The sequence below is a fragment of the Kitasatospora sp. Xyl93 genome (assembly GCF_055383135.1).
The window spans coordinates 4,530,189-4,584,509 of record NZ_AP029185.1; the positions used below are offsets into that span (position 1 = coordinate 4,530,189).

Annotated in this window: 52 protein-coding genes and 1 riboswitch (2 of these 53 running past the window's edge); of the genes, 26 read left to right on the forward strand and 26 right to left on the reverse strand. The window is 74.6% G+C overall.

The features are described from left to right. Both ACZ5GH_RS20345 and ACZ5GH_RS20350 read right to left on the reverse strand, forming a co-directional pair. Positions 1–1,388 carry the 5' portion of an alpha,alpha-trehalose-phosphate synthase (UDP-forming) gene (locus tag ACZ5GH_RS20345; protein WP_387760450.1) on the reverse strand. It extends 79 nt beyond the left edge of the window, so only the first 1,388 of its 1,467 coding nucleotides appear in the window; the start codon lies at positions 1,386–1,388; its stop codon lies beyond the left edge, outside the window. 38 nt (positions 1,389–1,426) lie between these two features. After that, positions 1,427–2,428, reverse strand: coding sequence for a glucosyl-3-phosphoglycerate synthase (locus ACZ5GH_RS20350; RefSeq protein WP_464334948.1), 1,002 nt, complete (start codon positions 2,426–2,428; stop codon positions 1,427–1,429). Positions 2,429–2,574: 146 nt separating this feature from the next. After that, positions 2,575–2,710, forward strand: a riboswitch (SAM riboswitch). 16 nt (positions 2,711–2,726) lie between these two features. Between ACZ5GH_RS20350 and thrC the strand changes: the two genes are divergently transcribed. The 5 genes from thrC to ACZ5GH_RS20375 all read left to right on the forward strand — a co-directional run bounded on the left by thrC (position 2,727) and on the right by ACZ5GH_RS20375 (position 7,478). Beyond that, complete coding sequence (gene thrC / locus ACZ5GH_RS20355) at positions 2,727–4,007, forward strand: threonine synthase (protein WP_387760448.1); 1,281 nt, start codon at positions 2,727–2,729, stop codon at positions 4,005–4,007. Between the two features lie 26 nt (positions 4,008–4,033). Continuing rightward, positions 4,034–4,312, forward strand: coding sequence for a MoaD/ThiS family protein (locus ACZ5GH_RS20360; RefSeq protein WP_464334949.1), 279 nt, complete (start codon positions 4,034–4,036; stop codon positions 4,310–4,312). A gap of 533 nt (positions 4,313–4,845) precedes the next feature. Continuing rightward, entirely contained in the window at positions 4,846–5,049 is a 204-nt protein-coding gene (locus ACZ5GH_RS20365) for a cold-shock protein (RefSeq protein WP_030057071.1), read from the forward strand. Positions 5,050–5,384: 335 nt separating this feature from the next. Beyond that, entirely contained in the window at positions 5,385–7,007 is a 1,623-nt protein-coding gene (groL, locus tag ACZ5GH_RS20370) for a chaperonin GroEL (protein ID WP_097236664.1), read from the forward strand. 114 nt (positions 7,008–7,121) lie between these two features. Next, positions 7,122–7,478: a hypothetical protein gene (locus ACZ5GH_RS20375; RefSeq protein ID WP_387760446.1), complete on the forward strand. Its 357-nt coding sequence runs from the start codon at positions 7,122–7,124 to the stop codon at positions 7,476–7,478. Positions 7,479–7,732: 254 nt separating this feature from the next. Here the strand turns inward: ACZ5GH_RS20375 and ACZ5GH_RS20380 are convergent. Both ACZ5GH_RS20380 and ACZ5GH_RS20385 read right to left on the reverse strand, forming a co-directional pair. After that, a protein-coding gene (locus ACZ5GH_RS20380) for an IS5 family transposase (RefSeq protein ID WP_464333301.1) occupies positions 7,733–8,619 on the reverse strand; the annotation gives its coding sequence in 2 pieces (ribosomal slippage) (positions 7,733–8,265 and positions 8,265–8,619; 888 coding nt in all). Positions 8,620–8,644: 25 nt separating this feature from the next. Continuing rightward, positions 8,645–9,400 carry an HD domain-containing protein gene (locus tag ACZ5GH_RS20385; RefSeq protein ID WP_464334950.1) on the reverse strand — a complete coding sequence of 252 codons (756 nt, stop codon included), beginning with the start codon at positions 9,398–9,400 and terminating at the stop codon, positions 8,645–8,647. A 66-nt stretch (positions 9,401–9,466) separates the two neighbouring features. Here ACZ5GH_RS20385 and ACZ5GH_RS20390 point away from each other — a divergent pair, with 66 nt between their 5' ends. The 3 genes from ACZ5GH_RS20390 to ACZ5GH_RS20400 all read left to right on the forward strand — a co-directional run bounded on the left by ACZ5GH_RS20390 (position 9,467) and on the right by ACZ5GH_RS20400 (position 11,596). Then, positions 9,467–9,850, forward strand: coding sequence for a PadR family transcriptional regulator (locus ACZ5GH_RS20390; protein WP_387760444.1), 384 nt, complete (start codon positions 9,467–9,469; stop codon positions 9,848–9,850). Then, a complete protein-coding gene (locus ACZ5GH_RS20395; protein WP_464334951.1) occupies positions 9,847–10,803 on the forward strand; it encodes a hypothetical protein in 957 nt (318 codons plus the stop codon). Before ACZ5GH_RS20390 ends, ACZ5GH_RS20395 begins: the two co-directional genes overlap by 4 nt. A gap of 106 nt (positions 10,804–10,909) precedes the next feature. Then, positions 10,910–11,596, forward strand: coding sequence for a copper homeostasis protein CutC (locus tag ACZ5GH_RS20400; protein WP_387760442.1), 687 nt, complete (start codon positions 10,910–10,912; stop codon positions 11,594–11,596). A 104-nt stretch (positions 11,597–11,700) separates the two neighbouring features. Here the strand turns inward: ACZ5GH_RS20400 and ACZ5GH_RS20405 are convergent, their stop codons facing one another. Then, entirely contained in the window at positions 11,701–13,752 is a 2,052-nt protein-coding gene (locus ACZ5GH_RS20405) for a HelD family protein (protein WP_464334952.1), read from the reverse strand. A 312-nt stretch (positions 13,753–14,064) separates the two neighbouring features. Here ACZ5GH_RS20405 and ACZ5GH_RS20410 point away from each other — a divergent pair, with 312 nt between their 5' ends. Next, a complete protein-coding gene (locus ACZ5GH_RS20410) occupies positions 14,065–14,226 on the forward strand; it encodes a hypothetical protein (protein ID WP_464334953.1) in 162 nt (53 codons plus the stop codon). 30 nt (positions 14,227–14,256) lie between these two features. On the opposite strand, the gene ACZ5GH_RS20415 is transcribed toward ACZ5GH_RS20410, so the two are convergent. Together ACZ5GH_RS20415 and ACZ5GH_RS20420 are read right to left on the reverse strand one after the other, a co-directional pair. After that, positions 14,257–15,894 carry a DNA repair helicase XPB gene (locus tag ACZ5GH_RS20415; protein WP_464334954.1) on the reverse strand — a complete coding sequence of 546 codons (1,638 nt, stop codon included), beginning with the start codon at positions 15,892–15,894 and terminating at the stop codon, positions 14,257–14,259. 120 nt (positions 15,895–16,014) lie between these two features. After that, on the reverse strand, positions 16,015–16,419 hold the full coding sequence (locus ACZ5GH_RS20420; protein ID WP_464334955.1) for a hypothetical protein: 405 nt from the start codon (positions 16,417–16,419) through the stop codon (positions 16,015–16,017). Positions 16,420–16,523: 104 nt separating this feature from the next. Between ACZ5GH_RS20420 and ACZ5GH_RS20425 the strand changes: the two genes are divergently transcribed. Continuing rightward, positions 16,524–16,778 carry a hypothetical protein gene (locus ACZ5GH_RS20425; RefSeq protein ID WP_387760438.1) on the forward strand — a complete coding sequence of 85 codons (255 nt, stop codon included), beginning with the start codon at positions 16,524–16,526 and terminating at the stop codon, positions 16,776–16,778. A 43-nt stretch (positions 16,779–16,821) separates the two neighbouring features. On the opposite strand, the gene ACZ5GH_RS20430 is transcribed toward ACZ5GH_RS20425, so the two are convergent. Further along, positions 16,822–19,323, reverse strand: a complete 2,502-nt coding sequence (locus ACZ5GH_RS20430; protein ID WP_464334956.1) for a helicase-associated domain-containing protein — start codon at positions 19,321–19,323, stop codon at positions 16,822–16,824. A 171-nt stretch (positions 19,324–19,494) separates the two neighbouring features. On the opposite strand from ACZ5GH_RS20430, the gene ACZ5GH_RS20435 reads away from it, so the two are divergent. Next, positions 19,495–20,409, forward strand: coding sequence for a hypothetical protein (locus ACZ5GH_RS20435; RefSeq protein ID WP_387760436.1), 915 nt, complete (start codon positions 19,495–19,497; stop codon positions 20,407–20,409). Between the two features lie 92 nt (positions 20,410–20,501). Here the strand turns inward: ACZ5GH_RS20435 and ACZ5GH_RS20440 are convergent, their stop codons facing one another. Then, entirely contained in the window at positions 20,502–21,137 is a 636-nt protein-coding gene (locus ACZ5GH_RS20440) for an NAD(P)-dependent oxidoreductase (RefSeq protein WP_387760435.1), read from the reverse strand. 203 nt (positions 21,138–21,340) lie between these two features. Between ACZ5GH_RS20440 and ACZ5GH_RS20445 the strand changes: the two genes are divergently transcribed. The 5 genes from ACZ5GH_RS20445 to ACZ5GH_RS20465 all read left to right on the forward strand — a co-directional run bounded on the left by ACZ5GH_RS20445 (position 21,341) and on the right by ACZ5GH_RS20465 (position 25,538). Further along, positions 21,341–22,114 (forward strand): SDR family NAD(P)-dependent oxidoreductase, encoded by a 774-nt coding sequence (locus ACZ5GH_RS20445; RefSeq protein ID WP_464334957.1) that lies wholly within the window; start codon positions 21,341–21,343, stop codon positions 22,112–22,114. Positions 22,115–22,210: 96 nt separating this feature from the next. Next, a complete protein-coding gene (locus ACZ5GH_RS20450) occupies positions 22,211–22,834 on the forward strand; it encodes a TetR/AcrR family transcriptional regulator (protein WP_464334958.1) in 624 nt (207 codons plus the stop codon). A gap of 195 nt (positions 22,835–23,029) precedes the next feature. Further along, positions 23,030–24,070 (forward strand): fatty acid desaturase family protein, encoded by a 1,041-nt coding sequence (locus ACZ5GH_RS20455; RefSeq protein ID WP_387760455.1) that lies wholly within the window; start codon positions 23,030–23,032, stop codon positions 24,068–24,070. 111 nt (positions 24,071–24,181) lie between these two features. Further along, the gene (locus tag ACZ5GH_RS20460) at positions 24,182–24,628 is read left to right on the forward strand and encodes a VOC family protein (RefSeq protein ID WP_387760432.1); all 447 of its coding nucleotides are present in this window, start codon (positions 24,182–24,184) and stop codon (positions 24,626–24,628) included. Between the two features lie 118 nt (positions 24,629–24,746). Further along, on the forward strand, positions 24,747–25,538 hold the full coding sequence (locus tag ACZ5GH_RS20465; RefSeq protein WP_387760431.1) for a hypothetical protein: 792 nt from the start codon (positions 24,747–24,749) through the stop codon (positions 25,536–25,538). Positions 25,539–25,557: 19 nt separating this feature from the next. On the opposite strand, the gene ACZ5GH_RS20470 is transcribed toward ACZ5GH_RS20465, so the two are convergent. From ACZ5GH_RS20470 to ACZ5GH_RS20480, 3 genes are all read right to left on the reverse strand, one after another. Further along, the gene (locus ACZ5GH_RS20470) at positions 25,558–26,760 is read right to left on the reverse strand and encodes a sensor histidine kinase (protein WP_464334959.1); all 1,203 of its coding nucleotides are present in this window, start codon (positions 26,758–26,760) and stop codon (positions 25,558–25,560) included. Continuing rightward, positions 26,757–27,296: a hypothetical protein gene (locus ACZ5GH_RS20475; protein ID WP_387760429.1), complete on the reverse strand. Its 540-nt coding sequence runs from the start codon at positions 27,294–27,296 to the stop codon at positions 26,757–26,759. The genes ACZ5GH_RS20470 and ACZ5GH_RS20475 overlap by 4 nt, the downstream gene beginning before the upstream one ends. Positions 27,297–27,467: 171 nt before the next feature. Continuing rightward, positions 27,468–27,830 (reverse strand): nuclear transport factor 2 family protein, encoded by a 363-nt coding sequence (locus ACZ5GH_RS20480; protein WP_464334960.1) that lies wholly within the window; start codon positions 27,828–27,830, stop codon positions 27,468–27,470. Positions 27,831–28,029: 199 nt separating this feature from the next. Between ACZ5GH_RS20480 and ACZ5GH_RS20485 the strand changes: the two genes are divergently transcribed. Continuing rightward, positions 28,030–29,001: a PRC and DUF2382 domain-containing protein gene (locus tag ACZ5GH_RS20485; RefSeq protein WP_464334961.1), complete on the forward strand. Its 972-nt coding sequence runs from the start codon at positions 28,030–28,032 to the stop codon at positions 28,999–29,001. A 165-nt stretch (positions 29,002–29,166) separates the two neighbouring features. Next, positions 29,167–30,051, forward strand: coding sequence for a LysR family transcriptional regulator (locus ACZ5GH_RS20490; protein WP_464334962.1), 885 nt, complete (start codon positions 29,167–29,169; stop codon positions 30,049–30,051). A gap of 66 nt (positions 30,052–30,117) precedes the next feature. Here the strand turns inward: ACZ5GH_RS20490 and ACZ5GH_RS20495 are convergent, their stop codons facing one another. Beyond that, entirely contained in the window at positions 30,118–30,705 is a 588-nt protein-coding gene (locus ACZ5GH_RS20495) for a TIGR03086 family metal-binding protein (RefSeq protein WP_464334963.1), read from the reverse strand. A gap of 67 nt (positions 30,706–30,772) precedes the next feature. On the opposite strand from ACZ5GH_RS20495, the gene ACZ5GH_RS20500 reads away from it, so the two are divergent. After that, a complete protein-coding gene (locus tag ACZ5GH_RS20500; protein ID WP_387760424.1) occupies positions 30,773–31,669 on the forward strand; it encodes an AraC family transcriptional regulator in 897 nt (298 codons plus the stop codon). On the opposite strand, the gene ACZ5GH_RS20505 is transcribed toward ACZ5GH_RS20500, so the two are convergent. The 4 genes from ACZ5GH_RS20505 to ACZ5GH_RS20520 all read right to left on the reverse strand — a co-directional run bounded on the left by ACZ5GH_RS20505 (position 31,630) and on the right by ACZ5GH_RS20520 (position 35,577). After that, positions 31,630–32,616 (reverse strand): ABC transporter substrate-binding protein, encoded by a 987-nt coding sequence (locus ACZ5GH_RS20505; RefSeq protein WP_464334964.1) that lies wholly within the window; start codon positions 32,614–32,616, stop codon positions 31,630–31,632. The genes ACZ5GH_RS20500 and ACZ5GH_RS20505 overlap by 40 nt on opposite strands. 71 nt (positions 32,617–32,687) lie before the next feature. After that, complete coding sequence (locus ACZ5GH_RS20510; protein WP_387760422.1) at positions 32,688–33,506, reverse strand: ABC transporter ATP-binding protein; 819 nt, start codon at positions 33,504–33,506, stop codon at positions 32,688–32,690. Next, positions 33,506–34,552, reverse strand: a complete 1,047-nt coding sequence (locus tag ACZ5GH_RS20515; RefSeq protein WP_387760421.1) for a FecCD family ABC transporter permease — start codon at positions 34,550–34,552, stop codon at positions 33,506–33,508. The genes ACZ5GH_RS20510 and ACZ5GH_RS20515 overlap by 1 nt, the downstream gene beginning before the upstream one ends. After that, positions 34,549–35,577, reverse strand: a complete 1,029-nt coding sequence (locus ACZ5GH_RS20520; RefSeq protein WP_387760420.1) for a FecCD family ABC transporter permease — start codon at positions 35,575–35,577, stop codon at positions 34,549–34,551. Before ACZ5GH_RS20520 ends, ACZ5GH_RS20515 begins: the two co-directional genes overlap by 4 nt. Positions 35,578–35,676: 99 nt before the next feature. On the opposite strand from ACZ5GH_RS20520, the gene ACZ5GH_RS20525 reads away from it, so the two are divergent. After that, positions 35,677–36,306 carry an HAD family hydrolase gene (locus ACZ5GH_RS20525; protein WP_387760419.1) on the forward strand — a complete coding sequence of 210 codons (630 nt, stop codon included), beginning with the start codon at positions 35,677–35,679 and terminating at the stop codon, positions 36,304–36,306. Between the two features lie 28 nt (positions 36,307–36,334). Here the strand turns inward: ACZ5GH_RS20525 and ACZ5GH_RS20530 are convergent, their stop codons facing one another. After that, positions 36,335–36,574, reverse strand: a complete 240-nt coding sequence (locus ACZ5GH_RS20530) for a hypothetical protein (RefSeq protein ID WP_387760418.1) — start codon at positions 36,572–36,574, stop codon at positions 36,335–36,337. Between the two features lie 469 nt (positions 36,575–37,043). On the opposite strand from ACZ5GH_RS20530, the gene ACZ5GH_RS20535 reads away from it, so the two are divergent. Beyond that, positions 37,044–37,427 carry a cold-shock protein gene (locus ACZ5GH_RS20535; protein ID WP_387760417.1) on the forward strand — a complete coding sequence of 128 codons (384 nt, stop codon included), beginning with the start codon at positions 37,044–37,046 and terminating at the stop codon, positions 37,425–37,427. A gap of 55 nt (positions 37,428–37,482) precedes the next feature. Here the strand turns inward: ACZ5GH_RS20535 and ACZ5GH_RS20540 are convergent, their stop codons facing one another. From ACZ5GH_RS20540 to ACZ5GH_RS20555, 4 genes are all read right to left on the reverse strand, one after another. Further along, a complete protein-coding gene (locus ACZ5GH_RS20540; RefSeq protein WP_387760416.1) occupies positions 37,483–38,334 on the reverse strand; it encodes a 1,4-dihydroxy-6-naphthoate synthase in 852 nt (283 codons plus the stop codon). An 11-nt stretch (positions 38,335–38,345) separates the two neighbouring features. Then, positions 38,346–39,125 carry a futalosine hydrolase gene (locus ACZ5GH_RS20545; protein ID WP_387760415.1) on the reverse strand — a complete coding sequence of 260 codons (780 nt, stop codon included), beginning with the start codon at positions 39,123–39,125 and terminating at the stop codon, positions 38,346–38,348. A 10-nt stretch (positions 39,126–39,135) separates the two neighbouring features. Next, on the reverse strand, positions 39,136–39,666 hold the full coding sequence (locus ACZ5GH_RS20550; RefSeq protein ID WP_387760414.1) for a hypothetical protein: 531 nt from the start codon (positions 39,664–39,666) through the stop codon (positions 39,136–39,138). A 72-nt stretch (positions 39,667–39,738) separates the two neighbouring features. Then, the gene (locus ACZ5GH_RS20555; protein WP_464336849.1) at positions 39,739–41,094 is read right to left on the reverse strand and encodes an MFS transporter; all 1,356 of its coding nucleotides are present in this window, start codon (positions 41,092–41,094) and stop codon (positions 39,739–39,741) included. Positions 41,095–41,634: 540 nt separating this feature from the next. Between ACZ5GH_RS20555 and ACZ5GH_RS20560 the strand changes: the two genes are divergently transcribed. Further along, the gene (locus ACZ5GH_RS20560) at positions 41,635–42,516 is read left to right on the forward strand and encodes a DUF3027 domain-containing protein (protein WP_387760453.1); all 882 of its coding nucleotides are present in this window, start codon (positions 41,635–41,637) and stop codon (positions 42,514–42,516) included. Positions 42,517–42,578: 62 nt separating this feature from the next. On the opposite strand, the gene ACZ5GH_RS20565 is transcribed toward ACZ5GH_RS20560, so the two are convergent. Continuing rightward, complete coding sequence (locus tag ACZ5GH_RS20565) at positions 42,579–42,956, reverse strand: hypothetical protein (protein ID WP_464334965.1); 378 nt, start codon at positions 42,954–42,956, stop codon at positions 42,579–42,581. Positions 42,957–43,084: 128 nt separating this feature from the next. Here ACZ5GH_RS20565 and ACZ5GH_RS20570 point away from each other — a divergent pair, with 128 nt between their 5' ends. Continuing rightward, the gene (locus ACZ5GH_RS20570; protein ID WP_387760413.1) at positions 43,085–46,381 is read left to right on the forward strand and encodes a sacsin N-terminal ATP-binding-like domain-containing protein; all 3,297 of its coding nucleotides are present in this window, start codon (positions 43,085–43,087) and stop codon (positions 46,379–46,381) included. Positions 46,382–46,450: 69 nt separating this feature from the next. On the opposite strand, the gene ACZ5GH_RS20575 is transcribed toward ACZ5GH_RS20570, so the two are convergent. Both ACZ5GH_RS20575 and ACZ5GH_RS20580 read right to left on the reverse strand, forming a co-directional pair. Further along, the gene (locus ACZ5GH_RS20575) at positions 46,451–48,913 is read right to left on the reverse strand and encodes an HAD-IC family P-type ATPase (RefSeq protein WP_387760412.1); all 2,463 of its coding nucleotides are present in this window, start codon (positions 48,911–48,913) and stop codon (positions 46,451–46,453) included. A gap of 52 nt (positions 48,914–48,965) precedes the next feature. Continuing rightward, a complete protein-coding gene (locus ACZ5GH_RS20580) occupies positions 48,966–49,280 on the reverse strand; it encodes a DUF2530 domain-containing protein (RefSeq protein ID WP_387760411.1) in 315 nt (104 codons plus the stop codon). Between the two features lie 176 nt (positions 49,281–49,456). On the opposite strand from ACZ5GH_RS20580, the gene ACZ5GH_RS20585 reads away from it, so the two are divergent. After that, positions 49,457–50,917: an NCS2 family permease gene (locus ACZ5GH_RS20585; protein ID WP_387760410.1), complete on the forward strand. Its 1,461-nt coding sequence runs from the start codon at positions 49,457–49,459 to the stop codon at positions 50,915–50,917. Between the two features lie 78 nt (positions 50,918–50,995). Here the strand turns inward: ACZ5GH_RS20585 and ACZ5GH_RS20590 are convergent, their stop codons facing one another. Continuing rightward, entirely contained in the window at positions 50,996–51,445 is a 450-nt protein-coding gene (locus ACZ5GH_RS20590) for a VOC family protein (protein ID WP_387760409.1), read from the reverse strand. A gap of 131 nt (positions 51,446–51,576) precedes the next feature. Here ACZ5GH_RS20590 and ACZ5GH_RS20595 point away from each other — a divergent pair, with 131 nt between their 5' ends. Further along, positions 51,577–52,500 (forward strand): DUF4231 domain-containing protein, encoded by a 924-nt coding sequence (locus ACZ5GH_RS20595; protein ID WP_387760408.1) that lies wholly within the window; start codon positions 51,577–51,579, stop codon positions 52,498–52,500. Between the two features lie 248 nt (positions 52,501–52,748). Further along, on the forward strand, positions 52,749–54,321 hold the 5' portion of the coding sequence (locus ACZ5GH_RS20600) for a hydrogenase maturation protein (RefSeq protein ID WP_464334966.1). Its footprint extends 140 nt past the window's final position; only the first 1,573 of its 1,713 coding nucleotides appear in the window; it begins with the start codon at positions 52,749–52,751; its stop codon lies off the right edge, out of view.

The following is a 54,321-nucleotide window of genomic DNA, read 5'->3' on the forward strand; positions in this document are numbered from 1 at the left end:
TCGGCGCGCTCCTCCTGGCTCATGCCGAGGCCGGCGTGGAGGGCGTCGGCGGTGGCGATGACGTCGTACGGGTTGACGGTGAGCGCGTCGTCCCCGAGTTCGGCGTGGGCGCCGGCCTCGCGGGAGAGGACGAGGGCGCAGCCGTTGTCGGAGACCACCGGGACCTCCTTGGCGACCAGGTTCATGCCGTCGCGGATGGGGTTGACGAGCGCCACGTCGGCGAGGCGGTAGGCGGCGAGGGAGCGCGGGAAGTCGTCGTCCACGTGCAGGATCACCGGCTGCCAGGTGGGGGTGGCGAACTCGGCGTTGACGGCCTCGGCGAGCTCCCGGACCTGGGCCGTGTAGCTGCGGTACTCGGCGAGGTCGGTGCGGGACGGGTAGGCGAAGGCGATGTGCACCACCCGGTCGTGCCACTCGGGCCGGGTGCGGAGCAGGTGCCGGTAGGCCTGGAGGCCGCGGACGATGTTCTTGCTCAGCTCGGTGCGGTCGACCCGGACGATGGTGCGGCGGTCGCCGACGGCCTCGCGGAGGGCGGCCAGCCGTTCGTCGACGTCGGGGCGGTGGGCACGCTCGCGCAGGAAGTCGGCGTCGGCGCCGAGGGCGTGGACGCCCAGGTGGGTGGTGCGGCCGTCGAGGGTGACGGTGAGCGCGTCGTGGTCGACGGTCGCCCCGAGGATGTCCTCGCAGCAGGCGGCGAAGGCGCGGGCCCAGCGTTCGGTGAGGAAGCCGGCCCGGTCGGCGCCCAGGATGCCGGTGAGGACGGCCCGGGCGACGTCGTCGGGCAGCAGCCGGAAGTACTCGGGCGGGGCCCACGGGGTGTGCGAGAAGTGGCCGATCCGCAGGTCGGGGCGGATTCCGCGGAGCAGGGCCGGGGCCAGCGAGAGGTGGTAGTCCTGGACGAGGACCGCGGCCTCCGGCGCGGCTTCGGCGGCCAGCGCCTCGGCGAACGCGCCGTTGTAGGCCTGGTAGGCGGCCCATTCGGTGCGGAAGTCGGCGTCGAAGGCGGGGGCGGTCGGGGTCGCGTAGAGCAGGTGGTGGACGAACCAGAGGGTGGAGTTGGCGACGCCGTTGTAGGCGCGGGCGAAGGTCTGCGGGTCGATGTCCAGCATCCGTACGGCCTGGCCGCCGACCTCGTGGCCGGCCAGGTCGAGGCGGCCGCGGGGTGCCTCGGCGGCGGCTCTGCGGTCGGGGTCGCCGAGGGCGGCGCAGACCCAGACGGCGTTCGGGTCCTCGATGGCGGACAGCCCGGAGACCAGGCCGCCGCCGCCGCGGCGCAGGGTCAGTGTGCCGTCGTCGGAGGTGCTGAAGGACACCGGTCCCCGGTTGGATGCCACCAGGACGGAGGCGGTGCCGGTCGCGCTCGAACGGTTGGTCGTGAGATCGCCCATGGTTGGCATGTTGCCGGGGGCCCGGCGTGGCAAACCCGTCAGTGGCGGGTCGCGTATTCGGGGACGGTGTGCATCGGGGGGCGTTCCAGGGCGGTCACCGGGTGGGTGTGGGCGGTGAACGCGCGGGTCTCCGGGTGGCGGGTGAACTGGGTGAGGTGGGGGTGGACGAGGTCGGCGGAGGCCTTGAGGCGGTGGGTGCGGTCGAGGCGCTCCAGGGCGGTCCGGTAGATGGTGGCGGCCATCCGGCCGAGGGCCTGGCCGTCCTGGTGGCGGTGGTGCCGGACGCCGACGTCCACCTGGGCCAGGGCGTCCAGTCCGGCCAGATCCAGGGCGTCGACCAGCAGGCCGAGTTCGACGCCGTACCCGGTGGGGAAGGGCAGCCGTTCGAGCAGTGAGCGGCGGGCCGCGTACTCGCCGCCGAGGGGCTGGACGAACCCGGCGAGCTCCGGCCAGTGGAGGTTGAGCAGGGGGCGGGCGACGAGTTCGGTGACCCGGCCGCCGCCGGCGGGCAGCACGGCGCCCTCCGACTCCAGCGGGCGGTCGTACATGGCCTTGACCAGCTGGATCGACTCGTCGGTCAGCAGCGGGCCGACGATGCCGGAGACGAAGGCCGGGTCGAACTCGCGCAGGTCGGCGTCGACGAAGCAGACGATGTCGCCGTGGGTGACCAGCAGCGAGCGCCAGAGCACCTCGCCCTTGCCGGGGACGGCGGGCAGGCGGGGGAGGATCAGGTCGCGGTGTTCCACCCGTGCGCCGGCCTCGGCGGCGACGGCGGCGGTGGCGTCGGTGGAGCCGGAGTCCACGACGACGAGTTCGTCGACGAGCGGGAGGCGCTCCATCAGCTCGCGGCGGACGGTGCGGACGATGTCGCCGACGGTGGCCTCCTCGTCCAGGGCGGGGAGGACCACGCTGACGGTGCGGCCGGTGCGCCGCTTGGCGTCGAGGAGGGTGTGGACCGGCCGGTCGGCCGCGCTCCAGGAGCGGCGGCGCAGCCAGGACGCCGCCTGCGGCAGGAGCTCGGGGGTCGGTTCGGCGGGCACTGGGGTCTCCTCGGCGGGTCGGTGGGACATGTCATCTCGCTTGGCGGACGGTCCCGTTCAGGATTGACGCCTTCGGATACAGTCTTCGTACAGCGGTCGGACCTTTGCACACCGGGGTCGCCGCTGAGTACCACCACAATTTCACAAGCTCATCCAGAGGGACTGAGGGAACGGCCCGTTGACGTCCCGGCAACCTTCTCGCGCGGCTGTCGACGACAGGCCCCGGCGGGACAGGTGCCAATTCCGGCCCGTGTCGCGACCGCGCCACGGGGAAGATGAGGAGAGAGGCCTCGCCGTCATGGCTATCGACACCGCCGCACCCGTTTCCGTCGACCTCGGCCCCGCCGCCGCGCTGTCCTGTCGCGAGTGCGGCACCCGCTTCCCGCTCGGCCCCAGCTTCGCGTGCCTGGAGTGCTTCGGCCCGCTGGAGATCGCCTACGAGTTCGGCAGCGAGGGCGCCGAGGAGCTGCGCAAGCGGATCGAGGCCGGTCCGGCCTCCATCTGGCGTTACGCGCCGCTGCTGCCGGTTCCGGCCGACGTGGCGTCCAAGCCCAACCTGAACCCGGGGTGGACCCCGCTGGTGAAGGCGGACAACCTGGGCCGGGAGCTCGGTTTCACCGCCCAGCTGCACGTCAAGGACGACTCCGGGAACCCGACCCACTCGTTCAAGGACCGGGTGGTCGCCTGCGCGATCGAGGCGGCCCGGGCGTTCGGGTACACCACGCTGTCCTGCTCCTCCACCGGCAACCTGGCCGGTGCGGTGGGGGCGGCGGCGGCCCGGGCCGGGTTCCGGTCCTGCGTGTTCATCCCGCACGACCTGGAGCAGGGCAAGGTCGTCATGGCCGGGGTGTACGGCGGCGAGCTGGTCGGCATCGAGGGCAACTACGACGACGTGAACCGCTTCTGCTCGGAGCTGATCGGCGACGCGGCCGGCGAGGGCTGGGGCTTCGTCAACGTGAACCTGCGGCCGTACTACGGCGAGGGCTCCAAGACGCTGGCGTACGAGATCTGCGAGCAGCTCGGCTGGCGGCTGCCGGAGCAGATCGTGGTCCCGATCGCCTCGGGCTCGCAGCTGACGAAGATCGACAAGGGGCTCCAGGAGCTGATCAGGCTCGGCCTGGTCGAGGACCGGCCGTACAAGGTCTTCGGCGCCCAGGCCGAGGGCTGCTCGCCGGTGTCGGCCGCGTTCAAGGCCGGCCGGGACGTGATCAAGCCGGTCAAGCCGGACACCATCGCCAAGTCGCTGGCGATCGGCAACCCGGCCGACGGCCCGTACGTGCTGGACATCGCCCGCCGCACCGGCGGCGCGGTCGAGGACGTCACGGACGCCGAGGTCGTGGCGGCGATCCGGCTGCTGGCGCGGACCGAGGGGATCTTCGCCGAGACCGCGGGCGGGGTGACCGTCGGCGTGCTGAAGAAGCTGGTCGAGACCGGACAGCTGGATCCGGCCAAGGAGACCGTCGCGATCAACACCGGCGACGGCCTGAAGACCCTGGACGCCGTCTCCGACGCCGGGATGACCGCCGTCATCCGCCCGACGCTGGACTCGTTCCGCGCCGCCGGCCTCGCGTCCGCCTGAACCACCCGCCCCCCGCAAGGAGAGTCATGAGCGCCAACGTCCGCATCCCCACCATCCTGCGCACCTACACCGGCGGCGCCGCCGAGGTGACCGCCGAGGGCGCCACCCTGGCCGAGGTCATCGCCGACCTGGAGAAGAACCACGCCGGCATCTCGGCCCGCATCCTGGACGACACCGGCAAGCTGCGCCGCTTCGTGAACGTCTACGTGAACGACGACGACGTGCGCTTCGCCGAGGGTCTGGCGACCGCGATCGGGGACGGCGCCGGAATCTCGATCATCCCGGCGGTGGCCGGCGGCTGCTGAGCCGTTCGCGAGAACCCGCGGTCGCCCGCGCGTACGGAATTCTCCGTATGCGCGGGCGACCGCTCGCATTCTTGCGGGAATATTTCCGGGTCGAGTCGGAGTAGAGTGTCGCTCGGCTGGGAACAAGGTTTCCCTTTCGGCCCCCGCAGTGCTCGGCCCGGGGGCGCCCGGCCCGCCGGACCGGCCCGTGAAACATGTCAGGCGGATGTCAGAATTCCCGCGGACATTTGAGTAATTCGTCCGCTATGTCCGGCGTGGAATGCCGAGATTATTCCGATTCGGCCCGTACTGTCCCCCGGCGCCTTGCCGGAATTACCGGCGGTTGACCCTGTTGCAGAGGGCGTCGGTCCGGATACATTCAGCGGCGGTCGACGCAATCACCCGCTCACCGGAAGCCGCCTGGCGTCCCGCGCGGAGGGTTGCGGCGTGCACGGCTGCGCCCAGGGGGGGTTCCCCGGGCCGGCCTTCAACCAACCCGGGCCCGCGACCTGCGGGCGCGTGAAGGGCCCAGCACAGCACTAGGGGAGTTCGGAATGGCTCAGGGCACCGTCAAGTGGTTCAACGCGGAGAAGGGCTACGGCTTCATCGCGGTCGACGGTGGTGCGGACGTCTTCGTCCACTACAGCGCGATCCAGATGGACGGCTACCGCACCCTCGAGGAGGGCCAGCGGGTCGAGTTCGAGATCTCCCAGGGACAGAAGGGCCCGCAGGCGGACATGGTCCGCGCCGCGGGCTGACGCCTTCCGACCCCAGGAGCTCGGCGCGGCCCTACGGCTGGTGACCACTCGCTTCTCGACGGGCCCGTACGACGCGTGTCGTACGGGCCCGTCGGCGTTCCCGGCGGGCTCCGGGGGCGGCCCCGGCGGCGGCTCGCGGATCGTCGATTGGGCTTGCACTCGACCACCCGGAGTGCTAATCATTGGCGTTAGCACTCACAGCGTGAGAGTGACAGCGGACCGGGTCGGTGAGGCCCCCGGGAGCGGTAGGGGAAAAGACCCCCGCACACCAGGGCCGTCCGTCGCGGGCACCCCTTGGTCCGAGCAGTCGACCGTGTCCCGGAGGACCACTTCTGATGGCCAAGATCATCGCCTTTGATGAGGAAGCTCGCCGCGGCCTTGAGCGTGGCATGAACCAGCTCGCCGACGCAGTGAAGGTCACGCTCGGCCCCAAGGGCCGCAACGTCGTGCTGGAGAAGAAGTGGGGCGCCCCCACGATCACCAACGACGGTGTCTCCATCGCCAAGGAGATCGAGCTCGAGGACCCGTACGAGAAGATCGGTGCGGAGCTCGTCAAGGAGGTCGCCAAGAAGACGGACGACGTCGCGGGTGACGGCACCACCACCGCCACCGTGCTCGCCCAGGCCCTGGTTCGCGAGGGTCTGCGCAACGTCGCCGCCGGCGCCAACCCGATGGCCCTGAAGCGCGGCATCGAGAAGGCCGTCGCGGCCGTCTCCGACCAGCTGCTGGCCCAGGCCAAGGACGTGGAGACCAAGGAGCAGATCGCCTCCACCGCCTCCATCTCCGCCGCCGACACCCAGATCGGCGAGCTGATCGCCGAGGCCATGGACAAGGTCGGCAAGGAAGGCGTCATCACCGTCGAGGAGAGCAACACCTTCGGTCTGGAGCTCGAGCTCACCGAGGGCATGCGCTTCGACAAGGGCTACATCTCCGCCTACTTCGCCACCGACCTGGAGCGCATGGAGGCGACGTTCGAGGACCCGTACATCCTCATCGCCAACTCCAAGATCGGCTCGGTCAAGGACCTGCTCCCGCTGCTGGAGAAGGTCATGCAGAGCGGCAAGCCGCTGGTCATCATCGCCGAGGACGTCGAGGGCGAGGCCCTGTCGACCCTGGTCGTGAACAAGATCCGTGGCACCTTCAAGTCCGTCGCCGTCAAGGCCCCGGGCTTCGGTGACCGCCGCAAGGCCATGCTCGGCGACATCGCCATCCTCACCGGTGGCACCGTGATCTCCGAGGAGGTCGGCCTCAAGCTGGAGAACGCCGGCATCGACCTGCTGGGCACCGCCCGCAAGGTGGTCATCACCAAGGACGAGACCACCATCGTCGACGGTGGCGGCGACAGCGAGCAGGTCGCGGGCCGCGTGAACCAGATCCGCGCCGAGATCGAGAACAGCGACTCGGACTACGACCGCGAGAAGCTCCAGGAGCGCCTCGCCAAGCTGGCCGGCGGCGTGGCCGTCATCAAGGCCGGCGCGGCCACCGAGGTGGAGCTCAAGGAGCGCAAGCACCGCATCGAGGACGCCGTCCGCAACGCGAAGGCCGCCGTCGAGGAGGGCATCGTCGCCGGTGGTGGCGTCGCGCTGCTGCAGGCCGGTGTCGCCTTCGACAAGCTGGAGCTGGAGGGCGACGAGGCCACCGGTGCCAACATCGTCAAGGTCGCGCTGGAGGCCCCGATCAAGCAGATCGCGACCAACGCCGGCCTGGAGGGTGGCGTCGTGGTGGAGAAGGTGCGCAACCTCCCCGCCGGTCACGGCCTGAACGCCGCCACCAACGAGTACGTCGACCTGGTCGCCGAGGGCATCATCGACCCGGCCAAGGTCACCCGCTCCGCGCTGCAGAACGCCGCCTCCATCGCGGCGCTGTTCCTCACCACCGAGGCCGTCATCGCCGACAAGCCGGAGAAGGCCGCCGCGGCCGCCGGCGGCGGCATGCCGGGCGGTGACATGGACTTCTGATCCTGATCGCTCCGATCGGATCGGCTGGTTCCAACGTCCGTGTGGGCGGCTCCCTTCGGGGGGCCGCCCACACGGCGTTTCGGCGTTCGGGGGAGTTGGGGAGAGGATGGACGGATGGCTGCCGATGACATCGAGACCGCCCTGCACAACGCGCGGGCACTGATCCTGGCCGACCTCACCGCGCGGGACGTGGCGGACGCCGCCGTCGTCTCGCTGGTGGAACAGGCCGTCACCCACCGCCGCTGGTGGCTGGAGCAGTGGCCGGACGGCACCGACTACGTGCTCGGGCTGGTCGCCCAGGACGTCCAGGACGCACTGCTGGAGGCGTACGGGCGCTGGCCGCTGTGCGCCGACTGCGCGGCCGACGGGGACCCGCACGCGCTGAGCGTGGAGCCCGAGCTGGGGCCGGATCCGCACTGGGTCTGCGGCAAGCAGGGCGCGGTGGTGGCGCCGGTCGGCAAGCTCGCCTAGGGCGCGTCTGACAATTCGCGTCGGATCAGGGCGCGGCGTTGGGGTGCGTGCATCGCAAGGCGGAGGAGGGAGCCACTGCCGTGGGGGCACCTCCCGGCCGAAGGCTGGGGGCCATTGGCGACCGACGACAACGCGGCGAGGTGCGCTTGTGCCCTGGGGGTACCTCCCGGCCAAAGGCTGGGGGAGCGTCGCGCACCCGGCGGGAATTGTCAGACACGCCCTAGGGCGTGTCTCGTAATTGATCTTGGCGGGGGTCATTGCTCCTCGGCTCGCAGCCACAGGATCAGCGAGGCGAGGACGACGCCGGCCCGGTAGCGGTTGGCCAGTTTGTCGAACCTGGTTGCCACTGCCCGGAATTGCTTCAGCTTGGCGAAGCAGCGCTCAACGACGTTCCGCCCCTTGTAGGCGGCCTTGTCGAAGGCAGGTGGGCGCCCGCCGCGGCTTGCGCGGCGGGCGCGGCCGGCGATCTGGTCCCGGCGTTCGGGGATGGTCGCCTTGATCCGCCGGCGCCGCAGCAGCCGGCGGATCTTCCGGGAGGAGTACGCCTTGTCGGCCACGACCCGGTCGGGCCTGGTCCTTGGCCGCCCACTCCCGAGACGTGGGACGCGGATGGCGTCGAGGACGGTGGGCAGCATCGTGCAGTCGGCCGTGTTGCCCGTGCTCAGCACGATCGACAGCGGCAGGCCCCGACCGTCGACCGCCAGGTGGATCTTGGTCGTCAGTCCGCCCCGGGACCGGCCGAGCGCCTCGCGGCACGCAACTGCTGCCGGATCATCCGATTCGTCCTCGGACTGGCCCCCTTTTTGCGGGCGCCGGCCGCGTGCTGGTGGGCTCTGGCGACCGTGGAGTCGATCGAGACCGTCCACTCCACGGTGCCCACCGCGTCGTTGCGGACCTGGATCTCACGCAGGAGTGTGGCCCAGGTTCCGTCCTTCTCCCACTGGGCGAAGCGCCGGTAGACGGTCTGCCACGGACCGTACCGCTCGGGCAGATCGCGCCACGGGGCACCTGTGCGCAGCCGCCACAGCACCCCGTTGACCACCTGCCGGTGATCCCGCCAAGGACGCCCGGCCCCGTCCCGCTGCGGCAACAACGGCTCAATCCGAGCCCACGCCGCATCCGTTATCTCTCCACGACCCACCACAAGATCAATTATGAGACACGGCCTAGGGTGCCAGCTCCCGGAGCTCGGCCGTCAGGTTGGCGCGGGCGGGCGCCGTGAGGCGCTCGCGGGCGGCGGGGGTGCGGTAGAGCGCGGGCAGGGCGAGCAGCCGGCGCAGGACGGCGGCCCGGCCGGCCGTGAAGTCCGGCGCGGGGACGAAGCCGTACTCCTCGCGGACGGCGGCCGCGTACGCCGCGTAGGCCTCGGGGGTGCCGCCGAGGACGGCCAGGTCCGCGTCGCAGAGCACCTCGCCGTTGCGGTCGCCGGGGGCGGGGTCGTGGCCGACGGTGAGCAGCACGAGGCGCTCGACCTCGGCGACCCGCTCGGCGGGCAGCCCGGCGGCGGTCAGCGCGCGGACGGCCAGGGCGGCGCTGCGCTCCTCGTTCTCGGTGCGGTCGGGGCGGTAGACGGCGTCGTGGAACCAGGCCGCGAGGCGGACCGCCTCCGGGTCGGCGGCGTGCCCGGCCAGCTCGTCGACGTGCCGCAGCACCGCGCGCAGGTGGGCGGCGGTGTGGTAGCGGCGCTGCGGCTCCGACCAGCGGCGCAGCAGCTCCCGGCCGTACGGCTCGGGGTCGACGGCGGCCCCGCAGCGGTGCAGCAGGGCGGTCCAGGCGGCGAGCAGTTCCTCGGTGAGCGGGCCCTCGGCGGTCGGGGCGTGCTCGGCGGTGGCGGAGGCGTGCTCAGCGGTGGCGGAGGCGTGCTCAGCGGTGGCGGTGGCGGTGGCGGTGGCGGTGGCGCGGTCGGGCTCGGCGGTCGGCATGGCGACCATTGTGGCGGTCGGGCCGGGCACTGGACCTATAGGTAGGTTGACGATATATGTAGTCGTATGACAGAACGCTCCATGCAGGAGCCCACGCTGCTGCTGCTCACCGCGCTGGCCGACGCCCCGCGCCACGGCTACGCGCTCATCCAGGAGATCTCCGCGATCTCCGACGGCCGGGTCAAGATGCGCACCGGCACGCTCTACGGGGCGCTCGACCGGCTGCTGGGCCAGGGCCTGATCGAGGTCGCCGCCGAGGAGGTGGTGGACGGCCGTGCCCGGCGCAGCTACGCGCTGACCGACGCCGGCCGGACGGCGCTGGCCGCCGAGGCGGAGCGGTTGCGGGCGGTCGCCACCGAGGCCGAGCGCCGACTGACCAGGATCCGGTCGATGCTGCCGGGAAGGACCGGGTCGCAGGGTCGGCCCGCGACGGGGGGAGGCCTCTCATGAGCACGCCCGCGATCGGTGCGGCGCCCTCGGCGGTGCTGCGGGCCGCACTCCAGCTCTACCCGGCGCGGTACCGCCGCGAGCGCGGCGAGGAGCTGGCCGAGGTGTTCGCCGACACCACGGCGGCCGGCGGCCGGCTGGCGGTGGCCCGGGAGGTCCTCGGCCTGGCGGTGTACGGGCTGCGGGTGCGGCTCGGGCTGACCGGCGCCTCGGCGGCCGGGCGGCTGCTGGCGCTGGTCGCGCCGATGCTGGCCGGCGCGGTGGCCGGCGCCATGCTGCTGGCCTGGCTGACCACCTCGTACCGGGTCGCCAACCGGCTCTCCTGGGACGACTCCTACGGCGCCTACGCCGAGCTGTTCTCCCGGCCGGTGGCCGCCGCGCTGCTCCTGGTGGCGGTGCTGCTCGGACGGTGGGCGGCGGTGCGGGGCAGCGCGCTGATCCTGGGCGCGGTCGGACTGTACGACCTGGTGGCCGCCGCCTGGGACTCGTCCTTCGACCTGTGGTGGAGCGGCTACATCGGGATGGCCTCGCTGCCGTTGGTGGTGGCCGCGCTGCTGCTGGTCGCGGCGCCGACCGACCTGCTGCCCCGGCCGACCTGGCGCACGGGCGCCCTGGCGCTGGCCTCGGCGGCCGTGGGCGGGCTGCTGGCGGTGGCCCAGAGCTGGGACGACACCACCTTCCCGCGGGACCTGGGCTGGTTCGTGGTGATGCTGGTCGCCCCGCTGCTGCTGACCTTCGCCGGGCTGCGCGGGCGGGTCGGGCTGGCCGCCATGGGCGTGGCGATGCTGGTGCTGACCGGGCCCGGCTGCCTGTTCAACATCTGGCGGGAGTCCCGCGGGGTCTCGCACCTGCTGCCGGCGGCGGCGCCGACGGTGGCCGTGCTGGCGCTGCTGGCGGTGGCGGTGCACCGGTTCGGCCGACGGGCGGCGGTGGCGGCGGGCCCCGGCTCGGTGTGACCGTGTGACCCGAGATCCGGGGGGGTCGTTCCGGCGTGACCGGATCGGCCCCCTCGGTCGTCCCCGGGGGTCGCCGGGGGCCGGTGGATGTGGCAGTCTGTCGAATATGTCTAGACCAATTTTCGAAGTCATCGCGCTGACGCCCCAGGACGCCCAGGCCGCCGAGTCGGGCGGCGCCGACCGGCTCGAACTGGTCACCGACATGGCCGCCGACGGCCTCACCCCGTCCGTCGAGGACTTCGGCCGGATCCGGGCCGCCGTCGGCCTCCCGCTGCGGGTCATGCTGCGGATCCGGGACGGCTTCGCCCCGGGTGACGTGGACGAGCTGTGCGCCCGGGCCGCCGCGCTGCGGGCCGAGGGCGCCGAGGAGTTCGTCCTCGGCTTCCTCGACGCCGACGGCGCCGTCGACCTGGCCGCCACCACGGCCGTCGCCGAGGCGATCGCCGGCTGCCGCTGGACCTTCCACCGGGCGATCGACCACAGCGCCGACCGGGCCGCCCTGCGGGCCGCCGTCGCCGCACTGCCCGGCCTGGACACCTTCCTCACCTCCGGCTCCCCCGCCGGGGTGGACGCCGGACGCGAGGTGCTGTCGGCCGAGCTGGCCCGGGCCGGCGAGCCCGGGTACCGGCAGCGGATCCTGATCGGCGGCGGCCTGCGGGCCGAGCACCTGAAGGAGCTGCGGGCGGAGGGCTTCGACGCCTTCCACGTCGGCGGAGCGGTGCGGGTGGACGGCTGGCGGACGCCGGTGGACGCGGCCAGGGTCGCCGAGTGGCGGGCGCTGATCGACGGCTGAGTGCCCGGTCCGGGTGCGTGTGCCGGTTCGCCCCGGGTGCTCGTGCGGAGCTTGCGAGTGCTCGTCGAAAGAGGGCCGGCCCCCCGGACCGGCCCTCTCGCGTGCTACCGCAGCTGCTCCGGCAGCGGCTCGCCGTGCAGCACCGTCAGCCCGGAGACGGCACGGGTCAGCGCCACGTACAGCCGCCGCAGGCCGGTCCGCTCGTCCGGCTCCCCGGCGATCACCGCGGCCGGCTCGTCCAGCACCACGTAGTCGTACTCCAGGCCCTTGGCCAGCGAGGCCGGGACGAGGGTGAGCCGGGCCTGCGCGCTGGTCTCGGCGCCGGGGGAGAGGTGCGGCAGGCCGGCCGCGGTCAGTGCCTCGGCGAGCCGCGGGATGCGGGCGTCGGCGGCGATCAGGCCGGTCGAGCCCTCGTGCTCCAGCGCCTCCCGGCAGGCCGCCAGGACCGCCTCGGTGGTCTCCCCGTCCGCGACCCGGCGGACCGTCAGCGAGCCGGGCGCGGTGCGGACCGAGGAGGCCGGGGCCAGGCCGGGGGCGATCGCCGGGAGCAGCCGGGAGGCGTACGCGATGACCTCCTCCGGCACCCGGAAGCCCTTGGTCAGCTCCTCGACGTGCGCCTCCGGCTTGCCCAGGTGGCGCAGCGCCTCCGGCCAACTCGCCGTCGCCCAGGGGGTGGTGCCCTGGGCGAGGTCGCCGAGGACGGTCGCCGAGCCGGTGGTGCAGCGGCGGCCCACCGCGCGGTACTGCATCGGGGAGAGGTCCTGGGCCTCGTCCAGCACCACGTGCCCGAGCGAGGGGGTGCGCTGCACCAGGTCGGTCGCCTCGTCCACCAGGACGGCGTCGGCCGGCGTCCAGCGGGCGGTCCGCACCGAGCGGCCGGGCTTGGGCCACAGCACCGCCCGCTGCTCCTCGGGCGTCAGCACGCCCTCGGCGCACGCGGCCAGGAACTCCGGGTCGGAGAGCAGCCGCAGGACCAGCTTCGCCGGGTCGACGGCCGGCCAGCACTCCTTGACCACCGCCTTGACCGCGCCGTTGCGGGCCACCGCGTCCTGCACCCGGTCGTCCGGGGCCTCGCCGCCCTGCTCCATCTTCAGCAGCACGGCGTGCGCGATGCGCTGCGGCAGGGCGTCCCGGGCGGCGCCGTAGCGCACCTCGCGGCCCTTCAACTCCTCGATGATCTGGACGAGTTCGTACACCGGTACGCGCCAGCGGCGGGAGCCGCGGACCACCACGCAGGGCTCGGTGGGCAGCGTGATGCCCGACCGCACCGCCCGGCGCAGCACCTCGGCCATCCGGGCGTCGCCCTTCAGCCGGGCCGCCTCCGGGTCGTCCTCGCCCCTCACCTCGACGTGCCCGACCAGCTGCTGCACGGTGGCCTGGGCGACGTCCAGCTCGCCGAGGGCCGGGAGCACCTGCTCGATGTAGGAGAGGAAGGCGTTGTTCGGCCCGATCACCAGGGTGCCGGTACGGGCCAGCCGCTCGCGGTGGGCGTACAGCAGGTACGCGACGCGGTGCAGGCCGACGGCGGTCTTCCCGGTGCCGGGCGCGCCCTGGACGCAGATGGTGCCCGTGATGTCGGACCGGACGATCTCGTCCTGCTCGGGCTGGATGGTGGCGACGATGTCGCGCATCGGGCCGACGCGGGGCTTCTCGATCTCGGCGGCCAGCAGGGCGGAGCCCCGCTCCGTCTCGGCCGGGTCGCTGAGGTGCTCGTCCTCGTAGGCGGTGAGCTCCCCGCCGGTGTAGCCGAAGCGGCGGCGGCGCTCGACGTCCATCGGCGCGGTGCGGCTGGCCCGGTAGAACGGCTGGGAGACCGGCGCGCGCCAGTCGATCACCATCGGGTCGCCGTCGGCGTCGTGGACGTGCCGGCGCCCGATGTAGAAGCTCTCGCCGCCGCTGCCCTCGCTCAACTCCTCGCTGATCGCGTGCAGGTAGTCGAGGCGGCCGAAGAACAGCGGGGTGTGCGAGAGGTCGGCCAGTGCGGCGATCCTGGCCTCGATCTGGTTCTGGAGCACGAGGGCGGTGACCCAGGTGCCGGTCACGTCGCGGATGTCGAGCGACTCGACGTCCTCGCGCATGGCTCGCAGAGCGGCCCGGGACGCGGCCAGGTGCGCGCGTTCGCGCTGGAGGGGGTCGGTGGTGGGGGTGGCGGGCACAGCGAACCTTCCCGGCTGCCCCGGTGGCGGGTGCAGCGGATCGTAGGAGCTCACGGTGGGTACGGCCGACCGGTTGCCGTGCGGTCGACACCTCCCCCGGCTGCCTGCGGGACTTCAGCAGGTACCACGGTTCGGGAGGGGGCAGACGGACGATCTTAGTCCCGTCCGTCCCGGGGTTCCAGCCGTGCGGGTCTCGGGGTCGCCCCCTACTCCGGCCCGGGGCCGCCGTACACCGGGAGGACGATCCGCGCACCTGCGGATACGGCCTTTGGAGTGATGCCCGCGGCCGCCCGGGTGCCTACCGTTGAAGACATGAGCACCACGAAGCGCACCCCCCGATCCGGCCCGTCCGGCGCCACCGCCGTCTCCGGGCGTCACCGCAACCCGCTGAGCACCGCCGTCCGCAACGTCGGCATCGCCCTGGACACCGCCGCGCGCGTGATCTTCCTCGGGCGCGACGGTGTCCGGTACTGACGCGACGGCGTCCGGTGCCGGACCGCGGCCCTACAGCACGTCGTCGGCGTCGATGATCCGGTACGCGTAGCCCTGCTCGGCCAGGAAGCGCTGCCGGTGGGCGGCGAAGTCCTGGTCCACGGTGTCCCGGGCGACCACCGAGTAGAAGTGCGCCGCGTGGCCGTCCGCCTTGGGGCGCAGCACCCGGCCGAGGCGCTGGGCCTCCTCCTGGCGGGAGCCGAAGGTCCCGGAGACCTGGATGGCCACGGTGGCCTCGGGCAGGTCGATCGAGAAGTTCGCGACCTTGGAGACCACCAGGACGCCGATCTCCTTGTTCCGGAAGGCCTCGAAGAGCTTCTCGCGCTGGGCGTTGCTGGTCTCGCCCTTGATCACCGGGGCGTCCAGGGCCTCGCCGAGTTCGTCCAGCTGGTCGATGTACTGGCCGATGATCAGTGTCTGGTCCTTCTCGTGCTTCCTGACCAGCGCCTCCACCACCCGCCGCTTGGTCGCCGTGGTGGCGCAGAAGCGGTAGCGCTCCTCCGGCTCGGCGGTCGCGTAGGCGAGCCGCTCGGAGTCGGTCAGGGTGACCCGCACCTCGCAGCAGTCGGCGGGCGCGATGTAGCCCTGCGCCTCGATCTCCTTCCACGGCGCGTCGAAGCGCTTGGGGCCGATCAGGCTGAACACGTCGCCCTCGCGGCCGTCCTCGCGCACCAGCGTGGCGGTCAGACCGAGCCGGCGGCGGGCCTGGAGGTCCGCGGTGAACTTGAACACCGGCGCGGGCAGCAGGTGCACCTCGTCGTAGACCACCAGGCCCCAGTTGCGGGCGTCGAACAGCTCCAGGTGGGCGTAGACGCCCTTCCGCTTGGTCGTCATCACCTGGTAGGTGGCGATGGTGACCGGGCGGATCTCCTTCCGGGTGCCGCTGTACTCGCCGATCTCGTCCTCGGTGAGCGAGGTGCGCTTGACCAGCTCGTGCTTCCACTGGCGGGCCGAGACGGTGTTGGTGACCAGGATCAGCGTGGTCGACTTGGCGTGCGCCATCGCGGCCGCGCCGACCAGCGTCTTGCCGGCGCCGCAGGGCAGCACGACGACGCCCGAGCCGCCGTGCCAGAAGCCCTCGACGGCCTGCGTCTGGTACGGGCGCAGCTGCCAGCCGTCCTCGTCCAGGTCGATCGGGTGCGCCTCGCCGTCCACGTACCCGGCGAAGTCCTCGGCGGGCCAGCCGAGTTTGAGCAGCACCTGCTTGATCTGGCCGCGCTCGGAGGGGTGCACCACCACGGTGTCCGGGTCGACCCGGTTGCCGACCAGCGGGACGATCTTCTTGGAGCGCAGCACCTCCTCCAGCACCGGCCGGTCGGTGGTGGTCAGCACCAGCCCGTGGGTCGGGTGCTTGACCAGCTGGAGCCGCCCGTACCGGCCCATGGTGTCCGCCACGTCCACCAGCAGCGCGTGCGGCACCGGGTAGCGCGAGTACGTCACCAGGGCGTCCACCACCTGCTCGGCGTCGTGCCCGGCCGCCCGCGCGTTCCACAGCCCGAGCGGCGTCACCCGGTACGTGTGCACGTGCTCGGGCGCCCGCTCCAACTCGGCGAACGGTGCGATGGCGCGACGGCAGTCGGCGGCCTTGGGGTGGTCGATCTCCAGGAGAAGAGTTTTGTCGCTCTGGACGATGAGCGGTCCGTCGTTCACGCGGGGGAGCCCTCCACTGGCTGACAGGCTGGATTGACGCAGACCCTCCAGTGTCGCGCATTCCGCGGTGAACGTGGACGGGCTCCCGTGGACGGGCGTGGAACGGGCTCGGTGGACGGGCTACTTCCACTCGTAGAGCTTGCCGGTGATCCTCTCGTCGGCGTCGGTGTCGAACTCGAAGAGGCCGACGACGCCGTTGAGGCGTTCGAGCTGCGGGGCCGCGGTGGAGAAGAAGAGCGCGCCGCGGAAGCTGGTGCCGCCGTTCTCGGTGGGGTGGCCGAGGCCGTTGCCGTGCCAGGTGACGCTCTGGCCGTCGGCGGTCATGTCGACGCCCTGGCCCTCGCCGTAGACGGTGCCGTCGGGGCGCGGTTCGGCGTCGTAGGTGCCGAACCCGTTGACGGCGGTGCCGAAGTAGCTGCCGGTGATCCGGATGGATATCTCGATCGTCACGTGGCCGTCGCCGACGGCGACGACCCGTCGGCCGGTGTTCTGGCCGTGGAATTCGCCGATGAGTTCGCCGAGCATGGGTTGCCTCCCGTTCGGAACCCCTGCTTCCGGACTACGCCGATGGGGCGGGCCCGTCAATGACTTCGAGTGACCACGGTGCGCACTCGCTCGTTGAGCCGGCCATGAAGAAGTCGAAGCGTGTTCTCACCGCCCTCGCCCTGATGGGCTCGGCCTTCGCGGCCACCGCCTCCTCGGCCGGTTCGGCCCACGCCCTGGCGGGCATCGGCGAGGGGCCCGGCGGCCTGCTCGCGGCGCCCGGGTTCCTGCTGGCGGACACCGTCACCGGGGGTGCGATGCCGATCGGGCAGGGCCAGATCGGCAGCCTGGCGGACAAGGCCGTCCAGGACAAGATGAAGGAGGCGCAGCAGGGGCACTGAGGCCGGGGCCCCGCCCCCGGCCGGTGTCAGGGCGCGCCCGGGGTCACTCGTCGAGTTCCGCGACGCCGGTGATGCGGTGCAGGGCGAAGGTGCGCAGCTCGTCGGCGTGGTGGTCGAAGGCGGTGACGAAGCCGCCTTCGACCTTGACCGGGTCGATGATCCGCTGGCTGGCGATGCCCTCGGCGTTGAGGTAGCCGATCCACATGCGCTCGCCGAGCAGCACGGCCGTCTGGAGGGCGGCCAGGGTCTCGGCGGCGGCGGTGCGGGGGAGCCGGCGCGGGTCGGCGGCGGGCTCGCGGCGGGCGGCGGTGGCCGCGCGGTCGCCGGCCCGGATGGCCTTGATGGCGGCGGCGAGCAGGGTGTCGTCGGGGCTGGGCGGCCCGTCGGGGACGGGCACGGGTGCCGTCCGGGGCGGGGTGCGGTGGGTGTCCGGGCGGGTGATCAGTACGTCGCCCTCGGCGGACTCGGCGGCCGGGGCGTAGCCCATCGTGCGCAGGGTGGCGAGCAGGACGTCCGGGGCGGCCTGGGCGGCGACGACGGTGGGGGCGAGCAGCCGCAGCCGCAGGTCGGCGGAGCGCCGGTCGGCGAGCACCTCGCCGAGCAGGGACGGGTCGTCGCAGCGCAGGTAGGAGGAGGCGGCGCCGACCCGCAGGACGCCGTGCCGGCGGGCGACGTCGTCGATCAGGTAGCCGAGCGGCTGCGGGACGGGCGTCCGGCTGTGCTGTTCCAGGAAGGCCCGCAGGTCGGCGGCGGTGCGGCCGGCGTCGAGGGCGCGGCGCACCGAGGCCGGGGTGAAGCGGTAGACGGTGGCGCCGCCCTTGGACTCGATGTCGGCGCACAGCGCGAGGGCCTGGGCGAGCGGGGTGAGCAGCGGGCCGGGGGCGATCGCGGTGAGGTCCGGCTGGAGGATCACGTGGTCCAGCGGCTGCGGGAGCAGCGGGGCGAGCACCTCGGCCGGGTCGGACTCGGCGGTGAGCAGGGCGCGGGCCGGGGCGGCCAGGGCGCCGCGGCCGGTGACGCCGAGCAGTTCGGCCTCGTCGAGGGTCCAGGCGGTGAGGTCGTCGCGCAGCTCGCGGCCGTCCGGGCCGGTGGGGCCGCCGCGCAGCGGGCGCTGCCAGCGCAGGGTGGGGAGCAGTTCCTCGGCGGTGGCCGGGGTGCCGGGCGGGAGTTCGGCGAGCAGGGCGAGGGCGGCGCGGCGGACGGACGGCGCGAGGGTGCGGTCGAGTTCGGGGCCGAGGGCGGCGCGCGGCTTGCCCCGGCCGTCCGGGGTGCCGGTGAGGGCGGGGACGCGGGTGGCGGCGAGCCAGGCGGAGGCCAGGACCGACCAGCGTTCGGCGGTGTCCAGGTGCAGCCAGGCGTCGTACGCCGGGGTGGGGGCCCAGCGCTCGTCCACCTCGCCGTCGGGGGCCAGCAGCCCGGCGGTGTAGGCGAGTTCGAGCCAGAAGGCGGTCTGCTGCTGGGTGCTCTCCAGGGCCTGGGCGGTGCGCTTGAGGTCGCGGACGCCGAGGCCGCCGGCGCGCAGGGTCAGCGGCGGGGTGAGGCCCAGGCCGTCCAGCAGCTCCTCGACGGTCTTGACCGCGGTGTGCGCCTGCCCGGCCGCGGCGCTGTCCACCACCCCGGGGTCGCGCGGGGCGGCGGCGGGCGCGGGTTCGGGCTGGACCGGTTCGACGGTGCGGTGGGTGCGGCCGCCGCGCAGGTGCAGGGCGAGTTCGCGGGGCAGGACGACGCTGCCGGGGCTGCTGGGCAGCAGCAGGCCGCGGGCCAGCAGCCACTCGACCGGGCTCTGCGCGTCCTCGGCGGTGACCGGGCGGGCGGCGTCCGGGACGGTGCCGGTGGGCGGCCCCCAGACCAGCCGGTCCAGCAGCCGCAGCGCGGCCTCGGGCGCGGTGTCGAGCAGCGCGGCGCAGCGGGCGCGGTCGGTGAGCAGCGCGGTGAGCGCGGCGACGGCGCTGACCGGGTCCGGGGTGGCGGGCTGCCCGGCCGAGGCGAGCAGCTGCTGCAGCCGGGCCGGGGACATGCCGACGGTGGCGTCGGCGAGGGTGGGGCCGAGGCCGGTGCGGCCCGGGTTGCCGGCGGTCGGGGCGAGCGCCTCGCGGACGGCGAGGACCAGCCGCAGGCCGTTGTCGGGGCCCCAGAGCAGCGCCCGGTCGCGCAGGGTGGCGATCGCGCGCGGCAGGGCGCCGGCGACGGCGGACCGGTCGGCCGGGGTGAGCGGGGTCGCGCCGGGGTGCGGCTTGACCTTCGCCGGGCCGGTCAGCAGGGTGCGGACGGTGCTCAGCGAGGTGCCGTCCGGGGCGGTGGCCAGCGCCTCGGCGACCTGGAGGGTGAAGCGGTCGAGCCGCTCCAGGGCGCGCAGTGCGGAGGCGCGCGAGGAGAGCCGGGCGGACAGCTGGGTGAGGTCGCCGGGGACGGGGTTCAGCAGGTCGGGGCGGGAGCGGAACAGGGCGGCGAGCGCGTCGTCGGGACGGGCGCGCAGCTCCTCGGCGAGGGTGCGCGGGCCGGTGGCGGACCTGCCCCGGCGTTGAGGGCCCTGCTGTGTGGTCATTCGACCTAGGTTAGTCGGGCGTGGGGACGACGGGGTGTCCCTCGTGCGGCCGCCCCTGCGGCGCAGCGCCGTACCCGCGGACGGACTCGCGCGGGCGGGGGCGGGGTGGGTAGCGTCACGCCGAGGGCGGTTCGGTGGGCGGCCGGTACGGGTGAGGCGGGGTGGTCGGTGATGACGGACGGCGAGTGGTGGCGCAAGAGCGGGCCCTGGAGCGAGCGTTCGGACGGCGGCCCGGACGGTGGCTCCGGGGAGCGCGCGTCCGAGGGGGCCGCCGAGGTGCCGTCCGCTCCCGCTCCCGTCCCTGTCCCCGACCCCGACCCCGACCCCGACAGCGTGTACGACCCGCCGGCGCCGAGCGCGGCGGGCATCCCGTCCGTACCGCTGGACCTCCCGGACCTGGCCGAGGCCCGGGAGCGGGCGGACGCGATCCCGCCGCCGACGGTGTCGAGCACCGGCCCGTGGACCATGACGCTCTTCGACTTCTCGGACGGGCCGCGGCCCGCGCCGAAGCCGATCCCCGAGCAGCGCACCGCCGATCAGCCGAGCGCCGAGGAGGCCGCGGCGCCCGCCGGGCCCGCGGACCTGAAGAAGAAGCCGCGCCGGGGCCGGCGCAAGCAGGCCCCCGCCGCTCCTCCCGCGCAGCCCGGGGCCGCCGCCGGGAAGGCCGGGGGCAGGAAGGGCAGGGCCAAGGCCAAGGGGAAGGAGGCGGAGCAGGGCGCGCCCGCCCGCAAGCCCTCCCCGCTGATCCTGCTCTCCTGCGGCCTGCTGGTCGGCGGGGCGGTCTCCGGCTTCTTCCCGGCCATGCTGGCCGGCTGGGGCCTCGGCTACCTGTCCCGCCAGATCTCCGACCTGATGCGCAAGTTCGTGGTCCTCGGCATCCCGCTGGCCACGATGAGCGCGACCACGCTCTTCTCCATGCGGCAGGCCAAGCAGGCGGGTGGCCAGGGCGGCGGCCTCCAGTCGGGCTCGCCGCTGGGCCAGATCAGCTGGTCGGCGGCCCCGGACGTGCTGCGGGTGTCCGCCGTGCTGTCGGCGGTGGTCCTGCTGCTGCTCGCCATGCGCCGCCGCCCGCCGCAGCAGGGCTGAGCCGGGGCGGTGCGGGTGCCGCCGCCGGGGTGGCCGGGTCCGTGGGGCCTATCGGGCCTATCGGGCGGGCCGGGTCAGTCTGGCGGGCCGGGTCAGTCGTCCGCGAGGTGGACCAGGTGGCGGAAGGTCGCCGGGTCGCCGAGGTGGCCGACGATCCAGTGGGCGACGGTGGCGCGGGTGGCGGTGCCGGCGCGGGGCAGCGGCCGGTCGTACGAGACCTGGGGGCCCGCGGACGGCGGTCCGTCCTTGAGCATCGGCACCCGGACGACCGTCCACGCGGTGTCGGACCCGGCGAGCACCGCCTCCATCCGGGCGAGGTCGTGGTGGACCTCCCGGTAGAGCCGGTCGACCACCAGCCCGGTCACCACCCGCTGGGCGAACGGGAGCCGGCTGGTGTCCAGGCCCGCCGAACTCATCGTCACCAGGTGCCGGACGCCGCCGGCGCGGACCGCCGCGGTCAATTCCCGGGCGCCGTCGGAGAAGACGGTGGTGGCTCGGCGGCCGGTGGTGCCGAGGGCGGCGACGACGGCGTCCTGGCCGTCCAGCGGGCCGTGCAGGGAGCCGGGTCGGCTGACGTCGGCCCGCGCGGTGCGCGGGGTGCCGTGCGCGTAGTGCGGTAGTCGGGCGGGGTCGCGGGCGACGGCGGTGACGGTGTGTCCGGCCGCCAGGGCGAGGTCGACCACCAGGCGGCCGGTGCGTCCGGTGGCGCCCACGACTGCGATCCTCATCGGTTCCTCCTCGGGATTCCCGGGACCCGGACTCGGGACCCGTGACTCGTGACCGGTGCACGTAACCCGCGCTCGGGACTTGTGACTCGTGGCGTGCGACCGGGCACCGGGGCGGTGCTTGTCATTCATTCAGACGGACTGTATGAATGAAATCAAGTGAACCACAGTGCACCGCGAGTGCAACCCCGAAGGAGCGATGGGACATGGGAGTTCGGCAGACTCGTTACCCCGACCTGGACGGCCGGGTGGTGGTGATCGCCGGCGGCAGCCGGGGCATCGGCGCGGAGACCGCCCTCGCCTTCGCCCGGCAGGGCGCGGCCGTCGCCGTCCTCGGCCGCGACGCGGCGGCGCTGACGGAGGTGGCCGAGCGGATGCGGGCGGAGGGCGCCCGGGCGCTCGGGCTGGTCGCCGACTGCACGGACGCGACGGCGCTCGGCTCCGCCGCCGCCCGGATCGAGCGGGACCTCGGCCCGGTCGACGTCCTGGCCGCCTTCGTCGGCGGCGACGGCTACCCGGTGCCCACCGTCCGCGAGACCGAGGAGCACTGGCGGGCCGTCCTGGACGGCAACCTCACCGCCACCTTCCTCACCGTCCAGGCCTTCCTGCCCGGCCTGCTGGCCCGCGGCAGCGGCTCGATCGTCACCATGGCCTCCACGGCGGGCCGACTGCCCAGCGGCGCCTCCGCCGCGTACGCCACGGCCAAGGCGGGCGTGCTGATGTTCACCCGGCACCTCGCGCTGGAGGTCGCCGGTGCGGGCGTCCGGGTCAACGCCGTCGCGCCGGGCACCGTCCGCACCGAACCTACCGCCGCGCAGATGCCGCCCGAGGTGCGGGCCACGGTCGCCGCCGCGCACCCGCTGGGCCGCCTCGGCGAGCCGGAGGACATCGCCTCGGCCGCGCTCTTCCTGGCCTCCGACGCGTCGTCCTGGATCACCGGGCAGACCCTGGACGTCAGCGGGGGGCGGATCATGCTCTGAGCGGCTGGCCGCCCCGCCGAGCGCCGGGGCGGCCCGGCCCGGGTGGACGGATCGGCGATACTGCCAGTTCACACGGAACGAGTGGAGGCGAGCGGGATGAGCCCCCGGTCCTACCGGATGGGACAGCGGCAGGCGGAGGTCGACGAGACGCGCGCCCGGATCGTCGCGGCCGCCCGCGCGCACCTGGCCGAGACCGGCGGGGCCTCGCTGGACGCCGTCGCCCGTCGCGCGGACGTCGCCCGGGCGACCGTCTACTACCAGTTCGGCTCCAAGTCGGGCCTGCTGGAGGCGGTCTGCGACGCCCTCGCCGAACAGGGCGGCATGGCCCGGCTCGCCGAGGCCTTCACCCTGGCCGACCCCTGGGCGGCGGTGGACCGCTTCGTCGAGGTGATGGGCGGCTTCTGGGCGGTCGACCGGGTCTGCACCCGCCGGCTGCGGGCCCTCGCCGCGCTCGACGAGGAGGTGGGCCGGGTCATCGCCGACCGCGACGCCCGCCGCCGCGAGGGCGCCGCCGTGCTGACCGGCCGGCTGCCCGCCGCCCCGCCGGACGCGGCGGGCCTGCTGTTCGTCCTCACCGCCTTCGAGACCTACGACGCGCTGGCGGCGGAGGCGGAGGCGACGGCCGGGGCACCGGACGGCGACGGCGCCCTGGCCGCCGCCACCCCGGCCGTCACCCGCCTGGTCCGCGCCGCGCTCGGCGGTCCGGCGGAGCCCTCCTGAGGCACTCGGCGCGGTGCCGCGGCGGGCCGGTGCGCCGCGCCCCGGGTCGGCGCCCCTCGCCTCGGGCAGGCGCACTCGCCTCGGGTCGGCACCTCCGGCGGCAAGGGGGTTAACACCCGTACGGGACGGGTGCTTTCCCCGTTCTGCGGGCGGGCCGGTCGCGGCCAGACTCGGGGCATGCCCGCGCAGCCCGTGATGACGACCGAAGCGCCCGAAGCCCCCGCCCCCCGGTCGGGGAGCGGCGGCAGCGACTTCGCCCAGTTGACCCGCCGAATAGCCGCCGAGGGACTGCTCGCCCGGCGCCCCGGCTACTACGCCGTCCGCGCGGGCCTGGTGCTCGCCGCCTTCCTCGGCGGCTGGTACGCCCTGTTCGCGCTGGGCGACACCTGGTGGCAGCTCGGCCTGGCGGCGGCGATGTCCGTGGTGTTCGCCCAGATCGGCCTGCTCTCCCACGACCTGGCGCACCGTCAGGTCTTCGACCGGCGGCTGCCGAGCGAGGTCGGCGGCCGGATCGCCGCCAACCTGATGATGGGCATGAGCTACGGCTGGTGGATGAACAAGCACACCCGCCACCACGCCAACCCGAACCACGAGGAACGGGACCCGGACGTCGCCCCCGACCTCCTGGTGTGGTCCAAGCGGCAGGCCCGGCAGGCGGGCGGCCTCGCCCGGTTCATCGGCCGCCGGCAGGCGTACCTGTTCGTGCCGCTGCTCCTGCTGGAGGGCCTCAACCTCAGCTTCAACAGCTTCCGCGCGCTGCGCGGCCCCGCCATGAAGCGCCCGGTGCTGGAGGGCGCGCTGCTGGTGGTCCACTTCGCGGCCTACTTCGGGCTGGTGTTCGCCGCCCTCCCGGTCGGCAAGGCGGTCGCCTTCCTCGCGGTGCACCAGGCGCTGCTCGGCGTCTACCTGGGCTGCGTCTTCGCCCCGAACCACAAGGGCATGCTGATGGTGACGCCGGAGATGAGGCTCGACTTCCTGCGCCGCCAGGTGCTCACCTCGCGCAACGTCCGCGGCGGGCTGCTCGTCGACTCGGTGATGGGCGGGCTCAACTACCAGGTGGAGCACCACCTGTTCCCCAGCATGCCCACCCCGGCGCTCGGGCGGGCCGCCCGGATCACCCGGGAGTTCTGCGCCGAGAAGGGCGTCCCGTACTACGAGACGGGCCTGTTCCGCTCCTACCGGGAGATCTTCGCCCACCTGCACCGGACGGGCGAGCCGATCCGCTCCGGCGGGTGAGCTCCGGCGCCGGGTGCGCGGCGGCCGGCCGGCGGGCGGCCGTCACATCCGGCCGCCGGGATCCGTCGGTGGGGCAGTGGGACCACACCGACGGTACGGAGGAACAGCGGGATGCTGACGAACATCATGTACGTGACGGTCTACGTGACCGACCAGGACCGCGCCCTGGAGTTCTACGTCGACGGGCTCGGCCTGGAGAAGCGCATCGACCACCCGGGCCCGGACGGGCGGTTCCTCACCGTGGCCGTCCCGGGCGGCGGGCCGGAGATCGTCCTGTGGCCGCACCCGGAGTCGGCCGGCCTGCCGGCCGGTCGACAGCCCGGAGCGGGCGTGCCGGGGCCGGTGTTCATCGAGTCCGACGACCTGCGGGCGGACTTCGAGGTGCTGCGCGGGCGCGGGGTGACCTTCGAGCAGCCGGAGCCGGAGGACTACGGCTTCGGCATCCGGATCGAGGCGGTCGACCCGGACGGCAACCGGATCGCGCTGCGCCAGCGCGCCGCCTGGCAGACCGACGGGCGGGCCGATGTGGCCGACGCGAAGGCCGAAGCGAAGGCCTGAACGGCACCCTCCCGCACGGGGGGCCGGACGCACCGGCCTCCCGTGTCGGACGGCACCGCCCGCCCCGTTCCGCGTCCGCGCCCGTACGATGCCCGAGCGGGGTGTGCGGAGGCCGGGGGTGGATGTGGTTCGGTTCTGGCTGCGATGGGTGCTGATCGCGGTGCTGGCGGCGGCGGTGGTGTCCGTCGGCTGGGCGGGGTGGCGGCAGTACCGCGACACGGCCATCCCGACCCCGCCGGACGTCCCGGGGCTGGCGCGGGACGCGGCGACCGGGGAGGCCCGCCGGGCGGCCGAGGAGCGGATGGCCGGCCGGATCGACCTGCTGCCGGAGCTGCTGCCGTGGGCACAGGGGTTGGCCCGGTCGACGGTCGACGTGTGCCGGACCGACTACCGCGGGGACCTGTTCGCCCGGGGCAAGTGGCTGCCGACGGCCTGCGAGCGGACCGTGAACGTCTACCTGGCCTTCGACGGGAGCGACGTCCGCTCCCGGCTGGCCGATCTGGACCGGTACCTGGACGGCCAGGGCTGGCTCAGCTCGCAGCGGTGGAAGGGCCTGGTCGAGGCCGACGAGTACGACCACCAGCCGCCCGCCGACCCCACCCCCGAGGAGGTGGCGGAGGCGGCGGCCCGGCCGGTCTCCCCGTCCGTGGAGTTCGAGCTGTCGACGGACGGGGCGGTGCGGACCGAGCTGTACGTGAGCGTGGCCCGGGCGCCGGGCCCCGAACTCCTGACCTCCGGCGAGGACTACTGGTACGAGAAGTACGGCGGCCGGCGCTACCGGAACGACGAGGGGCAGCGGTCCGAGTACCTGACCTGGCAGCCCGTGCGGCCGGGCGAGGTCACGAAGCCGGCCGAGGGCCGGTACGTGGCGGTCCTGGGCTTCACCACCCGGTACGCGCAGGAGCGGTGAGCGGCCGCGGACCGGCCGGTCAGCCCGCCGTGGCGGGGGGCGGCGAGATCGGCAGGGTGGCGGTGACCCGGAAGCCCGAGAGGTACGGCGAGGCGGTCAGCTCGCCGCCGAACAGCGCGATGCGCTCGGCGAGTCCGAGCAGGCCGTGGCCGGTGGACAGTTCCCGGGGGGCCTCGGGGCGGCGGCCGGCGCCGTCGTCGACCACTTCCAGGGCCAGCACCTCGGACCAGCGGATCCGCACCGCGGCGTGGCTGCCGGGGCCGGAGTGCTTGATGATGTTGGTGACGGCCTCCTGGACCAGCCGGTAGGCCGTCAGGTCGACGCTGTCGTCGAGGCGGGCCGGGTGGCCGTGCACCTCCAGGTCGATCAGGATTCCGGCGCGCCGGGCGTCGTCCAGCAGCAGGCCCAGGTCGGCTAGTCCGCGCCGCCCGGCGCCGGCCGCCACGGGCACGTCGGCGGTGCGCAGCAGCCGGAGCATCCGGCGCAGTTCGGCCATCGCGTTGCGGCCCAGCTCCTCGATGTCGCCGAGGGTGGCGGCCAGCCGGCCGGGGTCGGTGGGCGCCGTGCTGCGGGCGGTGTCGGCCCGCATGACGATGACGGCCACCGCGTTGGCCACGATGTCGTGCAACTCGCGGGCGATCTGGACGCGTTCGTTGCGGACGGCCCGGCGGGCCAGCGCGAGTTCGCGCTGGTCGCGTTCGGCGGCGACGGCGGCGGACCGGATCCAGCGGCCGGCGCCCCAGGCGACGGCGGTGATCGGCAGGTAGAAGGCGATGCCGCTGATGACGAGGGCCGTCTGGCGGTCGGGGCGCACCGCCCCGGTGGCGATCGGATCCCAGATGCCCAGGGCGACCGGGAGGCCGGTCAGCACCAGCGCGGTGAGGGCGACCGGCCGTTCGCCCAGCCGGGCCACCGAGTACAGCGCGATCAGCAGCCCGAAGAAGGGGGTGAAGCCGAAGTCGGAGTTCAGCGAGAGCAGGGCCGCGCCGACGGCCGCGGCCCAGACCACGGCGAACACCGCCGTCGGCCACCGCCTGCGGAAGGTCAGCGCGACGACCTCCGGGAGGGCGAAGGCGGTCAGCAGCAGCTGGTCGCGCCCGTTCACCTCCGGCGCGAGCGGGGTCGCGTAGAAGAAGACGTCGGGGACGGTGACCGCCAGCGCCAGTGCGGCGTCCTGCGCCGTGACGGTCCGTGACCGCGGCCGACGGGCGGGGTCCGTCACAACCGGAGCTCCCGGCAGCACGTGTGGTTGGAGCCCAGGCAGCACCAGATGTCGGCGAACTCCGCGAACCCGCCGGCCTGGCTGTCGGACCACCACGGTTCCACCGGTGCGGCGTGCTCCGGCGGACGGATCGGGTAGCCGAGGGCGAGGTGCGTGGCCCAGAGGTCGCCGTGGTGCTGCCGGAGGGTCTCGACGAACCGGTCCCGGGTGATCTCCCCGACGGAGGGACCGTGTCGCGACGGCGTGAGCAGGGCCAGGAAGGCCGCCGCGCTGGTGGTGCCGTCGGTGGCGAAGGCGGCCAGGCCGATGCCGGCCACCCGCAGGGCCTCGGCGCCGTCCCCGGGGGCGGGGTCGACGGTGATCCGGACGGCGAGGCTCTGCCACGGGTCGCCGACCGTCCGAGGCGGGTCGGGCACCAGGACCGACCGGGGGTCGAGCAGGAAGCCGTGAGCGAGGACCGGACCGGTCTCCCCGCCCGGTTGGACCTGGTGCACGGTGGCGCCGACGGTCGGGGACGGGGTCGTCCGTTCGTTCATGGTGGGGCTCCCTGGGGGGAGTGGGATGAATGGGGTCCTTCACCCCAGTCGTAGCGTGCCCCGTCCCACGTCGCCTGCGGGAATGACCGCTCGGGTGAGTGGCCGGCCGGCCTGGTCGCGGTCCCTCGTACGGGCGGCTGCGAGGGGTCGGACGCCCGGTCAGCCGCCCGGTCAGCCGCCGAAGCCGGCGAGCAGCCCGCGCGGGTCGAAGGTCACCCGGATCCGGGTGATCCGGCCGTCCTCGACGTGCATCCAGTTCGCGGTCGGCGCCGGCGGGGCGATGCTCGTGCACAGCTCGAACCAGGTGATCACCTCGTCGCCCTCGGCCACCCGGACCTTCACGTCGATCCTCTCCAGCACCCGGCCGAGCCCCTTCAGCCCGGCCAGCGCCTCCTCCACCCCGCAGGCCGTCCCCAGGGCCCCGACGAAGTCGACGTCGTCGGCCAGCAGGTCACGGACGGTGTCGAACTCGCCCGCCTCCCAGGCGGTGAAGTAGGTCTCGGCGATCTCGCGCGCGCTCTTCGTCGTCGTCATGCCTTCATCCTCCGACCGGCCGAGCCATCCGTCCAGCAGATGGATCTGATGGCTCCTATCTGTTCTGGTGATGGAAATGGCGCACGGTGCGTGAGCGGTCGGGCGCGGTCGTCACGCTGAGCGAATGTCAGCTGAGGTGGTTTCGGACCGCCGGGCCCGGTAAGGCGCTCAGCGCTGGAATGTGAAGGAGGCGTGAATCGTGATCACTGAACAGCAGGCCCGTTCCATGCTGCACCACCCCGTCCATGACGCCCAGGGCAACAAGATCGGCAAAGCGGACCACATGTTCCTTGACGACGCCACCGGAAAACCGGAGTGGGTGAGCGTCAAGACCGGTTGGTTCGGTGCGAGCGAGTCGTTCGTGCCGATCCGCGACGCCCGGGTCGTCGACGACCACCTGGAGGTGCCGTACCCCAAGGAGAAGGTCAAGGACGCGCCGCTGGTGGACGTGGACAGCACCGGACACCTCTCCGAGCGGGAGGAACGCCGGCTCTACCAGCACTACGGCATCGCCTGGGACGACGCCTGGAAGTCCGCCAACCAGCCCGGCGAGGGCGGCTGGGCCCACGCGGGCGGTGGTACCGCCGCCGCCGCGGCCGGCACCGCCGCCACGACCGGCCGCCCAGGTACGACCGGCCGCCCCGGTACGGCCGGTACGACCGGCATCACCCCGACCGGCACCACGCGCGCCGCCGCTCCGGGCACCGCCGCCACCGGGCGGACCGGCCACCTGGGCAAGGACGGCGCGATGACCCGCTCCGAGGAGCGGATGAGCGTCGGCGTCGAGCGGTACGAAGCCGGCCACGCGAAGCTGCGCAAGTACGTCGTCACCGAGGAGGAGCGGCAGACCGTGCCGGTGCGGCACGAGGAGGTCCACCTCGAGCACGAACCCATCACCGACGCCAACCGGGGCGCCGCGATGTCCGGTGAGCCCATCTCGGAGGCCGAGTACGAGGTCACCCTGCACGCGGAGCGGCCGGTGGTGCGCACCGAGGCCGTCCCGGTCGAGCGCGTGCGGCTGGTGACCGAGGAACGCGTCGAGGAGCAGACCGTCACCGGCCAGGTGCGCAAGGAGCGCATCGAGGCCGACCTGCCCGACGGGAAGTCGGGGCACCTGCGGGACAAGGAGTTCCGGGCCCAGGAGCTCCGCGACAAGGACCGCCGCCGGTGACACCCGGCGGGCCGTGACCGCCCGGGCGGCCACGGCCCGCTCGTCGGCCGGGCGGTTCGTCGGACCGGCCGATCGTCGGATCCTTCCCCGGGCCCGTCGGGTGTTTCCCCCGACGGGCCGATCGGCCGAGCGGACGGAGCACCCGGTCGCATATCGTCACCGGTCATGGAGATGCACCAGCTGCGCTACTTCGCCGCCGTGGTCGACGAGGGCACCTTCACCGCCGCCGCGGCCCGGCTGCACGTGAGCCAGTCCGGCATCAGCACCCAAGTGGCCAAGCTGGAACGCGAACTGGGCCAGCAGCTGCTGGACCGGGCCGGACGGCAGGTGCGTCTCACTCCGGCCGGTGAGGCGGTCCTCCCGCTGGCGAAGAACGCGCTGGCGACCCTCGAAGCCATCCAGCACACCGCCGCCGAGTTCGCCGACGCCGTCCGCGGCCGGGTCCGGCTGGGCATGATCATGGGCTGCTCGATCCCGCCCTTCCTGGACGCCGTCGCCGACCTCGGCCGCAGCCACCCCGGCATCGAACTCAGCCTGCACGAGGGGCACTCCGAGGACCTCCAGGCGCAGGTCCTGGCCGGTTCCCTCGACCTGGCCCTGATCGGCTACGCGGGCGAGGTGTCCCCCGGCCTGGAGGCCACCGTCGCCGTCGACGAGCCGATCGCCGCGGTCGTGCCCGTCGGGCACCCGCTCGACCGGGCGCGGCTGCGACTCGCCGACCTGCGGGGCGAGAAGATCCTCTGCCTCTCCCCGGGCACCGGCATTCGCGCCGCCTACCAGGACTCCTGCCGCCGGCTCGGCCTGGACCCGCGGGTGGACATCGAGGCCAGCTCACCGGTCGCGCTGCTCCGGCTCGCCGAGCGCGGCGCGGGCGTGGCCGTGCTCAGCGCGTCCTCCGCCGCGGGCACCGCGGGCGCCGGGCTGCGGACCGTGCCGCTGGCCGACGCCGCCACCTGCGCCCGGCTCGGCCTGGTCGCCCGCCACGACCAACCGTCCCCGGCCGTACGGCTGTTGCGGGCCAGGCTCCGGGCGGCGCTCCGCTTCGGGTGATCGTCGGCCGCAGGCGCGGAGGGGCTCCTTCGTCCGCCAGCGCCAACCGGTCGCTCCCCGCGGGGCTCAGGCCTTCCAGCGCGGATCGCGCCCCGAGGCGGCCAGCGCGCGGTCCCAGGCGGAGGCGTCCTCCGGCAGCGCCACCGACGCCGCGAACCCCGCGTACTGCCGGTACAGCTCGGCGTTCTCCGCCACGATCTCCCCGACCAGCAGGGCGAGTTCCTCGTCGACCTCGATCCGCCCGCCGGTCGCCCGGGCGACGTCCCAGCCGTGCAGCAGCAGCTCCAGGAGCAGCATCCGGGCGATCCCGACCGCCGGCACCGGGGAGCCGCCGAGGTCGACGTCCCCCTCCCAGGCGGCCGGGTCCGCCCAGGCCGCGACCGCGCGCTCCAGCTGGGCCGCGTAGGCGGAGCGCCAGTCGGCGTCGGCGGTGAAGTCGCGCGAGCCCAGCTCCTCGGGCAGCTCGGTGCGCCGGGCGCGGTGCTCCAGGCCGTGCGAGGTGTAGAGCACCCAGTGGTTGATCAGCGCACGGGTGTCGAACTCCGTACAGGGCGTCGGCCCGTCCAGCGGCCGGTCGGCCGGGACGGCGGCGGCGACAGCGGCCGCCGCGGAGGCGGCGCGGGCCAGGAAGGGGTGCATCGGGTGGGCGTTCATGCGTCGATTCTGGCGCGGGGGGCACCGGCCGGTCTTGAAGAAACGCGACGGGCCGTAGCCTGGCGGCATGGCGATCGACCCCCGGGACCTGCAGGAGCTCCCGGGTTCCCTGGACCCCCAGGACCCCTCCGACCTCGGCCGCGGCGTGCTCCACCCCGCCCGGGCGGCGGAGCTGATCACCGTGGACCGGCTCGCACCCGACCCCGCCGTGGCGCGGTTCGTCGAGTACTACTGGCTGGTCCGCTGGGACCTGCGGGGCCTGCCGCCGTACGAGCAGAAGGTGCTCGCCCACCCCAACGTCCACCTGGTCTTCGAGGCCCCGCGGGCGCGCGTCTACGGGGTGGACCGCTCGCTCTTCGTGCGCCGCCTGGAGGGCGCCGGGCACGTGCTGGGCGCGCGGTTCCGCCCCGGCGCCTTCCGCCCCTTCGCCGGGCACCCGGTGAGCGGGCTGGCCGACCGTTCCGTGCCCGCCGCCGAGTACTTCGGGCCCGAGGCCGACCGGGTCTGCGCGGAGGTCCTCGCGGCGCCCGGCAGCCCCGCCGCCCTCGCCGACGCCTTCCTCCGCCCCCGGCTGCCCGCGCCGGACCCGGTCGCCGCCGAGGTCGCCGCCATGGTGGACCGGATCACCGGCGCGCCGGACCTGTGCCGGGTGGACGGGCTGGCCGCCGAGCTGGGCCTGACCGTCCGCCGCCTCCAGCGCCTGTTCGCCGAGTACGTCGGCGCCTCCCCGAAGTGGGTGCTGCGCCGCGCCCGCCTCCACGAGGCCGCCGAACGCGCCGGAGCGGACGGCGGGTTGGACCTGGCCGCGCTCGCCGCCGAGCTGGGCTACGCGGACCAGGCGCACCTCACCCGGGACTTCACCGCCGCCGTCGGCGTCTCCCCGGCCCGCTACGCGGGGACGCGCCGAGACGGCCCTCGGGCCGCCTACGCCCCCAGGAAGCGCTGCAACTCGTCCAGCAGGTAGTTGGCCCCGGTGTAGCCGATCCCCTGGAACCAGAGCTGGTCGTCCACCGGGAACGCCCGGTGCCCCCTGACCGCCCCCAGGGCCTGCCAGCTGGGGCTCGCCAGCACGGCGTTGGCGCCGGACGCCTCCGGGCCGCCGTACACGGCGTACAGCAGGAGGTCGCCGTCGGCCCTGGCGAGCTGGTCCGGCGGGATCTCGAAGTCCGACTGGTCGACGTTCTGCGCGTCCGGCCGGCCCACCTGGGCGTCGGCGAGCACCGTCCCGGGGAAGCTCTGCCGGCCGAACAGCCGGATGCCGCCGCCCTCCACGAACCGCACCAGGCTCACCCTGCGCCCCGACGCCTTCGCCGCCGCCAGCGCCTGCGCCACCTGCCCCGCGTGCTTCTGGTACGCGCCGGCGAAGGCCGCCGCGGCCGCCTCCCGGCTCAGCGCCTGGGCGTGCAGCTGGACGTTCGCCTTCCACGGCGCCCCGGCGGTCTGGGTGAGCACGGTCGGGGCGATGTCCCGCAGCTGCTCGTAGCGGTCGCCGTCGCGGGTCTGGTTGGAGAGGATCAGGTCCGGCCGCAGCGCCCGTACGGTCGGCAGGTCGGGCGCGCCGGCCGGGCCGACCAGCCGGATCCCGGCGGTCCGGGAGGCCGGCCAGTACGCGGGATAGCTGGTGTCGCGGCCCGCCAGCGCGGCGCCGACCGGGGTGATGCCGAGGGTCAGCGCCGAGTCGAGCACGTCGGTGTCCAGCACGACCACCCGCATCGGCGCGCCCGGCACCACCACCGGGCCGGTGGCGGCGTTCACCGTCACGGGCGGGACCGCGGCCGGGGACGGCGTGGCGCCGGCGGTGAGGCCGTCCGCGGTCGGCGGGGCCGGGTGCCGGGTGGTGCAGCCGGCGGCCGCCGCGAGCGCGCCCGCGCCGAGACCGGTGAGGAGGGTGCGGCGGGAGATCCGGGGCATCGGCGGTCCTCAGGCGGCGCGGTCGGGTCGGGGCGCCGTCGATTATGTCCGAAATGACAGCTGAAGCGCCGTCAAGCGTGGGTGCCGCCGGGGGTGAGCGCCGCCCAGGGAGCGCCCGGGACGACCAGCGGCGTGCCGGTCACCGGGTCCGGCACGACCACCGAGTCCAGCCCGAACACCTCCCGGACCAGTTCGGCGGTCACCACGTCCCCGGGCGCGCCCTGCGCCACCACCCGGCCGTCCCGCATCGCCACCAGGTGGTCCGCGTACCGGGCGGCCTGGTTGAGGTCGTGCAGCACCGCGACGACGGTCCGGCCGCGCTCGACGTTCAGCCGGCGGACCAGGTCCAGCACCTCGACCTGGTGCGCGATGTCCAGGTAGGTGGTCGGCTCGTCCAGCAGCAGGATGTCGGTGCCCTGGGCGAGCGCCATCGCGATCCAGGCGCGCTGGCGCTGGCCGCCGGACAGCTCGTCCATGCTCCGCTCGGCCAGGTCGGCGGTGGAGGTGCGCTCCAGCGCCTCCGCGACCGCCGCCTCGTCCTCCGGCGACCACTGCTGCCACCAGCTCTGGTGCGGCTGGCGGCCGCGGGCGACCAGGTCCGCCACCGAGATGCCCTCGGGGGCGGTCGGCGACTGCGGCAGCAGGCCGAGCCGCTGGGCGATCCGCTTGGTCGGGATCCGCGCCAGCTCCTCGCCGTCCAGCAGCACCGCGCCCCGGACCGGCTTCAGCAGCCGGCCGAGGGCCCGCAGCAGGGTCGACTTGCCGCACGCGTTCGGGCCGACGATCACCGTCACCCGCCCGTCCGGAACGGCCACGTCCAGGCCCTCGACGACCGTGCGCGCCTCGTAGGCCAGGGTGAGGCCCCGGGCCTCCAGGCGGTGATCGGACATCAGGAACCTCCACGGCGGGAACGGATCAGCAGCCACATCAGGTACGGCGCGCCGACCATGCCGGTCACCACGCCCACCGGCAGCTCCGTCGGAGCCAGCAGCCGCCGGGCGACCAGGTCGGCGAGGACGACCACCAGCGCGCCGGTCAGCGCCGAGCAGAACAGCGGGACCTGCGCCGAGCGGGCCAGCCGCAGCGCGATCTGCGGGGCCATCAGCGCGACGAAGTCGACCGGCCCGGCGGCCCCGGCCGCGCACGAGGCCAGCACGATGCCCAGCAGCGCCATGCCGAGGCGGATCCGGTCCAGGCGCAGGCCCAGGCCCACGGCGGTGGCGTCGTCGAAGGAGATCGACCGCTGGGCCCGGGCGGCCCACAGCGCGACCGGCAGGGCGGCGACCAGCACCCAGGCGAGCCGGCCGGCCTGGTCGTAGCCGGCGCCGTTCAGGCTGCCGGTCATCCAGACCTTGGCGGCCTGGGCCTGGAAGCCGTCGCCCTTGGTGAGGAAGACGGAGGTCAGGGAGGACAGCGCGACGCTGATGCCGATGCCGATCAGCACGAAGCGCTGCGCGTGCAGGCCGCGCCGCCAGGCCAGCGCGTACACCAGCAGCCCGGCCAGCAGGCCGCCGGCCACCGCCGCGTACGGGGCCTCGCCGGTCGAGCCGACCACGCCGTACGCCATCAGGCCGACCACGGTGGCGGTCGCGCCCCAGGTCACGCCCACCACGTCGGGGCTGGCCAGCGGGTTGCGGGCGACGGTCTGGACCAGCGCGCCGGCCAGCCCGAGCGCCAGGCCGACCAGCAGCCCGACCACCACCCGGGGCAGCCGGAACTCGCCGACCACCAGCTCGTGCGGGCTCGGCCGCCCGAGCACCACCTTGACCACCTCGCCCGGCGCGACGGTGGACTCGCCCAGGCAGAGCGCGGCCACCGCGGTCGCCGCCAGGGCCGCCAGCAGGCCGACGGCGACGGCCACCGAGCGCCGGTGCACCAGGAACGACGCCCGCCCGGCCCGGACGGCCGAGTAGCCGCGCAGCGACACCGAGGTCATGCCGCCACCACCTTCCGGCGGCGGACCAGGGCCACCAGCACCGGGACGCCGACCAGCGCCGTCATCACGCCCGCCGGGACCTCGGACGGCGGGAACAGCACCCGGCCGAGGGTGTCGGCGAGCAGCAGCAGTGCCGGGCCGAGGACGGCGGAGAAGGCGAGGATCCAGCGGTGGTCGGCGCCGGCCACCGCGCGGGCCGCGTGCGGGACGGCGAGGCCGACGAAGGCGATCGGACCGGCCGCCGCCACCGCCGAGCCGGTCAGGACGGTCGCGCCGAGCGCGCCGACCGCCCGGACCAGGCCGGTCCTGGCGCCCAGCCCCTTCGCGGTGTCGTCGCCGAGCGCCAGGGCGTCCAGCCCGCGCGCCACCGCGACCACCAGCACCGTGCCGACGGCCAGGAACGGCAGCAGCTGCCAGGCCACGTCCGCGGTCCGCCCGGAGAGCGAGCCGACGTGCCAGAAGCGGAACTGGTCCATGGTGACCGCGTCGGTGGTCAGCACCAGGGTGTTGAGCGAGGCGATGAACGCGGACATCGCCGAGCCGGCCAGCGCCAGCTTGATCGGCGTGGCGCCGCCCCGGCCGCGGCCGGCGAGCCCGTACACCAGCACGGTGGCGACCACCGCGCCGGCGAAGCCGAACCAGACGTAGCCGGTGAGGGTGGAGACGCCGAAGCCGGAGATGGCGACCACCACGCCGGCCGCCGCGCCCTGGGAGACGCCGAGGATGCCGGGGTCGGCGATCGGGTTGCGGGTCAGGCCCTGCATGACGGCCCCGGCCAGGCCGAGCGCCGCTCCGACGGCCAGCCCGACGACCGTGCGCGGCACCCGCAGCTCGCGGACCACCACGGCGTCGGCGGTGTCGCCGCCGTGCAGCAGGGCGTCGAGGGTGTCGCCGAACGGGACGGTCCGGCTGCCGACCGCCAGGCTCAGCAGCACCGCGGCGGCCAGCACGGCGAGGGCGGCGGCGAGCCACGGTATTCGGCGCCGCGGCGCGCGGGGCGTGCCGGGCGGTGCGCTGGTGTTCATGGGCCCTCTCCGGAGACAACTGAGGCAAACCTAAGTTCAGCTCCGGAGCCCGGGCAAATTGCCTCGTCCTGCGCGACACCCGTTGGGTAGCCTGACGGCATGCCCGAGACCTCCCCCGCTCAGCTCACCGTCGGCTTCGACCTCGACATGACGCTGCTGGACACCCGGCCGGGTATCCGCGCCACCTACCTGGCGCTCTCCGCCGAGACCGGCACCCGCATCGACGCCGACCTGGTGGTCACCCGGCTCGGTCCGCCGCTGGCGGACGAGATCCGCAACTGGTTCCCGGAGGCCGAGGTGGAGCGGGCCGTCACCCGCTACCGCGAGCTCTACCGCGACCACGCCTTCGCCCCGACCACGGCCCTGCCCGGCGCGTACGCCGCCGTCGAGGCGGTCCGCGCCCACGGCGGCCGGGTCGCGGTGATCACCGGCAAGTACGAGCCGAACGCCCGCCTCCACCTGGAGCACGCCGGGCTGGTCGCGGACACCGTGATCGGCGACCTGTGGGCGGAGACCAAGGGCGAGGCGCTGCGCGAGCACGGCGCGACCGTCTACGTCGGCGACCACCTGGGCGACATCCGGGGAGCCCGGCACGCGGACGCCGTCGCGGTCTGCGTGCCCACCGGCCCGTACAGCGCGGACGAGCTGCGCGAGGCGGGCGCGGACGTGGTGCTGGACGACCTCAACGCCTTCCCCGACTGGCTCGCCGGGCACCTGGCCGCCCTCTAGGGGCCCTCCCCGGGCCCGCGGCGGGCCCTCAGGACCCGACGGGCCCGGTCCGGCGGCGCTGGGCCCGGGCGTTGAGCAGCAGCCCGGTCAGCGCGGCCAGGAAGCCGGCCGGCATCAGCATGCTCAGCCAGTACGCGGCCGTCGGCAGGGGCGTCAGGTGCAGGAACAGCGGGACGAAGGTGACCAGGGTGGCGAGTGCGCCGAGACCGAAGACGATCGCCCCGGCCTTGACGTACACGTCGCCGGGCTCGGCGCTCTGGCTGCTCACGTCTGCTCACTCCTCGGGACCGGTGGGGACTGCCCCCAGTCTGGCAGAGCGGCCGCCGGAGCCGTCGGCCGGAGCGGGCCGGTCACGTTGCGCAGTTTCCCGGCAGCTGAACGTTTTGATCCCTGTTGAGCGGGGGTATGCACGGGGTGCCGAGGGGCGCTACAGGTGCGTCCCGCGTCCTCAGACCCGGGGGTGTGAGCCGATGGACTGCGCGGAGCCGCGCCCCGGCCGTGCCAGTGCCGGGTCGCCCGTGACCGCGAGATCCCGCTCCCGCCGCCCCGACCGGGCCTCGGAACGCGGTTCCCTCGCGGAACGCGGATGAGGCAGTGACGGGCCGTTAGTCTGCTCCTGACCGCGTGCCGACCATGAGCGCCCACGGGCGCCGACCCGAGGTCGGACGCTTTTCCCACCACCCAGTGATCCCCGGCCAGGGCCGGGATCCCTCACACCCATTCGAGGACTGTTCGAGATGCCCACCGGCCAGGTCAAGTGGTTCAACGAGACGAAGGGCTTCGGCTTCCTGTCGCGCGACGACGGCGGCGACGTCTTCGTCCACACCAAGGCGCTGCCCGACGGTGTCACGTCGCTGAAGCCGGGCCAGCGGGTCGAGTTCGGCGTGGTCGCCGGGCACCGCGGGGACCAGGCGATGGCCGTGCAGCTGCTGGAGGCGCTGCCCTCGGTGGCCGCCGCCCAGCGCCGGAGCGCCGACGACATGGCGCCGATCGTCCAGGACCTGATCACCACGCTGGACTCGGTGCTGCCCGGCCTCCAGCGCGGGCGCTACCCCGCCAAGCCGACCGGCCAGAAGCTGGCCGGCCTGCTGCGCGCGGTGGCCGACCAGTTCGACATCTGACCGGCCGGAGCCGGAGCCGGAGCCAGCCGCCGGGACAGCGGGCCGGAACCGGCGGCTAGAACGCGAGCGCACCCGGGTCGAGCGGGGGCACCAGCCCCTCCGCGGCGGCCCGGGTGAGCAGTGCGCGGACGGCCGCGTAGCCCTCCTCGCCGAGGTCCTCGGTGAACTCGGTGACGTACAGCCCGATGTGCTGCTCGGCGACGTCCAGGTCCATCTCCTGGGCGTGCGCCAGCACGTACCCGCGGCTCGCCGCCGGATCCGCCCAGGCCTGCCGCACGGAGGCGCGGATCGTGTCGGCGATCGCCCGCAGCCGCTCGGCGCCGAGCGAGCGCCGGGCGACGATCGCGCCCAGCGGGATCGGCAGGCCGGTCTCCCGCTCCCAGGCCTCGCCCATGTCGGCCAGGCTGTGCAGGCCGTACTGCCGGTACGTGAAGCGGGCCTCGTGGATCACCAGGCCGGCGTCCACCCGGCCGTCCCGGACGGCGGGCATGATCTCGTGGAACGGCAGCACGACGATCTCGCCGAAGCCGCCCGGCACCGCCTTCGCCGCCCAGAGCCGGAACAGCAGGTAGGCGGTGGAGCGCTCGGAGGGCACCGCGACGGTCTTCCCGGCCAGGTCGGCGGGGGAGTCCACGCCCGGCAGGGTGAGCACCAGCGGCCCGCAGCCGCGGCCCAGCGCACCGCCGCAGGGCAGCAGGGCGTACTCCTCCAGGACCCACGGCAGCGCGCCGTAGCTGATCTTCAGCACGTCCAGTTCGCCGCGTTCGGCCCGGCCGTTGGTGACGTCGATGTCGGCGAAGGTCACCTCGGGGGCGTCCGCGCCGGGCACCAGGCCGTGCGCCCAGGCGTGGAACACGAAGGTGTCGTTCGGGCAGGGCGAGTACGCGATGCTCAGCCGTTCAGCCACGGCCGGCCTCCTCAGTCGGTTCGTGCCGCGCGGCCGGTGGCGGCGACCAGCCCGGGCAGTTCGTGGACGGGCAGCGCGGCGAAGGCCCGCTCCAGGGCGGCCAGCGCCTCGCCGATCCGCCAGGCGGCCCGGTCGCGCGGGCCCACCGGATTGGACACGGTGCGCAGTTCGAGGGCCGGCACGCCGTACCGGGCGGCGGCCTCGGCCACGCCGAAGCCCTCCATCGCCTCGGCGACGGCGCCCGGGTGGCGGGCCGCCAGCTCGGCGGCCCGCTCGGCGCTGCCGGTGACGGTGGAGACGGTCAGCACCGGGCCGACGGCCAGGTCCGGGCCGGCCAGCGCCCGCGCGACCAGCGCGACGGCGGCCGGCGGCGGGGTGTGCCGGACGGTGCCGAAGCCCAGCTCGGTGACGTCGGCGAAGCCCTCCGGGGTCTCGGCGCCGAGGTCCGCGGCCACGATCGCGTCGGCCAGCACGGTGGCGCCGACCGGGGCGAGCGGGACGAAACCGCCGGCGATCCCGGCCGAGACGGCCAGCGCGTACGGGTGGGCCGCCAGCGCGGCGGAGGCGGCGGCAGCGGCGGCGGCCGGGCCGACCCCGGCGGCCAGCACGTCCACCGGCGCCTGCTCGGCGCGGTGCAGGGTGCCGCCGGGCAGCGGCAGCGCGGCGGACCCGCCGGGCAGGCCGCGCAGCACCGCCTCGGCCTCGGCGGCCACCGCGACGACGACGAGCAGCCGGGCCCGGGCGGGGCCCGACCGCTCGTCGGGGCCGTCGGTGACGGCGGGCGCGGTCATCGCGGGACCGTCAGCTGTCCTGGGTGTTCAGCTGGAAGTACCAGACGGCGATCGGGTTGTCCGAGTTCTTGTCGCCCTCGACCACGGTGACCAGGGTCTTGCCGCTGGCGTTCAGCACCTTGTTGGCCTGCTGGGAACCCGACCAGGTCGGGCCCTTGGCGTACGAGAACAGGCTGAAGCGGCCGCCCTGGCCGGTCGAGCCGCCGTTGGTGAACGCCCACCAGCCGGTCTCGGCCACGTTCGGGGAGACCCCGACGCCGACCCGGTCGCTCGCCACCACGTCGGAGGTGGGCAGCGTGCCGTTCTTGAGGGCCTCGGTGGCCTTGTCCTGGCACTCCTGCTGGAGGTCCTCGGTGATCGGGTTGCCGCCGTTCCAGCACAGCGGGTCCGTCTCGACCGAGGAGTTGCCGACCGTGAGGGTGGCCCGGTGGGAGCTGTGCTCGGTCTGGTCGGCGGCGATGGCGACGGAGGTGCCCACCGTGGCGGCGCCGACCACGACGACGGCGCCGAGGGCGGCGATGACACGGGAATTGAGGCTCATGCGTCAGAATCTACCGGGCCTGGCCGATCACGCGACGCGGGGGTCGCCGCCGCGTGTTGCCGCCCGCCCCGATCAGGCCACCCGGGGCGCCGTCGGGTGCCGCCGCAGGCCCACCCGGAAGAGCGAGCGGAGCGTCCACAGCAGCATCAGGCCGACCACCCCGGCGGCGATCGACAGGCCCAGCTTCCCGTTCAGCGGCAGCAGGATGCCGACCGCCCCGCCGGCCACCCAGGACAGCTGCATCAGGGTCTCCGAGCGGGCGAACGCCGAGGTCCGCACCGCCTCCGGGACGTCCCGCTGGATCAGCGCGTCCAGCGCCAGCTTGCCCAGCGAGGCCGCCATCCCGGCCACCCCGGCGACCAGCACCACCGTCACCACGCCGTACCAGAGCGCGGTCGCCGCCGTCACGCAGGTCGCCAGCAGCAGCATCGCGGTGACCGTCGCCTCCGGGCCGCGGGTGCGCAGCCAGGAGCCGAGCACCGAACCCAGCGCGTTGCCCGTCCCGGCCGCCAGCGCCACCAGGCCCAGCGCCACCGTCGGCCGCAGCCCGCCGACCGGCTCCTCCCGCAGCAGGAAGGCCAGGAACATCACCAGGAAGCCGACCAGCCACTTCATCGCCGACATCGCCCGCAGCGCCAGGATCACCGAGGGGCCGACCGTGCGCAGCGAGGCCTTGACCGGCGGCGGCCGGTGGTGGATCAGGTGCGAGCCCTCGCCGTGCACCTCGGCGTGCAGGACGGCGCGCTGCTCGCCCTTCGCCGAGTCCACCGCCGGCGGCAGGTGGAAGGCCATCAGGGTGCCGACCACGAACACCAGGAAGGCGCCGCGCAGCGGCCAGCCGGGCCCGATCAGGTGCAGCAGCCCGCCCACCGCGGCCGCCACGCCGGTGGCCAGCAGCCCGGCCAGGGTCACCCGGGAGTTCGCCTTCACCAGGGACAGCCGGCTCGGCAGCAGCCGGGGCACCACCACGCTGCGCACCACGCCGTACGCCTTGGACGCGACCAGCACGCCGAGCGCCTCCGGGTAGAGCGCGATGCCGCCGCCGACGATCACCCCGGCCATCGTCCAGGCCAGCACCGCCCGGGCCAGCATGGCCATCGCCATGGCCGCCCGGCGGCCGTGCGGCAGGCGGTCCAGCAGCGGGCCGATCACCGGGGCCAGCAGGGCGAACGGGGCCATCGTGATCAGCAGGTAGAGCGCGACCCGGCCGCGGGCCTCGCCGGTCGGCACCGAGAAGAAGATGGTGGACGCCAGTGCGACGGTGATCAGCATGTCGCCGAAGGAGTTGAGCGCGTGCAGCTCGATCAGCTTCGCGAGGCCGGACTCGCCCGCGCCCTCGGCGGCGGTGGCCCGGCGGATCCGCCGGCCGGTGCCGTGCACCACCTTGCCGGTGCGGGAGCCGACGGCGGAGGCGGTGCGGACCAGGATGTTCCGGCGGGGCTCGGGGGCCTCGGCCCCGTCCTCGTCGTCCTGCGGCTCCTGCCCGGCCCGGCCGGGGGCGACGGGGACGTCGGGGGCCGCGGGCCCGGAGGGCGCCCCGGCGCCGTCCGCCGGCCGCGGTTCGCCCGCGCCGGGGACCGGGGGCTGCTGTCGCGGCACGGCGTCCGCCTGGTCGGGGCTGCCGGCCTGCGGGGCGCGGAGTGCGTGCTGCGACGGGTCGTGGTCCGCCACAAGCCCATCCTGCCCCAGAATCGCCGAGCCGACGCAGGACCGGGCTCCGCTCGGCGCGGCCCGGGGACGGCCGTGTCCGCCCCGGACTGTGCCGGGGCACCGACCGGCGGGTAGCCTGCCCCAAGGTCGACCCGCCGGGGCGCCGGGGCGCCGGCAGGCCGGTCGAGCGGCGCGGCCGGTACCCGAGGGGGCTCCGGGTCGCGCAGAATGGACGAGGGACACCGAGCCGCGACGGATCAGGCAACACGCCGTGGGCGACAGAAGAACTGGGAGAGAATCGACGCCGTGAGTGCTGCGATGCGAAGCCGTACCCCCGACCGGCTCTGTGCCGAGGCCGTCGAACTCGCCCGCCAGGCCGCCGAGGAGGCCGTCGGTGCGGAGGCCGTCGGGCCGCACCTGGGTGTCCAGGCGGACGCCGACCGCGTCGTCACCCACACCTTCGAGTGCCTTGACGCGGCGTACCGGGGCTGGCACTGGGCGGTCACCGTCGCGCGTGCGCCGCGCGCCAAGAACGTCACCCTGGACGAGGTCGTGCTGCTGCCCGGCCCCGACGCGATCCTCGCCCCGCAGTGGGTGCCGTGGAGCGACCGGCTGCGCCCCGGCGACATGGGCCCGGGCGACCTGCTGCCCACCGGCGCCGACGACCTGCGGCTGGAGCCCGGCTGGACCGGCGAGGACGAGCCCGCGCCGAACTCCGCGGTCGCCCTGGTGGACGACGAGGACCTGGTCGTCACCGACCCGCACGTCCAGCCCGCCCCGGCCCGCGCCCGGATCGACGCCGTCGCCGAGGAGCTGGGCCTGGGCCGCAGCCGGGTGCTCTCCCGGCTCGGCCTGCACCTGGCCGCCGAGCGCTGGGAGAAGGTCCACGGCCCGCACACCCCGATGGCGCAGGCCGCGCCGGCCTCGTGCGCGAGCTGCGGCTTCCTGGTCCCGATCGGCGGCTCGCTCGGACAGGCGTTCGGCGTGTGCGGCAACGAGTTCGGCCCGGCCGACGGCCAGATCGTCTCCTTCGCGTACGGCTGCGGCGGGCACTCCGAGGCGGCCGTCATCCCGGCCCCGCCGGCGCCGTCCGAGCTGATCCTGGACGAGCTGGTGGTCGAGCCGCTCCCGCTGCACCCCGACCGCGCCTCCGGCTCCGTCGAACCCGACGCCCCGGCCGAGGAGCTCGGCCACTCCTGAGGCCCCGGGCCGCACGGCCCGCCCCGGCGACGAACCGGGGCGGGCCGTCGGCGTTCCCGGGCTCAGCGGCGGCCGAACAACCCGCGCCCGGGCGGGGCGGCGTCCGGCGCCGGGGCAGTCGGGCCGGGCGGCGGGGCGTCCTGCCCGCTGTGGACCAGTTCGGCAACCGAGACCCGGAAGTGGCGCTTCCAGCCGCGGTGGGCGAGCTCGACCAGGAAACCGCCGTCGGACGTCCTGAAGATCCGGCGCATCGGCGGGCCGTCCGGCTCCGGGCCCTCGCGGGGGACGTACGTGCGGGCCGTCTCCTCGGCCAGCCGGACCGCCTGCTCCCGGCCCAGCGGGGCCTCCTGGGGCGGGGTCAGCTGCCACCGGTGGGCGCCGTCCGCCTCGATCCGGCGGTCGCGTTCGACCAGGACGTACCAGGAACCGTCGGAGACCACGTGCCCTCCCCCTCACCGGCCGGAACTCGGGCCTCAGCATAGGCAGCGGGCGCCCGTGGTCCGTCGGGGGTGCCCGGGCAGGGAAGAATGCCCTACGACGAACAGGGCAGCGGAAGGCGGCAGGTCCAGTGGAACCTCGGATCATCGGCAGCGGCACGGACGAGCACCTCGCGGACCCCTTCGGGAGCGCCGCGCTGCGGCGGCGGGTGCTGGACGCCTGGGCCGCCTCGCCGGCCCGGTTCCGGGAGGACGCCAACGCCGAGGAGGAGCTGGCGCTCGGCGGCTACCGGGACCGCCTGGTGGTCGAGTTGGCGCAGAACGCGGCCGACGCCGCGGTGCGGGCCGGCCACGGCCCCGGCCGGCTGCGGCTGACCCTCGCCGACGGCGTGCTCGCCGCCGCCAACACCGGCGCCCCGCTGGACGCGGCCGCCGTCGAGTCGCTGTCCACCCTGCGCGCGTCCTCCAAGCGCGGCGAGGAGCCCGCCGTCGGCCGGTTCGGGGTCGGCTTCGCCGCCGTCCTCGCGGTCACCGACGAGCCCGCCGTGCTGAGCGCCTCCGGCGGGGTGCGCTGGTCGCTCGGCGAGGCCCGGGCGCTGGCCGGGGCCCAGCCCGAGCTGGCCGACGAACTGCGCCGCCGGGACGGCCACGTGCCGCTGCTGCGGCTGCCGTTCGCCGCCGAGGGCCCGGCCCCGGACGGCTACGACACGGTGGTCGTGCTGCCGCTGCGGGACGCCGCCGCCGAGGACCTGACCCGCCGTCTGCTGGCCGGGATCGACGACGCGCTGCTGCTCACCCTGCCGGGCCTGCGCGAGGTCGTGGTGGAGACCCCGGACGGCACCCGCACGCTCACCCGGGCCGCCGCCGAGACCCGCCCGGACGGGGTCACCGAGGTCACCGTCACCGACGACGCGGGCGGCGGGCTGCGGCAGACGGTCTGGCAGACCGCCGGCGCCTCCGGCACGCTCGCCGCCGAGCTGCTGGCCGACCGGCCCACCGAGGAGCGCGCCCGCCCGTACTGGACGGTGACCTGGGCCGTCCCGGTCGGCCCGGACGGCGCCCCGCAGCGGCCCGGGATCGCCTCGGTGCTGCACGCGCCCACCCCCAGCGACGAGCCGGTCGGCCTGCCCGCGCTGCTGATCGCCTCGTACCCGCTGGACTCCACCCGTCGGCACGTCGCGCCCGGCCCGCTGGCCGACTTCCTCACCGAGCGGGCCGCCGACAGCTACGCCGACCTGCTGCGCGCCCGCGGCGCGGACCTCGGCTCGCTCGGCCTCGTCCCGGCCCCGCTCGGCCAGGGCGCGCTGGACAACGCGCTGCGCGCCGCGGTGCTCTCCCGGCTGCCCGGCACGCCGTTCCTGCCGCACCCGGCGCCGGTCGAGCAGGGCACGCCCGCGCTGCGGCCCCGCGACGCGACGCTGCTGGAGGGCGCGGACGGCTCGGTGGTCGAGGCGCTCGCGCCGATCTTCCCCGGGCTGCTGCCGGCCGGCCTGGAGCGCCGCACCGAGCTGCGGGTGCTGAACGTGCGCCGGGTGCCGCTGGCCGAGGTGGTGGACCAGCTCGGCGGCCTGGACCGCGAGCCCGCCTGGTGGCGCAACCTGTACGCGGCGCTCGGCGCGGCCGACCCGGAGGCGCTCGGCGCGCTGCCCGTCCCGCTCGCCGACGGGCGGACGGTCACCGGGCCGCGGCGCGTGCTGCTGCCCTCCGAGGACGCCGACTGGGCGGCCTTCCCCGGCTACCCCGGGTCGCTCGCGGGCGCGCTCGCCGCACTCGACCTGCGGCTGGCCCACCCCGAGGCCGCCCACCCGCTGCTGGCCAAGCTCGGCGCAGGCACCGCCACCCCGGCCGGGGTGCTGGACACCCCCGAGGTGCGGGCCGCCGTCGCCCGCTCCTACGAGCTGGCCGAGGACGACCTCGACGCGGCGCTCGAACTGGCCGACGCCGTCCTGGCGTTGGTGAAGGCCGCCGCCGCCGAGCCGGGCGCCCACCCCTGGCTGGCCCGGCTGGCGCTGCTCGACGACGAGGGCGAGCCCGCCCGGGCCGGCGAACTCGTCCTGCCCGGAAGCCCGTTCGCCGCGCTCGCCCGCGAGGAGGACGCCGGCTGGGTGGACGACGAGCTGCTGGAGCGCTGGGGGCCGGAGGTGCTCGCCGCCGTCGGCGTGCTGGCCGACTTCGTGCTGGTGCGCGCCGAGGACGTGGTGCTCGACCCGGACGACCTGGAGCGGCTGGACCCCACCGTCCCGGCCGACCGCGCGGCCGGCGGCCACCCCACCGGCCTGCTGGACGAGGCGCCGGACGGGCTCGCCGAGTGGGCCGAGGACGCGCTGGAGGCGCTGCAGGCCGACGAGGCGGTCGGTGTCCCGCCGGTGGCCGCCGAGCTGCTGGCGGTGCGCGACCTCGACCTGGTGGACGACGACGCCTGGCCGGAGGCGCTTGCCGCGCTGGCCCGCCCGCCGTACCGGGACGCCGTCGTCAACCCGGTGCGCACCCTGCTGCCGGACGGCTCGTACGCCGACCTGCCGCCGTACACCGCGTGGTGGCTGCGCGACCACCCGGTGCTGGCGGGCCGGGAGCCGGCCGGCCTGCGCGCCGCCGGCGCCGACCCGCTGCTGCGCGGCCTGTACGACGAGGCCCGCACCACCCTGGACGACCGGTTCCTGCACGCGCTCGGGGTGCGCACCACGCTGGCCGCGCTGCTCGCCGAGCCGCACGGGCCGGACGAGGTGCTGGACCGGATGACCGACCCGGCCGCCGAGGTCGGCCACCGCCAGCTGCACGGCATCCACACCGCGCTGGCCCGGGTGGACCGCGAGCGGATCGAGCCGCTGGACGTGGTGCGGGCGCTGCCGCCGCTGGACCCGGCCACCGGGCGCCGGCCGGACCACACCGTGGTGGTGGACGCCACCGAGGCGGTTGTCGCCGACGCCCCGGACCTGGTCCAGCTGCTGCACCCGTACCCGCTGCTGCCGGTCGCCCCGGCGCTGGCCGCCGACCTCGCCGAGCGGCTGCACGTGTCGCTGGCCAGCGAGGTGGCGGGCGGCCGGGTGCTCTCCGAGGGCGCGCTGCACCGGGTCCCGGCGGTGGTGCGGGAGCTGCTGCCCGGCTGCCCGGTCGCCTACGAGGAGCACGAGGAGCTGCTGGTCGTCGGGCCGGACGGCGCCGAGGCGGCGGTGGACTGGCGCTGGGACACCGGGGCGGACACCCCGGAGCCGCCGTACGACCCGGAGCTGGCCGAGGCCGGCGACGAGGACGACGAGTTCGAGGTCCCGCCGGTGTCCGGCCTGCTGCACGCGGCCACCCCGGAGGGCCTCGCCGCGGGGCTGGCCTGGTCGGTCGGGCAGTGGCACCGCCGCTTCGAGGTGCTGGCCGCCCTCAGCGAGCCGGACCGCGCCTACGAGCTCTCCGCCGCCCGCGACTTCGAGGGCTGAGCGGTCCGCGGCTGAGGCGCCGCGGGCGTCAGCGGGCCGAGTCGGCCCGGCGCGTCCCCGCCGGGCACGTCACTCGTACCCGCGGCGCTTCATCCAGGCCCAGGCGACCTCCAGCGCGATGCCGCAGACCACCGCGATGGCGACGCCCGTCAGGGGGTCGCGGAAGCCCACCAGGGAGAGGTCGAAGAAGCTCTTCAGCGGGGGGACCAGCAGGACCAGGGCGAAGGCGCCGCCCATGGTGCCGATCAGCAGCAGGCGCCACCAGTTGTACGGGCGGGCGACGATGGCGAGCACCCAGACGGCGATCAGGAAGAGCGTCAGGGTGGCCACGCTGGTGTCGGCCGTGAGGTCGGTCGCGTGGTCGGTGCGGGCGAGGGTGTAGGCGACGAAGGTGCCGGTGCCGGCGATGGCGCCGCCGGGGATCGCGAGGCGCAGCACGCGCTTCACGAAGCCGGTGCGGGCCCGCTCGTTGTTGGGGGCGAGCGCGAGGAAGAACGCCGGGATGCCGATGGTCAGCGAGGACAGCACGGTGGAGTGCCGGGGCAGGAACGGGTACGGCGAGTGGGTGAAGATCACCAGCAGCGCCAGCAGCACCGAGTAGACGGTCTTCACCAGGAAGAGCGAAGCGACCCGCTCGATGTTGCCGATCACCCGGCGGCCCTCGGCCACCACCGAGGGCAGGGAGGCGAAGGAGTCGTTCAGCAGCACGATCTGGGCGACCGCCTTGGTGGCGTCGGAGCCGGTGCCCATCGCCACGCCGATGTCGGCGTCCTTGAGCGCGAGCACGTCGTTGACGCCGTCGCCGGTCATCGCCACGGTGTGGCCGCGGGACTGCAGGGCCCCGACCAGCCGGCGCTTCTGCTGCGGGGTGACCCGGCCGAAGACGCTGGTCCGGTCGGCGGTGTCGGCGAGCTCCTCCGGGTCGGCGGGCAGGCTGCGGGCGTCCAGCGGGTGGTCGGCGCCGGGCAGGCCCAGGTGGCCGGCCACCGCGCCGACCGAGACCGCCGCGTCGCCGGAGATGACCTTGGCCCGGACCCGCTGGCTCTCGAAGTAGCGCAGGGTCTCCGCGGCGTCCGAGCGCAGCCGCTGCTGGAGTACCACCAGGGCGAGCGGGGTGAGGTCGGCCGCCGGGTCGGGGGCGTCCAGCGGGACGGGGGTGCGGCCCAGCAGCAGCACCCGCAGGCCCTTGGCGCCCAGTTCGTCCACCTCGGCCAGCGCCGGGTGCCCGGCGGGCAGCAGCACGTCGGGCGCGCCGAGCAGCCAGCTGGCCTCGCCGCCCTGCGGCTCCAGCAGCTGCACGCCGCTCCACTTGCGGGCGGAGGAGAAGGGCATCGCCTCGATCACCCGCCAGCCGTTCCCCGGCGCGCCGTCCGCACCGCCGTCGCCGCGCCCGTACGCGTCGATGACGGCCTGCATGGACGGGTTGGGGCGGGCGTCGGCGCCGGCCATCACGGCCAGCGCGTGCTCGACGGTCTCCGGGGTGACGGCGGCGGGCTCCCCGTCGGCGAGCACCCGCAGGTCGACCACGTCCATGCCGCCCTCGGTGAGGGTGCCGGTCTTGTCCAGGCAGACGGTGTCCACCCGGGCCAGGCCCTCGATCGCGGGGAGCTCCTGGACCAGGCACTGCTTGCGGCCGAGCCGGACCACGCCGATCGCGAAGGCGACCGAGGTCAGCAGCACCAGGCCCTCGGGGACCATCGGCACGATGCCGGCCACCATGCGCCGGACGGCCTCCTTCCAGTCCCGGCCCTCGACGGCCAGCTGGCTGATGATCAGGCCCAGGGCGGTGGGGACCAGCAGGTAGGTGATGATCCGCAGGATGCTGTCGATGCCGGAGCGCAGCTCCGACTTCACCAGGGTGAACTTGCTGGCCTCCTCGGCGAGCCGGGCCGCGTAGGCCTCGCGGCCGACCTTGGTGGCGGTGAAGGCGCCGGCGCCGGCCACCACGAAGCTGCCGGACATCACCTGGTCGCCGGGCTGCTTGAGGACCGGGTCGGGTTCGCCGGTGAGCAGCGACTCGTCGATCTCCAGCCCGTCCGCCTCGGTGACCTCGCCGTCCACGATCACCTTGTCGCCGGTGCCGAGCAGCACGGTGTCGTCGAGGACGATCTCGGAGACGCCGACCTGCTGGGCGGAGCCGTCCCGGCGGACCTGCGGGCGGGCCTCGCCGATCAGGGCGAGGCTGTCCAGGGTCTTCTTGGCGCGCAGTTCCTGGATGATGCCGATCGCCGTGTTGGCCACGATGACCAGGCCGAACAGCCCGTCCTGGATCGGACCGACGACCAGGATGATCCCGAACATCACGCCGATGATCGCGTTGAAGCGGGTGAGGACGTTGGCCCGGACGATCTCCCCGGTGGACCGGCTGGACCGCACCGGAACGTCGTTGACCTGGCCCTTCGCGACCCGCTCGGCCACCTCGGCGGCGGTCAGGCCACCGCGCCGGCCGGGCAGCAGGCCGAGGGGGTGCGCTCCGTCCGGCCGTTCCCCGTCGGTCGGCCGCTCTTCCGCTGGCTGGGCAGGCTGCGTCATGGCACCGACTCTACGGGCGCCTTATGTCCGATGCGTGCTACTAAAGGACTATTCAGTCCGACCGGGTGGCCTGGTTCCGGCCGTCGTCCCCGGCTGTGCGTCCGACGGTCCGTCCGGTGTCCCCGGCGGCGCGGCTGCGGGCGATCGCGTCCCGCCGGGCGCGGCAGTACCAGAGGCCGATCAGGCCGAGCAGGCCGCCGGAGAGGCAGATCCAGGGCCAGGTGCCGTGGCCGTGCTCGGAGAGGGTGCCCTGGAAGGGGAGCAGGGCGAGGAAGGCCACGAACCACAGCACCGTGCCGCCGCCGACGATGGCGACGTCGTTGGCCTCCAGCGGAGGGGGCGAGGGGTGCAGTGGCGTCTTGGGCATGGGGCCTAGCGTACGGTGCGGTGGGGCGGCTGTGCGGGCGCCGTGACCCCGTACGGGCTCTACGCGCGAAGATAGCGCGTGTGCGATCGGGAAACCATACTTAAAGATCTGCGCCCGGCCACCGTCGCCCCGGGCGTCCCCTCCCTCTCCTCAGCTCCCCCACAGAGGACGCACGCATGCCTGTGGTCCAGCCGACCACCGAGTCGCCCGAACCCGCCGACGCCGCGCCCAAGCCCCCCACCGGCGCCGTCGACCGCTTCTTCCGGATCAGCGAGCGCGGCTCCACCCTGCCGCGCGAGATCCGCGGCGGTGTCGCCACCTTCTTCACCATGGCGTACATCCTGGTGCTGAACCCGATCATCCTGGCCAGCGGCACGGACGTCACCGGGGCCCACCTGGACAGCGGTCAGCTGGTCACCGCCACCGCCCTCACCGCGGGTCTCACCACCCTGCTGATGGGCGTCATCGGCAACGTCCCGATCGGCCTGGCCGCCGGACTCGGCGTCAACACGATCGTGGCGCTCCAGCTCGCCCCCAAGATGACCTGGCCGGACGCCATGGGCATGGTCGTGCTGGCCGGTTTCGCGATCATGCTGCTGGTCGCCACCGGCCTGCGCGAGCGGGTCATGAACGCCGTCCCGCTCGGCCTGCGCAAGGCCATCGCGATCGGTATCGGCCTGTTCATCAGCCTGGTCGGCCTGGTCGACTCCGGCTTCGTCAGCCGCATCCCGGACGCCGCCCACACCACCGTCCCGCTCCAGCTCGGCGGCAACGGACACCTGCTCGGCTTCCCGGTGCTGATCTTCGTGATCGGCCTGGTGCTCACCCTGATCCTGCTGATCCGCAAGGTGCCCGGCGCCATCCTGATCAGCATCGCGGTCTCCACCGCGCTCGCCGCGATCATCGACAAGGTGGCCGACGTTCCGGCGCTCAAGTGGGGCCTCACCGTCCCGACCTGGCCCGGCAACCCGGTCTCCGCGCCGGACTTCGGGCTGGTCGGCAAGGTCAGCCTGTTCGGCGGCTTCGAGAAGGTCGGCGTGCTGACCGGGCTGCTGTTCGTCTTCACCGTGCTGATGTCGTGCTTCTTCGACGCGATGGGCACCATCCTCGGCGTGGCCGACGAGGCCCACCTGCTGGACCGCAACGGCGACCTGCCCGGCATCAACAAGGTCCTGATGGTCGACGGCATCGCCACCGCGGCCGGCGGCGCCACCTCGGCCTCGGCCAACACCTGCTTCGTCGAGTCCACCGCCGGCGTCGGCGAGGGCGCCCGGACCGGCTTCGCCTCGATCGTCACCGGCCTGCTCTTCGTGGTGGCGCTCTTCCTCACCCCGCTCGCGACCATGGTCCCGGCCCAGGCCGCCACCCCGGCCCTGATCACCGTCGGCTTCCTGATCCTGGCCAACTCGATCAAGGAGATCGACTGGGCCGACTACACGATCGCGATCCCGGCCTTCCTGACCATCGTGATGATGCCGTTCACCTACAGCATCACCAACGGCATCGGCCTGGGCTTCATCGCCTTCTGCGTGCTGCGCCTGGCCGCCGGCCGCGGCCGCGGGGTCCCCGTCCCGATGTACGCGGTGGCGGCGGTGTTCGCCTTCTACTACCTGATGCCGGCCTTCGGCCTGCTCTGACGCCGTACGGCCGCCCGTGGCCCCGTCCTCCCGCTGGGGAGGACGGGGCCACGGCGTTTCCGGGGGGCGGTCCGCCGGTCAGTGGACGCAGAACTCGTTGCCCTCCGGGTCCCGCATGACGGTCCAGGCACCGCCGGGCTCCTCGACCTGGCGCAGGACCGCGGCGCCGAGGCCTTCGAGGCGGGCGACGGTGGCCGCGCGCTCGCCCGGGCCGGGGTGGACGTCGAGGTGCAGGCGGTTCTTGCCCTGCTTGGCCTCGGGGACGGCCTGGAACAGGACACGGCGGCCGAGGCCGGTGTCCGAGGCCGGGTCGAACGGGTCCTCGGGGTGGCGGACGGCGGCCAGCGAGCGCCAGGCCGGACGGCCGTCCAGCTCGGTGAGGGCCTCCGGGCCGACCGCGCCGGCGGCGAGCAGCCGGGTGATCAGCGTGCTGTGGTCCTCCAGCGTGTACTCCAGGGCGGCGGCCCAGAAGGCGGCCTGGCGGTGCGGGTCGGTGCAGTCGATGACGAGCTTCCAGTGCAGCGGCATGTAACTGTTTATATCGGTTACAAGGCGGCGGATCAACGGTCGGCCGTCAGAAGTTGTCAAAAAGGCACTCGTGTAGGTGAGTTGACGGCGGGAATACTGGCTGGACGGAGAAGGGGGAGGGGAGTCGACCGATGGTGCAACAGGATCCGCCGGGGGGCGTCGAGGCACAGCTGCTGCCGGAGCTGTTCTGGACGGCGGACAAGGCCTCGCTGGACGGCCAGCGCGAGACGCTGCGCTGGTACCGCGGACTGATCGCGATGCTGGTGGTCGCCGCCGTGATCGGGTCGTTCCCCGGCCCGGACGACAAGGGCGACTTCGACGTCTGGCCGCTGTTCTCGGTGGCCGCGTTCCTGGTGGCCGGCTACTTCTGGTCCCGGCTGCGCCGCGGCAACCCGCAGGGCCGCTGGTACCAGGCCCGGGCGGCGGCCGAGTCGGTCAAGACGCTGGCCTGGAAGTACACCGTCCGGGCCCGGCCGTTCGACGGCCCGGCCGAGTCCGCCGACGTCGACCGCGGCTACCTGCTCCAGGTCGAGGACGTGCTGCGGGCCTTCGAGGACCCGGAGATCGTGCCGCCCGGCAGCGTCGCCGAGATCACCCCGGAGATGCGCCGGCAGCGCGCCGGGAACCTGACCGCGCGGCGCACCCTCTACCTGCGCACCCGCGTCGAGGGCCAGCGCACCTGGTACCGCTCCCGGGCCGAGGCCTGCGACTCGCAGGCGGTCTCCTGGGGGCTGGGCATCGCGGTGCTGATCATCGTCGGCGCGGCGGCGGCCGTCGCCCAGGCCACCGGCGCGCTGTCGGTGCACCTCTTCGGCGCCAGCTCGGCCGCGGCCGCGGCGATCATCGCCTGGACGCAGCTCAAGCAGCTCGGCCCGCTGGCCGCCGCCTACCAGCTGGCCGCGCGCGAGCTGGAGAACGTCGGCAACCAGCTGTCCGACCTCGACCTCCGGGCGCCGGACGCCGAGGCGAGCTGGGCCCGGTTGGCCGCCGACGCGGAGGACGCGGTCTCCCGGGAGCACACCACGTGGCGGGCCCGCCGGGCGTTCCCGCGCTGAGCCGTCGTCCCGCGGCCGGCGTTCCCGGAGCCGTCGTGCCGGGGCCGGGGGTCGGGGGCGGGGCCGGGAGGCGTGGCACGGGAGGGTACTCCACCGCAACGGGGACTTGGGGAGATCCGGCGAAGCGCGGCGCACAGGTGTGCGGGGTGCGTGAGAGTAGAGCGCCGAGGTACGGACCGTAATCATTACGTGTCCATGCCCTGGTTTCATCGCCTGCGCGCGACCCCAGTTCCCGCCGGAGGCCCTCCTTGCGCATTCTCCTGATCGCCAGCGCGTTCAACAGCCTGACCCAGCGCGTCCACACCGCCCTGCGCGAGCGCGGCCACCAGGTCGCCGTCCAACTCGCCCTCGGCGACGAACAGATGAGAGCGGGGGTGGCCCGCACCGATCCCGAGCTGATCGTCTGCCCGATGCTCACCAAGGCCGTCCCGCAGGACATCTGGTCCACCCGGACGGTCCTGATCGTCCACCCGGGGCCCAAGGGCGACCGCGGCCCCTCCTCGCTCGACCGGGCGATCACCGAGGGGGTGGAGCGCTGGGGGGTCACCGTGCTGCAGGCCGTCGAGGAGATGGACGCCGGCGACATCTGGGCCTCCGTCGAGTTCCCCGTCCCCGCCTGCGGCAAGAGCGAGCTGTACCGGGGCGAGCTCGCGGACGCCGCCGTCGAGGCCGTCCTGCTGGCCGTCCAGCGCTACGAGGGCGGGGTGTACACCCCCGAGCCGCTGGACTACTCCCGGCCGGACGTGCACGGCGAACCGCGGCCCTTCCTGCGCCAGGAAGAGCGCCGGATCGACTGGGAGCGGGACGACACCGCCACCGTGCTTCGCCGCCTGCGCGCCGCCGACTCCCAGCCCGGCGTCCTGGACGAGCTGTACGGACGGGAGTTCTTCCTGCACGGCGGCCACCCCGAGGACCGGCTGCGCGGCCCGGTGCCCGGCGCCGTGCTGGCCACCCGGGACGGCGCGATCTGCCGGGCCACCGTGGACGGCGCGGTGTGGATACCCCAGCTGCGCCCGCGCCGCACCCCCGGCGGGCCGGCCACCTTCAAGCTGCCGGCCGCCACCGTGCTCGCCGACGAGCTGCACCGGGTCCGCGAGGTGCCGGTGAGCCCGGAGGCGGCCGGCCGCCGGGACACCTGGTCGGAGCTGCGCTACCGCGAGGAGGGCGACGTCGGCTTCCTCGAATTCGCCTACGCGGGCGGGGCGATGAGCACCGAGCAGTGCCGCCGGCTGCTCGCCGCCTACCGGGCGGCGGCCGAGCGGCCGACCTCGGTGCTGGTGCTCGGCGCGCCCCGGGACTTCTACTCCAACGGGATCCACCTCAACGTCATCCAGGGCGCGGCCTTCCCGGCGCTGGAGTCGTGGGAGAACATCAACGCGATGGACGACTTCGTCGAGGCGGTGCTGACCACGACGGACAAGGTGACGGTGGCGGCGCTGGCCGGGAACGCGGCGGCCGGCGGGCTGATGATGGCGCTCGCCGCCGACGAGGTGTGGTGCCGGGAGTCGGCGGTGCTCAATCCGCACTACCGGCTGATGGGCCTGTACGGCTCCGAGTACTGGACGTACACCCTGCCCCGCCGGGTCGGCGCCCAGCAGGCCGAGCGGCTCACCACCGAGGCGCTGCCGGTCGGCGCCGACCACGCCCGGCGGATCGGCCTGGTCGACCGTACGGTCGGCGGGGACGCGGCCGGGTTCCGCCGCTGGGCGGCCCGCGAGGCGGCCCGGATCGCCGCCTCGCCGGAGCTCACCGGGCGGCTGGTGGACAAGAAGCGCCGCCGCGCGGCCGACGAGGAGGAGAAGCCGCTGGCCGAGTACCGGG

What these genes read in the sequence shown, in the direction of transcription:
- thrC (WP_387760448.1), top strand. Translation starts at nt 2,727, where the DNA reads ATGGCTATCGACACCGCCGCACCCGTTTCCGTCGACCTCGGCCCCGCC.
- ACZ5GH_RS20360 (WP_464334949.1), top strand. Translation starts at nt 4,034, where the DNA reads ATGAGCGCCAACGTCCGCATCCCCACCATCCTGCGCACCTACACCGGC.
- ACZ5GH_RS20365 (WP_030057071.1), top strand. Translation starts at nt 4,846, where the DNA reads ATGGCTCAGGGCACCGTCAAGTGGTTCAACGCGGAGAAGGGCTACGGC.
- groL (WP_097236664.1), top strand. Translation starts at nt 5,385, where the DNA reads ATGGCCAAGATCATCGCCTTTGATGAGGAAGCTCGCCGCGGCCTTGAG.
- ACZ5GH_RS20375 (WP_387760446.1), top strand. Translation starts at nt 7,122, where the DNA reads ATGGCTGCCGATGACATCGAGACCGCCCTGCACAACGCGCGGGCACTG.
- ACZ5GH_RS20385 (WP_464334950.1), bottom strand. Translation starts at nt 9,400, where the DNA reads ATGCCGACCGCCGAGCCCGACCGCGCCACCGCCACCGCCACCGCCACC.
- ACZ5GH_RS20390 (WP_387760444.1), top strand. Translation starts at nt 9,467, where the DNA reads ATGACAGAACGCTCCATGCAGGAGCCCACGCTGCTGCTGCTCACCGCG.
- ACZ5GH_RS20395 (WP_464334951.1), top strand. Translation starts at nt 9,847, where the DNA reads ATGAGCACGCCCGCGATCGGTGCGGCGCCCTCGGCGGTGCTGCGGGCC.
- ACZ5GH_RS20400 (WP_387760442.1), top strand. Translation starts at nt 10,910, where the DNA reads ATGTCTAGACCAATTTTCGAAGTCATCGCGCTGACGCCCCAGGACGCC.
- ACZ5GH_RS20410 (WP_464334953.1), top strand. Translation starts at nt 14,065, where the DNA reads ATGAGCACCACGAAGCGCACCCCCCGATCCGGCCCGTCCGGCGCCACC.
- ACZ5GH_RS20420 (WP_464334955.1), bottom strand. Translation starts at nt 16,419, where the DNA reads ATGCTCGGCGAACTCATCGGCGAATTCCACGGCCAGAACACCGGCCGA.
- ACZ5GH_RS20425 (WP_387760438.1), top strand. Translation starts at nt 16,524, where the DNA reads ATGAAGAAGTCGAAGCGTGTTCTCACCGCCCTCGCCCTGATGGGCTCG.
- ACZ5GH_RS20430 (WP_464334956.1), bottom strand. Translation starts at nt 19,323, where the DNA reads ATGACCACACAGCAGGGCCCTCAACGCCGGGGCAGGTCCGCCACCGGC.
- ACZ5GH_RS20435 (WP_387760436.1), top strand. Translation starts at nt 19,495, where the DNA reads ATGACGGACGGCGAGTGGTGGCGCAAGAGCGGGCCCTGGAGCGAGCGT.
- ACZ5GH_RS20440 (WP_387760435.1), bottom strand. Translation starts at nt 21,137, where the DNA reads ATGAGGATCGCAGTCGTGGGCGCCACCGGACGCACCGGCCGCCTGGTG.
- ACZ5GH_RS20445 (WP_464334957.1), top strand. Translation starts at nt 21,341, where the DNA reads ATGGGAGTTCGGCAGACTCGTTACCCCGACCTGGACGGCCGGGTGGTG.
- ACZ5GH_RS20450 (WP_464334958.1), top strand. Translation starts at nt 22,211, where the DNA reads ATGAGCCCCCGGTCCTACCGGATGGGACAGCGGCAGGCGGAGGTCGAC.
- ACZ5GH_RS20455 (WP_387760455.1), top strand. Translation starts at nt 23,030, where the DNA reads ATGACGACCGAAGCGCCCGAAGCCCCCGCCCCCCGGTCGGGGAGCGGC.
- ACZ5GH_RS20460 (WP_387760432.1), top strand. Translation starts at nt 24,182, where the DNA reads ATGCTGACGAACATCATGTACGTGACGGTCTACGTGACCGACCAGGAC.
- ACZ5GH_RS20475 (WP_387760429.1), bottom strand. Translation starts at nt 27,296, where the DNA reads ATGAACGAACGGACGACCCCGTCCCCGACCGTCGGCGCCACCGTGCAC.
- ACZ5GH_RS20480 (WP_464334960.1), bottom strand. Translation starts at nt 27,830, where the DNA reads ATGACGACGACGAAGAGCGCGCGCGAGATCGCCGAGACCTACTTCACC.
- ACZ5GH_RS20490 (WP_464334962.1), top strand. Translation starts at nt 29,167, where the DNA reads ATGGAGATGCACCAGCTGCGCTACTTCGCCGCCGTGGTCGACGAGGGC.
- ACZ5GH_RS20495 (WP_464334963.1), bottom strand. Translation starts at nt 30,705, where the DNA reads ATGAACGCCCACCCGATGCACCCCTTCCTGGCCCGCGCCGCCTCCGCG.
- ACZ5GH_RS20500 (WP_387760424.1), top strand. Translation starts at nt 30,773, where the DNA reads ATGGCGATCGACCCCCGGGACCTGCAGGAGCTCCCGGGTTCCCTGGAC.
- ACZ5GH_RS20505 (WP_464334964.1), bottom strand. Translation starts at nt 32,616, where the DNA reads ATGCCCCGGATCTCCCGCCGCACCCTCCTCACCGGTCTCGGCGCGGGC.
- ACZ5GH_RS20510 (WP_387760422.1), bottom strand. Translation starts at nt 33,506, where the DNA reads ATGTCCGATCACCGCCTGGAGGCCCGGGGCCTCACCCTGGCCTACGAG.
- ACZ5GH_RS20515 (WP_387760421.1), bottom strand. Translation starts at nt 34,552, where the DNA reads ATGACCTCGGTGTCGCTGCGCGGCTACTCGGCCGTCCGGGCCGGGCGG.
- ACZ5GH_RS20520 (WP_387760420.1), bottom strand. Translation starts at nt 35,577, where the DNA reads ATGAACACCAGCGCACCGCCCGGCACGCCCCGCGCGCCGCGGCGCCGA.
- ACZ5GH_RS20525 (WP_387760419.1), top strand. Translation starts at nt 35,677, where the DNA reads ATGCCCGAGACCTCCCCCGCTCAGCTCACCGTCGGCTTCGACCTCGAC.
- ACZ5GH_RS20535 (WP_387760417.1), top strand. Translation starts at nt 37,044, where the DNA reads ATGCCCACCGGCCAGGTCAAGTGGTTCAACGAGACGAAGGGCTTCGGC.
- ACZ5GH_RS20545 (WP_387760415.1), bottom strand. Translation starts at nt 39,125, where the DNA reads ATGACCGCGCCCGCCGTCACCGACGGCCCCGACGAGCGGTCGGGCCCC.
- ACZ5GH_RS20550 (WP_387760414.1), bottom strand. Translation starts at nt 39,666, where the DNA reads ATGAGCCTCAATTCCCGTGTCATCGCCGCCCTCGGCGCCGTCGTCGTG.
- ACZ5GH_RS20560 (WP_387760453.1), top strand. Translation starts at nt 41,635, where the DNA reads ATGCGAAGCCGTACCCCCGACCGGCTCTGTGCCGAGGCCGTCGAACTC.
- ACZ5GH_RS20575 (WP_387760412.1), bottom strand. Translation starts at nt 48,913, where the DNA reads ATGACGCAGCCTGCCCAGCCAGCGGAAGAGCGGCCGACCGACGGGGAA.
- ACZ5GH_RS20580 (WP_387760411.1), bottom strand. Translation starts at nt 49,280, where the DNA reads ATGCCCAAGACGCCACTGCACCCCTCGCCCCCTCCGCTGGAGGCCAAC.
- ACZ5GH_RS20585 (WP_387760410.1), top strand. Translation starts at nt 49,457, where the DNA reads ATGCCTGTGGTCCAGCCGACCACCGAGTCGCCCGAACCCGCCGACGCC.
- ACZ5GH_RS20590 (WP_387760409.1), bottom strand. Translation starts at nt 51,445, where the DNA reads ATGCCGCTGCACTGGAAGCTCGTCATCGACTGCACCGACCCGCACCGC.
- ACZ5GH_RS20595 (WP_387760408.1), top strand. Translation starts at nt 51,577, where the DNA reads ATGGTGCAACAGGATCCGCCGGGGGGCGTCGAGGCACAGCTGCTGCCG.